Here is a 57671-nt window from a genome sequence, read left to right on the forward strand (position 1 = left end):
AGCAGAAGTGTATAACTTTTTAGGTATTCATCACACGCTTATGCAACAGTATGAGCAGGCGTATGAGCTTTTTGACTCGGCGCTGGAACTCAATGAACAGCATGAATATGCTTATTTAAACCGCGGGATAGCGTTGTATTATGGAAATCGTCCATTATTAGCGCAAGACGACTTACAGCAGTTTTTAGACCGCTCACCCAGTGACCCTTATCGTGTTTTATGGCTTTACCTAGCACAAGCAGACGCTGACAAGCAGCAAGCGCTGATTGATTTAAAAGCCAATTCACAAGGGGTTGACGAATCCCAATGGGGTTATCAATTACTTGCATTGTATTTAGGCGAAATCAGTGAGTTTGAATTCTTATCAGGTATTATTGAAGGGGTTACTTCTGAGCAAGAGTATGCGCATCGTTTATGCGAGGCGTATTTCTATCTAGCTAAATTACATCAAGCAGCAGGTAATGATTACATTGCGGCTGATTATTTTAGGCTTGCTCTTGCAACAAATGTGCATGAGTTTGTTGAATATAAATATGCGCGTCTAGAGCTTGAGTTAATGGCTGGTGAAGACGCGAGCTAATGTTTACCTGATAGGCGGGTTATTACTGAGCTTGAGCACTCTCTCAAGCTCGGTATCTGACTTCACGCCTTCGTATCTTTATTATTTTAATAAAACCCCAACACGTGCTGTGGCCATTTTCTATTTGGCTCCCACTGTTGTGAGTTCAAACCTTACCCTTGTTGATAATGTTCAATTACGGCAACTCGCTGAACTAGGTGAGTTAGATGCTCATTACCAACTCGCATTACGCTTTCTACAACAAGGTAACCCTGCGGCAGCTAAGCTGTGGTGGCAATCCGAGTTTGATAATTATGCTGTGGACCAGCAACAAGCCTTAGCAGACAACTTGATTGCTCAGCAGCAGTGGCAGTCAATTGAATGGTTGTGGCAAACGAATCGTTTGCCACAAGGCGATGCGAGGCAAGCTTGGTTGTTACGCCAGCGCTCGGATGCAGAGTATATAAAGGCCGATTTTGCAAAACGTCACAATTTTTCATTGTCATTACACACAGTGAGTGTCATGCCACAGTGTAAATTTAATGTGTTGATGTTGACTGATCATCATGCAGGAATTAATGCACTGAAATCATTTAAACGTTTTTACCAAGCTAAACCAGAGCCAGAGAAGAATAGTTTTTGCTTTAGTGAAATTGTCTACGTTGGCGATCAGTTTTCTTGCCGTAATCATGATATGGCAGTTCAGTGTAATTGGGAAAACGCTGTTGCATACAATTGGCCTGCAGGCTTTGACTTTATCGTAATGATGTCAGAGTCGGGCGCGGCAAATGTGGTTGGGGGGATTATGCATATTAATTCTCAACAGAGCTATCAAGTGTTTTTGCATGAGCTAATGCACTTTAATGGTTTTGAGGATGAATACCCACTTCCAGAGAAAAAACAGCAGTGGTTGTGTAAACAGCAGGGTAAAGTGGCGCCTAATTTATTCATTGCCAATGATGTATTGCCACCAAGTGGTTGGCAGAAGAGCCGCGCATGCAAGAATTCAATGGCGTATAAACCCAGTCCTAATTGGTCAATTATGCAATACCAAACAATGGCGTTATCACAGCAATACAGACAACTTTGGCAAAAACAAATTAACCAGCCCTTAACAAAGCCGATAAGGTTTATTGATTACTTCACGTTTTTAGGTGTAAAGCCAACGATAACAACAACTTCAAGCTTGGATAAATTTTCTGACTAATCGTAGAATTATTGCTATTTTAACACACAAAGCGGTTAAAAAATGTGCAAATAGGCTGCTCTCCTATAGACAAAATAGCACCTGATCAGTATAACTATACGCACTGTAAGCTTTTTTTGAAGCCAACTTTTAACCATCCAAATGAACAGTACGCACCTAACTATAACTAGCAGCGGTATTGATATTCTTATGACACAAAAAGGCTCCTTATTATGACTTTGCTCTGGATACCCCTGTTATCCTTAATCGGCAGTGTTATTTCATCCTGCACTTCAAAACTAACGCGAAATCAAAGTACGGCTTTGACCATGTTAGCGCCTTTGATTGCCCTTGGAATTGTATTCTCGTTTACGCCTGCGGTTTTTTCTGGCGAAATAATCCGTTATAGCGCGGACTGGATCCCGCTACTCAACATGCAAGTTTCATTTAGGCTTGACGGCCTAACCTTGCTGTTTCTGTATATGATATTAGGCATTGGTGTCTTGGTCATATTCTATGCTCGCTATTACCTGAGCAAAGATGACTCTTTACCGAAGTTGTACTGCTATCTAATGCTATTCATGACAGCCATGGTTGGCATTGTTATGTCAAATAACGTGATTCAATTATGGCTATTTTGGGAGCTAACCAGCATTAGCTCGTTTTTACTAATTAGCTATTGGTGGGATAAGTCAGAAGCACGTAAAGGTGCGCGCATGGCATTGGCAATTACTGGTGCAGGTGGTTTAGCGTTATTAGCGGGTTTATTACTCATCGGCGATATTGTTGGTAGTTATAATTTAGATGTTATTTTAGCCAGTAAGACACTGATTCAATCGCATGATTTATATGAAGTGGCATTGGTACTTGTGCTGTTGGGGGCGTTTACTAAATCGGCGCAATTCCCATTCCATTTTTGGTTACCGCATGCCATGGCAGCGCCAACACCTGTGAGTGCGTATTTACACTCGGCAACCATGGTTAAAGCAGGGATCTTTTTACTCGCCCGTTTTTATCCTGCCTTATCAGGAACCGATACGTGGTTTATTTTGGTTGCTATGACAGGGTTATCAACGTTGCTTGTTGGTGCTTACGTTGCGCTCTTTAAGCATGATCTAAAAGGGCTGCTTGCCTACTCAACAATTAGTCATTTGGGCCTTATTACCTTATTGCTTGGTTTAGATACAGAGCTTGCGACTGTGGCCGCTATTTTTCATATTATTAACCATGCGACATTTAAAGCGTCTTTATTTATGGCCACCGGTATTATTGACCATGAAACGGGCACACGCGATATGCGTAAACTCAATGGTATGTGGCATTTTATGCCATATACCGCCACATTAGCAATGGTCGCAGCAGCGGCAATGGCGGGTGTGCCACTACTGAACGGCTTTTTATCGAAAGAGATGTTTTTTGCAGAAACACTGCATCAACAAGTGCTTGGTTCAATGTCATGGTTAATCCCTGTTTTAGCGACCGTTGCAGGTGCGCTCTCAGTCGCTTATTCGGCGCGATTTATTCATGATGTCTTTTTTAATGGTGACCCAATTGATTTGCCAAAAACGCCTCATGAACCGCCGCGCTATATGCGAGTACCAATCGAAATATTAGTCGTAGTGTGCATATTAGTCGGTATGTTCCCGCATTTTGCGGTCAGCGATATTTTGGCTTCAGCGTCATTTGCCGTTTTAGGTGATGCGGCGCCAGCCTATAAGTTGTCTGTTTGGCATGGTTTAAACCTTCCGCTGTTAATGAGCTTTATTGCGACCTGTTGCGGTATCATCATTTATGTGCAGCGCAAACACCTGTTCCATTTCCAAGCATCGCTCCCCACGCTGAATGCTAAAAAAGGATTCGACCTTGGCTTGTACAGTGTTATTAAGTGGTCGCAACAGAAAGTTAATCGTATCGAAAATGGCTCGCTGCAACGCTATGCTTTTGTGATGATTGCGGTGGTTCTTTTATGTGCAGGTTGGCCACTGTTTGAAATGCGCCAACTAGCAGGGGCAAGTGAACTAACGCCGATTGATTTTCATAATGCGATAGGGGCTGGCTTATTAATTATTGGTGCGCTGGCAACTGTTATTTGGCATCGCTCTCGTATGATTTCACTGATCATGATTTCAATCGTGGGCTTAATGGTATCGGTCGCATTTACTCGATTCTCGGCACCTGACTTAGCATTAACTCAATTAACGGTTGAAGTAGTGACTGTTATTCTACTGATGCTTGCGCTGTTTTTCTTACCACAGCGCACACCAAAAGAATCAAGCTCATTACGCATGTTACGTGACCTAGGTATATCCTCTGCATTTGGTGTTGTTATAGCAAGTATCTGTTATGCACTCCTAACTAGACCGCTTGAGTCTATTTCAGACTTTTTTGTGGCAAATGCAAAAACAGGCGGTGGGGGAACCAACGTTGTAAATGTGATCCTTGTTGATTTTAGGGGATTCGATACATTAGGTGAAATCACCGTGTTAGGTATCGCTGCACTGGGTATTTATAAACTATTAATTAACTTGCCATTATTTATGCCAGCAAGTGACAGTGAAGGGCGACCTTGGGCACGTGAACGATACCCCATTTTACTTGCCAGTATTTCACAAAGCTTATTACCGCTTGCGTTATTGGTGTCTGCGTACATTTTCTTGCGTGGTCATAACTTACCAGGAGGCGGTTTTATAGCGGGGTTAGTGACTGCGATTGCCTTTATTTTGCAATATATGGCTAACGGTTCTAACTGGATTGCGGCACGTTTTGATGTGAATTACCGTAAGATTATCGCTTCCGGTATTGCCATAGCCTTATTCACGGGGTTAGGAAGTTGGGTGTTTGGGCGTCCATTCTTAACAACATGGTTTGATTATTTTGATATACCGCTAGTCGGCAAGACAGAACTTGCCAGTGCTATCATGTTTGATTTAGGTGTGTATTTAACTGTTGTAGGTGCAACGCTGATGATTTTAGCAAGTTTAGGAAAACTCACTGCTGATACACCCAAGCAAGAGGTAAATATTTAATGGAAGTATTGTACGCATCATGCGTGGGCGTGCTTGTCGCGTGTGGAATTTACTTAATTTTAAGAGCACGAACCTTTCCGGTGGTGCTTGGTTTAACCATGTTATCGTACGCGGTAAACCTATTTTTATTCTCATCAGGCCGTTTAACAATCAATAAAGCGGCTGTGCTTGGCAGTGGCAGTGAATATGCCGATCCGTTACCGCAAGCGTTAGTATTAACGGCCATTGTTATTGGCTTTGCAATGACGGCATTTGTGGTGATTTTATCTATTCGTGGTCGCGCAGATTTAGGTAACGACCATGTAGACGGACACCTGGTTAAATCGTCGAAGGAGCAAAAATGATCCAGCATTTAGCTTCATTGCCTATTTTAATCCCTATGCTAACAGGCGTTATACTTTTAATGCCGCCCTGTGGGAAAAACCTCTATATTCGCCGTGTTATGTCGGTGATTATGGCTGTGATCACCGTGCTCATTAGCGCTGGTTTATTAGTGTATGTGAATGATACTACGCCACTTGTGTATGCTATTGGCGATTGGTCAGCACCGTTTGGCATTGTATTAGTGGCCGACAGATTAGCGACATTGTTAGTGCTTTTAACCAGTTTACTGGGGGCTGTTGTTGTACTTTATAGCTGTGCCGGAGATGACAAAAAAGGCAGTTTTTTCCACCCATTAGTGCACTTTTTGATCTTAGGTGTGAATGGCGCGTTCTTAACGGGAGATGTCTTTAACCTGTTCGTCTTTTTTGAAGTATTGCTCATCGCTTCATACTCATTATTAATGCATGCTGGCGACAAACACAACACCCGAGCTGCGTTGCAATATGTGATTTTAAATTTAATTGGTTCAAGCGTGTTCCTGATAGCATTAGGCGTGCTCTACGGTGTACTAGGCACATTGAATATTGCTGATTTAGCCCAAAAAGTGCCTTTGCTTACAGGGGATGATGTTTATTTAGCAAAAGTAGGTGGTTTGTTGCTTATTGTCGTGTTTGCGTTAAAAGGTGCGTTATTACCGCTGCACCTATGGCTGCCGAACACCTACGCAAGCGCATTACCGGTTGTGGCTGCACTCTTTGCTATTATGACTAAAGTGGGTGTATACGCCATGCTGCGTGTATACACCGTTATTTTTGGTGATAATGCAGGCGAGCTTGCGCACATGGCTCAACCGTGGTTATGGGGTTTAGCACTTGCTACCATTGTAATGGGGGCCATTGGTGTCCTTGCCAGCCAAGACTTTAGAAAACTGGTGGCCAACTTAGTCATCGTATCAGTCGGTACGTTAGTGGCACTTGTTGCGCTTCAAAATGTAGCGGCAACTGCGGCATTACTCTATTACTTAGTGCATTCGACTATCGTGTGCGCCGTGTTGTTTTTACTTGCTGACTTGGTCGCGCTTCAGCGTGGTAAAGTTGCAGACCGTTTAGTTGCAGGACGCGCTGTCGCTCAGCCGTTTTTGTTGGGGATTAGTTTTGTGATAGCCGCACTTACAGTTGTGGGTATGCCACCGCTGTCGGGCTTTGTGGGTAAAATTTGGATTTTAAAGAGTACCCTAGATAGCGAAAAAGCCATGTTATTTTGGCCTATTTACCTTTTAGCGAGTTTGGCTGTTTTGGTGGCTATTTCTCGTGCAGGTACAAGCTTGTTTTGGGATCATAAACACAAAGACAGCGATGCAATAAAAGGCGTCAATGCACACCCACTGAAAGTAATTGCATTAATGACGCTATTAATTTGCTCGCCGTTGATGGTTATTTTTGCTGGGCCAGTGTCTGAATTTATGTTGGCGACCTCAGAGCAACTGTTCGACATAAACAGTGGTATCAATGATGTTTTACATGGAGGCCAGTAAATGCGGTTAGAAGCTCGTTTTCGTTGGCTACCTACGCCATTTCGCAGCGTATTATTATTTATTGTGTGGCTGCTATTAAATAATAGCGTGTCACCTGGGCACCTATTGTTGGCTGCTTTCTTTGCTATCACGATCCCGTGGATTACTTTTCCATTTCGTGACCCGCAACCGTTAATTGTAAGACCGGGGCTGGCATTTAGACATTTATTGTTAGTTTTATACGATATTGTCACAGCCAATTTGCAAGTTGCACTTTTAATTTTGGGACCAACTAAAAAGTTGCGTCCGGGGTTTGTTAAAGTGCCTCTCGATTTAAGTCATGAAATGCCAATCACAATTTTGGCAAGCACCGTGTCGCTAACCCCAGGTACGGTAAGTGCTGAGGTGTATCCTATTCCTGAATCACTTGCGGAAGGGGAAGAAGTACAGCAACGCTATTTGTTAATTCATGTCTTGGACTTAGCAGATGAACAGGTGTTAATTAATACGATTAAGCAGCGCTACGAAGCACCGCTTAAGGAGATTTTTCGATGCTAGACACGGTTTTTTTAATTGTTTACGCCATGATCGCAATATCGTTATTGCTTAACTTGTGGCGTTTGATTGCAGGGCCATCAGTGCCTGATCGCATTTTGGCTCTTGATACTATGTTTATCAACACCATCGCATTGATTATTCTGTATGGGATGAGCATGGATACAGGGCTTTATTTTGAAGCGGCTTTACTTATCGCCATGTTGGGCTTTGTGAGCACCGTCGCTGTATGTAAGTACCTGCTACGCGGCGATATTATTGAATAAGGTAACAGATGATGAGTGAGTGGATTGTATCAATCTTATTATTAATTGGTGGTTGCTTTATTTTAATAGGCTCAATAGGGTTAGTTAAAATGCCTGATTTTTTCATGCGTTTACATGGGCCAACGAAAGCAACAACATTAGGTATGGCATCGTTACTCATTGCTGCCATGGTTTATTTTACTTACACCCACGATGGCGTGAGCGTAAAAGAAATTTTAATTTCTATCTTTTTATTAATTACCGCACCTATCAGTGGCTACATGCTCATTAAGTCGGCAATACATCATAAGCTACGGGCTAAAGAAGGCACGAAGGGCTTAGATAATATTGAAGACGATTAATATCTGAGCACACAGCATTGTGTGATCTGCGATGGTGGCTTTTATTGCGCTCGTAGATCGCATAAAATGCCCCGTCATTAAGCACACTAGGTAAATATGTCATTATGCGAGTAGCACTTGGAGTAGAGTACAACGGCGCACGTTATAGTGGTTGGCAGCGCCAGTCACATGTTAATAGCGTACAACAAGAAGTAGAAACTGCGTTGTCGCGCATTTGTAATCACCCCGTTGAAATAGTCTGTGCTGGCCGAACTGATGCTGGAGTGCATGGCACTGGGCAAGTCGTGCACTTTGATACACACGCAGAACGTGAAATGGTCGCGTTTACGATGGGCATGAATACCTTACTGCCTAAAGATATTTCGATACGTTTTGCAAAGCCTGTTGATGAAGATTTTCATGCTCGCTTTAGTGCGACGGCGCGTCGATATCGTTACGTGATTTACAATTACACTTATCGTGGCGCAATTATGAGCGAAGGGGTGACGCACTTTCATCACCCACTAGATGAAACTAAAATGCAAGCAGCCTGTCAGTATTTAATAGGTGAGCATGACTTTACTTCGTTTCGCGCACTGCATTGCCAAGCGAATACGGCAAATAGAACGATTCATCACTTGTCTGTAAAACGTCAGGGTGACTATGTCGTTATTGACATTAAAGCCAATGCATTTTTGCACCATATGGTGAGAAATATCACGGGCTGTTTAATGGATATTGGCTTACATAAGCATGAGCCAGTGTGGTTAAAAGAATTACTTGATTTAAAAGAGCGTGCAAAGGCAAGTGCCACTGCAAAAGCGGCGGGACTGTATTTAGTGGACGTGGATTACCCTGAGCATTTTGGTATTCCTAAAACCCCATTAGGACCTTTGTTCTTACCTGATTCAGATAGTTAACTGCGAAAGGCTCACTACTAAGACCAGTTTTTTATATCGTCTGCGGGTAATTCATGTTTTAATTGAAAAAATCTGTCTGCTTATTTCTTGTGTAAATTACTAAGTGGTATTTCACTTTAGCAGACTGCGACACAGAACAGTATTAAGAGAGTTGCAAATGAGTTGGTTAGAAAAAATCTTACCTAAAACGACTAAATCGTCAGGTCGTAAAGAAATCCCTGAAGGGGTTTGGGCTAAGTGTACAGACTGTGATTCAATTTTATATAAAGCAGAATTAGAAAAAGCACTCAATGTATGCCCTAAATGCGATCACCACATGCGTTTAAGTGGTCGTAAGCGTCTTGAAAACTTTTTAGATGACGCTGACCGCCAAGAAATTGGTGCACAGCATGAGCCAAAGGACGTTTTAAAGTTTAAAGACTCTAAAAAGTATTCAGATCGTATCACGCAGGCGCAAAAAGTAAGCGGTGAAAAAGACGCACTTGTTGCAATGAAAGGCCGTTTAAAAGGTATTCCAGTCGCTGCTGTTGCATTTGAGTTCTCATTTATGGGTGGTTCAATGGCGTCGGTTGTAGGTGCACGCTTTGTTGATGCTGTTGACCAATGTTTAGAGCACAACATGCCGCTTATCTGTTTCTCTGCATCGGGCGGTGCGCGTATGCAAGAAGCATTAATGTCATTAATGCAAATGGCTAAAACAAGTGCAGCTTTAGCTAAAATGAGCGAAAAAGGCTTGCCATTTATTTCAGTATTAACAGACCCAACGATGGGCGGTGTATCTGCATCACTTGCCATGTTAGGTGACGTTAATGTCGCTGAGCCAAAAGCATTAATTGGTTTTGCAGGCCCACGCGTTATTGAGCAAACAGTACGTGAAACGCTTCCAGAAGGTTTCCAACGCAGTGAATTCTTGTTAGAGCACGGTGCAATTGACATGATCGTTGACCGTCGTGAAATGCGTGACACCCTTGCTCGCATCCTCGCAAAATTTATGAACTTGCCTTCTACCGAACAAGAGCATAGAGTAGCGTAAATTTCAGCTTAACTGATTACACGCTATGACAGAAATCCTTCCTAGCCAATCATCGAGCCTTGATGATTGGCTTTGTTATTTAGAAAGTATCCACCCTGCAAATATTGAGATGGGCTTAGAGCGCGTTGCACGCGTTGCTAATCAAGTCGATTTACTCAATAGCCCTAGCAAAATTATCCTTATCGCAGGTACGAATGGTAAAGGCACGACTGCGCGTTGTCTTGAAAGCCTTCTTCTGGCGCAAGGCTTTAGTGTTGGTACGTATGCTTCTCCTCATTTAATTCGATATAACGAGCGAGTGCGTATTAACGGACAAGAGCTGGACGATCAATTTCATGTTGATGCGTTTGATATGCTCGAAAAAGGCCGAGGTGACACGTCACTGACTTATTTTGAATATGGCACCTTAGGCGCGTTAGCTATCTTTAAACGCCATGCTGTTGATTACGTGCTGTTAGAAGTCGGGTTAGGTGGACGATACGATGCAACAAATATTGTTACACCGCATGCCTGTGTGATTACTACCATCGACCTTGATCATAAAGAATACCTAGGTGATACACGTGAGCTTGTCGGTTACGATAAAGCCGGTATTTTTCGTAACAATACTCCCGCAGTTGTTGGCGATTTAAATATTCCTCATACGGTTACCGATTACGGTAATGAAATTAACGCGGATATGGTGTTATCTGGCCGTGATTTTACTTTTGCCGAGGACGCTGACGGGTTTAATTGGCAGTATCAGGGAAATAACTGGCGCTTTGCAAAGCCTGCCATCCCTTGTCAAAACGCTGCAACTGCACTGACGTTATTAAGCAAGCTTGCACTTTTACCACGTGAGCAGCAGGTGCGTGAGTGCTTGGCAAATTTAACGGTAGAAGGGCGCTTTCAACAATTAAGCGACACACCACGTGTTTTTACCGATGTTGCACATAATCCTGAGTCAGCACGTTATTTAGCGCGCAAATTAAGCGTGTATAAAGATCAAGGGTTTAAAATTCATGCATTAGTCGCTATGCTTGCAGATAAAGATAAAGTGGCTGCGATGTCGGCCGTGGCAGATGTGGTTGATGAGTGGTCATTAGCGAGCTTAGATTGTTTTCGTGGAGACACAGTTGAAAATCTAGCGAAGGCACTGGCTGAGACACCATCGACAGCACCCAGCACGCATTACCCTAATGTAGAAGCTGCGTTGGATAAAATAGTGCAAACAGTCGATGCGAATACCTTAGTGATTGTGTTTGGTTCGTTTATCACTGTGGCTGCAGCCATTAACTACTTTAAAAAATAGAGAGGAATTCGGTGAACGCAGGGTTTATTAATCGCTTAGTAGGGACCACCATTGTGGTTGTAGCGGCTATTGTCTTTATTCCAAATATTTTGGATGGAGAGAAGGTTCATTACACAGACGGCTTTAAAGCGATCCCTGAACGCCCAGAGTTCACGACGATTGACTTACAAGAGGCGATTGATAATAAGGTCGCCTCAACAGAGCAGCCCTTAGCAGCGCAGGTAGAAGATATTCAGGCTGATGACGCAAAGCTTGCTTCAGACCACGTTAAACAAATCGATGAACCCGCCAAAATGGTCGAAGCATCGACAGACGACACCGTGACTATTGCTAAAATAGAGCCTAAAGCGGAAGTTAAAACGCAAGTTAAAGCGCAGCCTAAGCCTGCTGAAAAAACAGCAGAACCGGCACGCAAAGCCGAAGAAAACTTGACGCAAATGGCTTATGTGATTCAACTCGGTAGCTTTTCGCACGCTCCAAACGTTAAATCACTGCAAGAAAAGCTAAAAGCAAACGGCTTTAAAACCTTCACTCGTCCAATTAAGACCCCTAATGGCACTTTAACAAAAGTCTTTGTGGGTCCGTCACTGAATAAGAAAGAGCTTGAGAGTAAACTGCCCGAGTTAAAACAGCTAACCAAGTTAAATGGCAAAGTTACTCAGTTTGAAGTAACAAAGTGATCTAACCTAAGTTGCACGCTTTCATACCAATGCGCTTATTTAGTTCCTTAAAGTGATTTAGTCTAATTGCGGATTGGTATAACCCCTTAACCCCTTAACCCCCTAACGAATCCTGTAACAGCGACAAGGGGGCTTTCACCGAACGGGTGGCGATACAGCTCAAGTATCATTTAAGTTGCCACAACACCGTATAGCCCCCCTTGTAACGTGCCAAAGGGCATGGCTAAAACATGTTTTTACTGCCTTGTTGATTTAGCCAAGATATCACTATTGCCTGCAATCAATGCCTTGTCTAAATACGTTTTATATCATGCTGAAATCTTGCATCTACAGGTGGTTTGGGTATAGAATGCGCCCCAAATTAACGACTAGTTGGTTATTATGATCTGGGTTGATTACGCCATACTTGGCATCATTGCACTGTCTACCATCATTGGCTTAATACGTGGCTTTGTAAAAGAAGCAATGTCATTGGCTGTATGGGCTGGCGCATTTATCATCTCTAGCTTGTTTTACCAATATTTAGCATCCTTCCTAACAAGTATTTCAGAACCCCTTTTAAGAAATGCTGCCGCAATAGCCATATTATTTTTTGCGACACTCCTGTTAGGTGGATTACTAAACTATATTTTAGGTGAGCTTGTACAACGTACTGGTTTATCTGGCACCGACCGTGTTTTTGGCATAGTGTTTGGTGCGCTTCGAGGCGTGTTGGTCGTGAGCGCGTTACTCTTCTTTCTTGATGCTTTTACCGGTGCACCTAATACGCATTGGTGGGGCAACTCTATTTTGATTCCAGAATTTGGCTTTGTTGTTGAGTGGTTCTTTTCGTACCTCGAAAACAACTCAAGTTTTTTAAATTCTGTAAACCGTTAATCGGCGAGGATAAATTTAATGTGTGGTATCGTTGGCATAGTCGGAACTTCTCCTGTTAATCAGGCGATATATGATGGCTTAACTGTTTTGCAACACCGCGGTCAAGATGCAGCTGGCATCATTACCATTGAAAACAACACGTTTAGCTTACGTAAAGCCAATGGCCTAGTTAAAGATGTATTTCATACCCGTCATATGAAGCGTCTACAAGGAACGATTGGTATTGGCCATGTTCGCTACCCGACAGCTGGTTCATCTAGCTCGTCTGAAGCGCAACCTTTCTATGTTAACTCGCCATTTGGTATTGCACTTGCGCACAATGGTAACTTAACAAATGCAGAAGCATTAAAGCAGCAATTATTTTCAGAAGCTCGCCGTCATGTTAATACAACATCAGACTCTGAGATCTTACTTAATATCATGGCGCATGAGTTAAGTAAGCCAAATAAATTAAAGCTTGAAGCACAAGACATTTTTGATGCTGTCACTGAAGTAATCAATAAAGTAAATGGTGGCTATGCAACAATTGCAATGATCATCGGCCACGGTATTGTTGCTTTTCGTGACCCGAATGGTATTCGTCCGTTAGTATTTGGTAAGCGTGAAACGGCAAACGGCACAGAATATATGTTTGCATCAGAAAGCGTCGCATTAAAAACAGACGGTTTTGAGTTTGTACGTGATGTTGCGCCAGGCGAAGCGATTTATGTGACTGAAGACGGTCAGCTTTTCTCTCAACCTTGTGCTGAAAAAACGAGTTACTCGCCTTGTATTTTTGAGTTTGTTTACTTTGCACGCCCAGATTCAAACATTGACCGTATGTCAGTGTATGCAACGCGTGTCAACATGGGTACCAAGCTCGGTGAAAAAATTGCACGTGAATGGGCCGATAAAGACATTGACGTTGTTATCCCTATTCCTGAAACATCATGTGATGTCGCACTGGAAATTGCCTCTGTACTTAACTTGCCATACCGCCAAGGTTTCGTTAAAAACCGTTATATTGGTCGTACATTTATCATGCCTGGCCAAGAAATGCGTAAAAAGTCAGTTCGCCAGAAATTAAATGCGATTGACCGTGAGTTCAAAGGTAAGAATGTACTGCTTGTAGATGATTCAATTGTACGTGGTACTACCTCAGCGCAAATCGTTGAGATGGCACGTGAGTCAGGTGCTAAAAATGTATACTTTGCTTCAGCAGCGCCTGAAATACGCTTCCCGAACGTGTATGGTATTGACATGCCTTCGGCTGCTGAGCTGATTGCGCATGGCCGTGAAGTAGAAGACATTAATGCAAGTATTGGTGCAGATGGCCTAATCTATCAGTCACTTGATGACTTAATCTCGGCAGTAAGCCAAGAGAACCCTGAAATCACACGTTTTGAAACATCGGTATTTGATGGTCAGTATATTACGGGTGATATTGATCAGGATTATTTAAACCGCATTGACCGCTTACGTAATGATTCAGCGAAATCAACGCGTGAAAATGCAATGTCGTCAGGTTTAGAGTTACACAATCAAGAAGAGAATGGTGCTGATTAATTAGCAACTCGCTTGAATAATAAAAAAGGAGCTTGCGAGCTCCTTTTTTGTTTGTGGAAAGAAAGGATTTAATTCTCGTTAGGTAAACATAGGATGGACAATGCCGTTAGTCCACAAAATAGCGGTTGCAGCTAAAATAATGACCAATAAAATCAGTCCGCATGTGACCACTGAACTGGCATAAATAAAACCTCGCTCCTCAGGGATATGCATTAAAATGGGCACCCCTGTGTAGAGTAAATATACCGAGTAAGCAAGCGCGACCAAGCCTACACACACGACAAACCACAGCTCGGGTAGAAATGCAGCAAGCGATGACATAAACACCGGTGTTGCCGTATACGCAGCAAGTTCCAAAGTTTGTGTAAAGGTCGGTTTTGCACCAAACGTAACGGCCATCCAATGCGCAAGGTAGGCCAGCGCAAATACGCCTACTATTAGTGCAAAATACATCGCAACCGCGATAAGCAATGCACTATCATGGGTCAAAAAGACTGCCTCACCTGAGCCAATGCTCCAACCCAAATGAACTGAAGAGTAATACCCCATAATAGAGGGGATACACGCGATAAGTAAGATATGTGATAAGCTGTAACGCAAGCTTTCATGCCGGTTATCAATGGTTTGCCACTCTTCGAGTGGATGAGCATATAAGCCCCATAGATGGTTTAGAATCATAATTGTTGCCCCTGTAAAAAAGGAATATGAGCTGTTTTATTTTTGTACAGCTTTGATTAAGTTATGGTTCACTTATTAAATCTTGTCAAGAAGCTGAAATAATCGAATACTCAGTTAAGATGTAACTCTTTAGTGCATATAAGAAATTACTTTTGCCCTGATTTGGGTCATGGAGTGAAACGATATTTATGTGGTAAAATGCACGCTTGTTTGACGATGAGAATAGAATCAGTGCCTTACTCTGCATTATTAGCCCCGATACAGTCATTTTTGCAATGCGAAACACCCGATGAGTGGATTGTTGCGGCAACCAAAAAAGAAAACTTAGATATCGTATTAATCGATCACTTAATTTGTGAATTAAAAGCGGCACAGAGTGCGATGTTTTTAATTCGTAAGTATGCGGTTGATAAAGAAAGTGCGGATGCGTTACTTGAGTGGTTAAAGCCCTTTGAAACACTTATTTATAAGCGCGACGGCGATTGGCGTGAGCTTGCAGATAAAAACAAGCTGACTAAGTCGATGATCCCAAAGTCGGATTCACCTTATGGGCAAGATCTCATTGATAAAATGGTCATGCTTATTAAAGAAGAGCTGCATCATTTTTATCAAGTGCTTGAGATTATGGATGAATATGGCATTGAGTATAAAAGTATTACCCCATGTCGTTATGCCAAAGGGATGCTGCGCCACGTAAAAACTTACGAGCCAGATGCCTTAGTTGATAAGTTAATTATTGGTGCCTACATTGAAGCACGCTCGTGTGAACGTTTTGCCAAATTAGCGCCGCATGTTGATAAACGCTTAGGTGATTTTTATATTTCATTGCTGCGCTCAGAAGCGCGTCATTACCAAGACTATTTAACACTTGCGCAAGAGATCAGTGAGTTCGATATCAGCGAGCGTGTCGAATTTTTTGCGCACATTGAAGCTGAGTTAATTTCAACGCCTGATGACGATTTTAAATTTCACAGTGGGGTGCCTGCTTAAGGCATCTCAGTGCGAATAAATGGTGAGTAGAAGGCTTGTTTTTCTTTGTCACTTAGATGATAACGATTAAGGATTATTTCTGCTTGGCCATTGTTAATTATTTCGACCAAGCCTTTTTCTAATTCGTTTTGAAATTCAATTGATTGAGGATGGCTTTTAGCTGAAATGATATAAAGTTGATGAGTCGCAATATTGGGTTTTAACGCGGTAATAACCACATCGCTGTTTTGTAATTTACTATTATGTGCGAGCCAGTATTCAGCCACTTCTTTCGTACCTGCTACGAGGTCAATCCGCTCTTGCTGAAGCAAGTAAAGGCTTTCAACTAAATCACGTGTGGTTGTAATACCTAATGTTGTGTTGTTCGTAAATTCTTCACTACTTACATAATCTTCTCCTTTACTTATCGTGTAAGGCAGGAGAGATTCGAGAGAGCCATCGTATCGAATTACGGCATCTTGGCGCTTAAACAAGACAACATTGGCAAAGCCGAGAGGTTTTGAATAATAAAATACTTTGGCTCGCTCTTCTGAGTAAAAAGCACCTAGAACAGCAATGTGCTTATGTCGTTTGGCTAATTTAAGTGCCCGAGCCCACTGTGTATATTCAATGACGGCTTTTTTATTTTGACTTTTTAAAGCGGCAATAACCACCTCATGAACCCAACCCGGTTTTTCACTATTATCGATTAGAAAAGGTGGGAAAGGCTCTGTGACTAACCGCCAAGTTTGGCTATTGAGTGTAAAGCAAACTAGTAAGCAGCACAGGCATGTTAATCGTGTAATCATAAAACGGCACGCTTTAAACGGAGACTCTGTTCAAGCATAGCTAAAATTCTTACGATTTAAAGGGGGTGTGGACGAGTTCTTGATTGTTGGGGGTTACTCTTAAATATGAGCCTTGTTCATACCAGTCACCTAACACAGTACGAATTAACGTTTTACCATTAACAGTGTAATGATGAACATTTGGGCGGTGTGTATGACCGTGGATCATATTGGCAACGTGGTGCTTTTTGAACATGGCAAGAACAGCTTCTTCGGTTACATCAAGAATTTCGAGTGCTTTACCTGCTTGGCTTTGTTTTGACTTTTCGCGGGCGTTACGGGCAATTTTCTTTCTGTACCATAGTGGCATTGCTAACATGAGCTTAGGCCACCACCAACCACGACTTTTTTTACGAAACTTTTGATATTCAATATCTTGAGTACACATTTCATCGCCATGCAGTAGCACCGTCGGCGTGCCATATAAATCAATAACAACCTGTTCAGGCAGCAACGTCATATTGGCGCTGTTGGCATAGCCGTCACGCATAATAAAGTCTCGATTGCCGTGTATGAAAAAAAGCTCAGTACCACTTTCAGCTGCTTGTCTTAAGTGTGCAGCCACACGTTCTGAAAGTGTCGTTTGATAGTCATCACCAACCCAAACTTCAAAAAAATCACCCAGAATATATAACGCATCTACGTCATCATTAATAATCTTGTCATCAAGAAAATCAAAAAATGCCGTGGTGATATCAGGGCGGTTTTCTGTTAAATGGAGGTCGGCAATAAAATAGCTCTGTTTCATAGTCACTCGCAAAAAAGCGGGCTTAAGCCCGCTTATAAAGACTCACCGTTAGCTTAGCTAACAGTTACTTTTTCGATAATTACATCTTCAAGTGGTACGTCTTGGTGGAAGCCTGCGCTGCCAGTCGCAACACCTTTGATTTTGTTTACGATGTCCATACCTTCAACTACTTCTGCAAACACACAATAGCCCCAGCCTTGTGAAGTTTCGCTGCTGAAGTTTAAGAAATCATTGTCGTTCACGTTAATAAAGAACTGTGCAGTCGCTGAATGTGGATCAGGCGTACGTGCCATAGCTAATGTACCAACTTTGTTTGCTAGGCCATTGTTTGCTTCATTTTGAATAGGGTTATTAACTTCTTTTTGAACCATTCCTGGCTCAAAACCACCGCCTTGAACCATGAAACCATCAATTACACGGTGGAAAATAGTGCCGTTGTAAAAGCCTGCGTTTGCATACTCTAAAAAGTTTTTAACAGTGTTTGGTGCATCGCTTTCGTGCATTTTGATGGTGATATCACCAAAGTTTGTGTGTAGAACAACCATGAGGTTTCCTATATCTGGTTTAATAATGCCGTTATTTTATAGCACTTAGCTAAGATTAACAAAGTGCTTGTTGAGAAGATTAACAAAGTGCTTGTTCAATTGATAAAGCGCTAGAGCAGTGGCTTTGCAAGTGTTACCATAGAGAATCTCGAAACACCGTTAAGGACATTTTATAAATGGTACAAATTTACAACACACTTACACGACAAAAAGAACAGTTTAAACCCCTTGTTGATGGCAAAATCGACATGTATGTGTGTGGTATCACTATTTATGATTACTGTCACATTGGACATGCGCGTACTTTTGTTGGCTTCGACGTTATTGTCCGTTACCTGCGCCATATTGGTTACGACTTAAAATATGTCCGCAATATTACGGACGTTGATGACAAAATAATCAAGCGTGCTCATGAAAACGGTGAGTCTATAAATGACTTAACAGTCCGTATGACTAAAGCGATGCACGAAGACTTTGATAGTTTAAACATGCTTCGTCCTGATGTTGAGCCAACGGTAACCAACCACATGGATGAAATCATCGCCATGGTTGAGTGTTTAATAGCGAAAGGTCATGCTTACGTAGCAGCTGACGGCGATGTATTGTTTGATGTATCAACATTTGAGCAATACGGCGCACTTTCACAGCAAGACTTAACTATGTTGCAAGCGGGTTCGCGTGTTGAAGTTGCGCAAGATAAGCAAGATCCGCTTGATTTCGTACTTTGGAAAAGAGCCAAGCCAGGTGAGCCTTCGTGGTCATCGCCATGGGGTGAGGGTCGTCCTGGTTGGCATATTGAGTGTTCGGCAATGAGCTCTAAACATTTAGGTGAGCATTTTGATATTCATGGGGGAGGATCAGATTTACAGTTCCCTCACCACGAAAACGAAATTGCTCAATCATGCTGTGCAAACAACGGTAAGTACGTAAATACCTGGATCCACACAGGCATGGTGCAGGTAAATAAAGAGAAGATGTCTAAGTCATTGAACAACTTCTTTACCGTACGTGACGTACTAACAGAGTACGATGCTGAGTCGGTTCGTTATTTCTTAATTTCGGGTCATTACCGCAGCCAACTTAATTACTCGCAAGAGAACCTTGAGCAAGCACGCTCTTCATTAGAGCGCATTTACACGGCATTACGCGGTGTAACACCTGTTGAGTGTGAATTAGCCGACAATGAATACGTTACAAAATTCAGAAAAGCAATGGACGATGACTTCAATACACCTGAAGCATTACCTGTGTTATTTGAATTAGCAAAAGAGCTTAACCGTGTGAAAGACAGCGATGCAGAGCAAGCTGGAAAATTAGCTTTTGTGCTTCGTAGTATTGCCGAAGTATTAGGTGTTGCGCAGCAAGACCCAGAAGCTTTCCTGCAAGGCGGTCAAGACGATGACGAAGTAGCACAGATTGAGGCCTTAATCATGCAACGTAATGAAGCCCGCGCTAACAAAGATTGGGCCGCTGCTGATGAAGCACGTGATGCGCTAAATGCGTTAGGTGTGGTGCTTGAAGACTCTGCTGGAAAAACAACGTGGCGTAAAGCGTAAACACTAAGCTAAAATTGAAACCGACAAAAGGTTGCCATATTGGCAGCCTTTTTTGTTTTTAGTTTTTTATTTTTAAGTATTGACCTCAATAAAGGTTGAGGTTTTATTCTATCGCTATTGTGCATTTACAAGGACTTACATTGAATATTTTTCTTGCCATGATCCCCGCTTTTTTATGGGGTACAACTTATGCGGTGACAAAATATGCGACCCCTGATTGGCCGCCGTTATTATTAGGTGCGTTACGCGCATTACCCGCAGGGTTACTTTTATTATTAATAAAACCAAGCTTTCCTCGCGCGCGTCAATGGCCCAGCTTACTCGTTTTAGGCGCCATAAACATCGCCCTGTTTTTTGCGTTTATCTTTATTATGGCGATTAATCTTCCTGCAGCAATTGCTGGTGTTGGCATGGTGTCGGTCCCCGTGGTCGCACTTTTATATGCATGGATAGCAAAAGGACAGCGACCCGCAAAGCCTCAAGCTATTAGTGCAGCCGTATTAGTCGTGCTTGCATGGTTATTGTTCGACCCCGCTTATGTCGCTTTAAATGCACTGGGTGTCGGTGCTTTATTGGGGGCATTACTGACGATTGTGATTGGCAGTACCCTTGTACAAACCTTATCAGTCAGTATTCATTGGTGGGTGGTGCTTACATGGCAGTTAATTATTGGCGGTACTATTTTATTACTCGCTGCGGTTATAGACGGCAGCTTCATTAATCCAACAAATTACCACAGCGTTTTTGAGCCTATTTCAACGCTACAATACAGTGCATTATTTTGGCTTATTGTGCCCAATACAGCGATTGCCTATATTTTATATGTATGGTTACTTGGGCGTATGAGTGTGGCTGAATTTTCGTTTGGCACGATTGCGAATCCAATTGCAGGGATCATCTGTGCAATTATTTTATTAAATGAGCAATACCAACCATGGCAGTATCTGATTATGTTTACGATGATTATTTTTTCGGTGTTGCCGCAAATGCTAAAACTTAAACGCGTGTAAACGTATTCGTTTCACAATAAAAAAGGGTTGCCATGTGGCAACCCTTTTTACAATCAATCATTATTAGCTGTGATATTTTTCACATGCTTCAAGGGTGTTCTCAATGAGGCTTGCAACAGTCATCGGGCCGACACCACCTGGCACAGGCGTGATGAAGTGCGCTTTTTGTTCGGCAATATCATATTGAACATCACCCACAAGTTTGCCAGATTCAAGGCGGTTAATACCTACATCAATGACGATAGCGCCTTCTTTAACCCAGTCACCAGGAATAAATTCGGGTTTACCTACAGCCACCACCAATAAGTCTGCACGACGCACATGAGTTTCTAAATCCTGCGTGAATTTATGACACACCGTTGTTGTACAACCGGCAAGCAGTAACTCAAGTGACATAGGACGACCAACAATGTTCGATGCACCAACCACAACCGCATGCATGCCTTTATAACGCACACCCGTAGAGTCGAGTAGGGTAATAATCCCTTTAGGTGTACAGGGGCGAAGTGCTGGCATACGCTGTGCTAAACGGCCAATGTTATAAGGATGGAAACCATCAACATCTTTATGAGGGGTAATACGTTCAAGAATCTTCTCTGCATCAAGACCTTGCGGCAAAGGAAGTTGAACTAAAATGCCGTCTACTTCTTTGTCTTCATTAAGTTGATCAATTAATGCGAGTAAGTCTTGCTCTGTCGTGTCGCCAGGTAAATCGTAAGATTTAGAAACAAAGCCGACTTCTTCACAGGCTTTGCGTTTTGAACCTACATATACTTGGCTTGCTGGATCTTGACCAACTAACACGACTGCGAGTCCTGGAGCACGTAAACCGTTTGCAACACGCGCTGCAACTCGTTCTGCCACATTACTGCGTACTTGTTTAGCTATTGCCTTACCATCGATGATGTTTGCCGTCATGGGTGACCTTTCATTGGGGTTAGTTAACTTGATACTGATACATCAAAATATGATCATCCGAATAAGGGGCATGGATATAACAAACACGTTTGTTTGATCATATTTTATTATGCTGCGTATTTTCGCAGAAAAGCTGCATAGCGCCAAGATGCAATATGATATAAAGCGTCTATTTATAAAAAAGAGTTCAAATTTTAGCTTATATTTGCAATATTTAACCATTATGAACTAAAAGTGACCGATTGAATTATTTTCTTAAAAAAATGTTTGACCTGACTCGGCCAAATCACTATTATGCACCCCGTTGTTAACGAGGTCACTCGCAAACAATAGTAAGCATCGGCGATTAGCGCAGTTTGGTAGCGCACTTGGTTTGGGTCCAAGGGGTCGCAGGTTCAAATCCTGCATCGCCGACCACTTCTTCTTCAAGAAGCGGTTGCTTACAGGCAAACTTTTGAAGTTTTCGATGCGCCCGTAGCTCAGCTGGATAGAGCAACGCCCTTCTAAGGCGTTGGTCGAAGGTTCGAATCCTTCCGGGTGCGCCATTTGAAAATATGTAAATGCCGTGGTGATTGTAGCTCAGTTGGTAGAGCCCCGGATTGTGATTCCGGTTGTCGTGGGTTCGAGCCCCATCAGTCACCCCAATTTACACACAGTATCGGCGATTAGCGCAGTTTGGTAGCGCACTTGGTTTGGGTCCAAGGGGTCGCAGGTTCAAATCCTGCATCGCCGACCACTTTCACTGTGGTTGTATTTTCAAAACTTTTCTTTATATCGGCGATTAGCGCAGTTTGGTAGCGCACTTGGTTTGGGTCCAAGGGGTCGCAGGTTCAAATCCTGCATCGCCGACCACTTTCTACTAGTATATTCATCTTGGTAATCTGAGCGTTTCATGCGCTAAATTAATACCGCTTAGTCATTCCCTTTTTAAACATTCTGATTTAATTAATCACCTTACTTTGCTGATAATTTTACGTTCGTTTTTTGTTCGTTTAAACGCAGATTGCCGCTATATAGACCAAATAATTGCCCCCTAGACTCGACTATCAAAAATATTAGGTTATAATGCCGCGTCTATTGTTTAACATAGTGCCCATAGGGGCAGAGCAGCAATGGTATCTCATGGTTACAATGCGCCGTTTTAAGTTGAATTTTTCAGCGTTAAAACTTGCTATCACTCATGGAGATCACCTTGTTTGTAAGGAAGGCGAACAGTCGCCAAAATTGAAGATTGAGGTAAATCATGCAAGTTTCTGTTGAGACGACTCAAGGCCTTGAGCGCCGTCTGACCATCACCGTTCCTGCAGAGAACGTTGAGACTGAAGTAAAAAAACGCTTACAACAACTGTCTAAAACCCAGCGTATCGATGGTTTCCGTCCTGGTAAAGTTCCAGCGTCTATCATCAACAAACGTTACGGTGCTGCAGTACGTCAAGAAGTTGCGGGCGAATTAATGCAACGCAACTACATCGAAGCAATCGTTTCTGAAAAAATCAACCCAGCGGGTGCACCAACTTTCGCACCAAAAGCGTTAGAAGCAGGTAAAGATTTAGAATTCGATGCAACGTTTGAAGTGTACCCTGAAGTTGAAATTCAAGGTCTAGATAAAATTAACGTTGAAAAACCAGCTGTTTCTGTTACTGACGAAGACCTAGCTAACATGCTAGAAACGTTACGTAAGCAACACGCATCGTGGACTGAAGTTGACGCTGCTGCGGGTGAAAAAGATCGTGTAACTATCGACTTCGTTGGTTCTATCGATGGTGAAGAGTTTGAAGGCGGTAAAGCTGAAGACTTCCCTCTAGAACTTGGTCAAGGTCGTATGATCCCAGGTTTCGAAGACAACATCGTTGGCAAAAAAGCGGGCGAAGAAGTTGTTGCTGAAGTAACATTCCCTGAAGAATATCACGCTGAAAACCTAAAAGGTAAAGCGGCTTCTTTCACTATTACTGTGAAGAAAGTTGAAACTCAAGAGCTTCCTGAGCTTAACGAAGAGTTCGCAACTAAATTCGGTGTTGCTGAAGGCGGCGTTGATGCACTGAAAGAAGAAGTTAAGAAAAACATGTCACGTGAGCTTGACCAAGCGGTTAAAGCTAACGTGAAAGACCAAGCTATCAAAGGTCTTTTAGCGAACAACGAAATCGACGTGCCAAAAGCACTAGTGGATCAAGAAATTGATGCTCTACGTCAACAAGCGGCACAACGTTTTGGCGGCAACGCTCAAAACATGCCTGAGCTTCCAGCTGAGTTATTCCATGAGCAAGCTGTAACTCGCGTTAAAACTGGCCTATTACTAGGTGAAGTGATTAAAGCGAACGAGCTTAAAGTTGATGACGCAAAAGTTGAAGAGTTAATTGCAACAGTGGCTTCTGCATACGAAGATCCAACTGAAGTAGTAGAATACTACAAAGCAAATGATCAACTAATGCAGCAAATGCGCAACGTAGCGATGGAAGAGCAAGCAGTTGAAGCTATCCTAGCTAAAGCAAACGTGACTGACGTTGAAAAAGCATTCGACGACATCATGAATCCACAGCAAGGTGCTTAATAAGTCATTGACTTAAGCTCTCGCTAGCGATTAAATGGCTCGTGTTACACTGTATTTATACAGCGTACTCGGGCCATTTTAGTTTGTGGTGGCCAGTTTCACCAAAACCAACAATACTTATGTTAATGCGCAACATTAAACATAAAGGATTGAAAATACATCTTTGTGTTCGCATATACTTAAATAGATTGAAAATACGCGTAAATTAACATTAGTATAAATGTGCTTTCCTTATAGTAAGGATGAGTCGCAGCGGATAAGGAATTAAATAAGAATGAACAGCGGTATGATAGACCCTCTAAACGCATTAGTCCCTATGGTTGTTGAGCAAACAGCAAAGGGTGAGCGCTCATATGATATTTACTCACGTCTTTTAAAAGAGCGCATTATTTTCTTAACAGGCCAAGTTGAAGATAACATGGCAAACTTGATTCTTGCGCAAATGCTGTTTTTAGAGTCAGAAAATCCAGAAAAAGATATTTATCTTTATATCAACTCGCCAGGTGGCTCGGTCACTGCAGGCATGGCGATTTACGATACAATGAATTTCATTAAGCCTGATGTCAGTACTATTTGTGTTGGCCAAGCGGCGAGCATGGGAGCCTTCTTGCTATCAGGTGGCGCTAAAGGCAAACGTTTTTGTTTACCTAACTCGCGTGTGATGATTCACCAACCACTTGGTGGTTTCCAAGGGCAGGCGTCTGATTTTGAAATTCATGCCCGTGAAATTTTATCAATTAAAGATAAACTAAATCGCTTGATGGCTGAGCATACGGGTCAGCCGTTAGACGTGGTATCGCGCGATACCGACCGTGACAACTTTATGAGTGCAAGCGAAGCGGTTGAATACGGTCTCGTTGATTCAGTATTTTCTAGTCGCGAAACAAAGTAATCTGAATAGCTAATGATATCGTATTATTAGCTATCACCCTTTACTATGCGAAAACTTATATTCTTTGATATAGTTAACCATAGTGAATTAGCAGCAGTTGCGTGCTGCTGCCAACGTAAAAAATGAGGTAGCTGAATGTCTGACACTCCTACAGACGGCGACAAAAGTAATAAATTGTTATACTGCTCTTTTTGTGGCAAAAGCCAGCATGAAGTTCGCAAATTAATTGCAGGCCCTTCAGTATACATTTGTGATGAATGTGTTGAGCTGTGTAACGATATAATCAGGGAAGAGATCAAAGACATTGCGCCGAAACATAGCGCGTCTGATAAACTGCCTGTGCCGAAAGAAATTCGTAATCACTTAGATGATTATGTGATTGGCCAAGACCACGCGAAAAAAGTACTGTCGGTTGCGGTATACAATCATTATAAACGTCTTCGTAATCAAACCATCAACGCTGATATTGAACTTGGTAAAAGTAATATCTTGTTAATTGGTCCTACAGGTAGTGGTAAAACATTACTTGCAGAAACGATGGCTCGTTTACTTGATGTGCCATTCACTATGGCTGATGCCACAACACTAACCGAAGCCGGTTATGTGGGTGAAGACGTCGAAAATATTATTCAAAAATTACTGCAAAAATGTGATTACGACGTCGAAAAAGCGCAACGTGGTATTGTTTATATTGATGAAATTGACAAGATTTCTCGTAAATCAGACAACCCGTCAATCACCCGCGATGTATCAGGCGAAGGTGTACAACAAGCACTTTTAAAACTGATTGAAGGCACGGTTGCCTCTGTACCACCGCAAGGCGGTCGTAAGCATCCGCAGCAAGAGTTTTTACAAGTTGATACGTCGAAAATCTTATTTATCTGTGGGGGTGCATTCGCAGGCCTAGATAAAGTGATTGAGCAGCGTAGTCACAAAAATACGGGTATTGGCTTTGGTGCTGAAGTTAAACAATCATCTGGCAGCCGCAGCTTAAGTGAGACATTTAAAGATGTTGAGCCTGAAGATCTGGTGAAGTACGGTTTAATTCCTGAGTTCATTGGTCGTCTACCGGTTGTTGCAACGTTAACAGAGCTGGATGAAGCCGCACTGATTCAAATTCTAAGTGAACCTAAAAATGCTTTAACTAAACAGTTCTCTGCATTGTTCGCAATGGAAGACGTTGAGCTTGAGTTCCGTGAAGATGCTTTATCAGCGATTGCGCACAAAGCAATGGAGCGTAAAACAGGTGCACGTGGCTTACGTTCAATCGTAGAAGGTGTATTACTTGATACCATGTATGAACTTCCTTCGATGGATGATGTAAGCAAAGTGGTAATTGACGAAACGGTTATTAAAGGTGAGTCAGACCCAATTTTGATTTACCAAAGTGGTAATCAAGACAAAGCGGCATCTGAATAAATTTGAAATAGTTCAAAATTTAAGCGGTTAAACATAAAAAAGGAGCCAATGGCTCCTTTTTTTATAAATATGTTGAACTTTCCCTTACATATCCCCATATACTTGAGTAATCTTTAAAATAAATGAAGTGCGAAGAGAATATAATGACGCTTGAGAGAACAGATCGAGTTGAAATCCCCGTGTTGGCACTGCGCGATGTAGTGGTATACCCGCACATGGTGATCCCGCTATTTGTTGGTCGTGAAAAATCAATAAAATGCTTAGAAGCGGCGATGGACAAAGACAAACAAATTTTCCTAGTGGCGCAAAAAGACGCCTCTGTTGATGATCCGCAACAAGATGATATCTACCGTGTTGGTACCATAGCCACAGTACTTCAGTTATTAAAGCTACCTGATGGCACCGTTAAAGTGCTTGTAGAAGGCACGCAGCGTGCGAGCGTCGAAACGTTTTTAGATAACGATGATTTCTTCGTTGCTGAGGCGCAGTTCATTGAATCAAGCCACATTGATGAGCAAGAACAAGATATCTTTATTCGTAGCGCTATTAGCCAATTTGAAGGCTATGTGAAACTCAATAAGAAAATCCCACCTGAAGTACTTACTTCTGTGTCGGGAATCGATGAGGCTGCACGTTTAGCGGATACAATGGCAGCGCATATGCCACTTAAAGTGCCAGAAAAACAAAAAGTACTTGAGATTTCTAATGTAACAGAACGTCTTGAGTACTTAATGGCCTTGATGGAAGGTGAGATAGACTTACTGCAAGTTGAGAAGAAAATTCGTACTCGCGTTAAAAAGCAGATGGAAAAATCGCAGCGTGAGTACTACCTCAACGAGCAAATGAAAGCGATTCAAAAAGAGCTTGGCGAGCTGGATGATGTACCAGATGAATTCGAAGCAATTAAAAAGCGTATCGAAGAATCGGGCATGCCAAAAGAAGCGCAAGAGAAAGCAAGTGCTGAACTTGCGAAGCTGAAAATGATGTCGCCTATGTCGGCAGAAGCCACCGTGGTTCGTTCATATATTGATACGCTTATCAATGTGCCATGGAAAAAACGCTCTAAAGTGAAAAAAGACTTAGCGGGTGCGCAAAAAATTCTTGATACCGACCATTACGGTTTAGACAAAGTCAAAGAACGTATTATTGAGTATCTTGCAGTCCAACAGCGTACTAATAAATTAAAAGGCCCAATTTTGTGCCTAGTGGGTCCACCGGGTGTGGGTAAAACATCACTAGGGCAGTCTATTGCGCGCTCTACGGGTCGTAAATATGTTCGTATGGCTTTAGGTGGCGTACGCGATGAAGCTGAAATACGTGGTCATCGTCGTACTTACATTGGTTCAATGCCAGGTAAGTTGATTCAGAACATGACCAAAGTTGGGGTTAAAAACCCACTGTTCTTATTAGACGAAATCGACAAGATGTCTTCTGATATGCGTGGTGACCCAGCTTCAGCATTGCTTGAGGTATTAGACCCAGAACAAAACAGCCATTTTGCTGATCACTATTTAGAAGTCGATTACGATTTATCTGATGTAATGTTTGTTGCTACATCAAATAGCTTTAATATTCCGGGTCCATTATTAGACCGTATGGAAGTAATTCGTTTATCGGGCTACACCGAAGATGAGAAGCTAAATATTGCCAAGCAGCATTTAATTCCAAAGCAAGTTAAGCGTAATGGTCTTAAAGATAGCGAAGTTGAGATTGAAGATAGCGCCATCATTGGTATTATTCGCTACTACACCCGCGAAGCTGGTGTGCGTAATCTTGAACGTGAAGTGTCTAAGCTGTGTCGTAAAGCAGTGAAAAATATTTTGCTTAATAAAGACATTAAGAAAGTCACCATTGACGAAGACAACCTAGAAGAATTCCTAGGTGTGCAGCGCTTTGATTACGGTAAAGCAGAAGATGGTGATCGTATAGGCCAAGTAACGGGTTTAGCGTGGACTGAAGTAGGCGGTGACTTATTAACGATTGAGTCAGCCGCAGTGCCTGGTAAAGGCAAACTAACGTACACGGGATCGCTGGGCGATGTGATGCAAGAGTCAATTCAAGCAGCAATGACTGTGGTGCGTAATCGCGCGGATAAATTGCGTATCAATAGTGACTTTTACGAAAAACGTGACATACATGTCCACGTGCCTGAAGGTGCAACACCCAAAGATGGCCCAAGTGCGGGTATTGCCATGGTGACAGGTTTAGTATCGAGCTTAACGGGTAACCCGGTACGTTCTGATGTTGCCATGACGGGTGAAATCACTTTACGTGGTGAAGTACTTCCAATTGGTGGCTTAAAAGAGAAACTTTTAGCTGCCCACCGTGGCGGTATTAAAACCGTTATTATTCCAAAAATTAACGAACGTGACTTAAAAGAGATCCCTGATAACGTTTTAGAGGGTCTTGAAATTCACCCAGTTACATGGATTGATGACGTTTTAAAGATAGCTTTGAAGCACCCAGTAGAGAGTTTTTCAGTCGAAACTGAAAAAAACCAGTAAAAAACAGCAAAAAAGTGCTTTTAGGGGCTTTTCAAATACAAAGGGTATGATAAGTTAAGCACTAGTTTTCAAGCCTAGGCCTTATGTGGCCTAGGGTTGAGAAAAATATAATAACCTGAGCATAAACTTAACTTGCTCATAAATTTTCAAAACAGTGATGTTAATTAAAAAAACAATCGCTCTTGATAATAACAATGAAAGAGGATGATATTGTGAATAAATCTCAATTAATCGATCAAATCGCAGCTGATGCTGACATTTCTAAAGCGGCTGCTGGTCGTGCACTAGATTCATTCATCGAGGCTGTTTCAGGCGCTCTTAAAGATGGCGATTCAGTGGCGCTAGTTGGCTTTGGTACTTTCTCAGTACGTGAGCGTGCAGCGCGTTCAGGTCGTAACCCACAAACTGGTGAAGCTATCCAGATTGCAGCAGCAAACATTCCTTCTTTCAAAGCAGGTAAAGCGCTGAAAGACGCAGTAAACTAATCAATAAAAGATTAGTAAGGTGAGAGATACCTAATCACACTTAAATTGAATTAGGTAACTTAGCACCAGTTACTTCAAGTGAAAAAGCGTATCTGGTAAGATACGCTTTTTTTACATGAGCAGGGTTAATTTGTACCTGATCAGAATAGAGATAGATAAATGCTTGAGAAAATCAGAGAAGGTTCGCAGGGACCTGCAGCCAAAATTATTTTAGGCGCGGTGATTTTATCTTTTGCTTTAGCTGGGATCGGTGGTTATTTAGGACAAACCACAGAGCAACCCGTTGCAGAAGTAAATGGAGTTAAAATTAGCCAAACCGAATTCAGCCGTGCTTATCAAAATGAGCGTAATCGTTTAGAGCAACAATTTGGTGAATATTTTGCGCAAATCGCAGCCGATCCAAATTACATGGCACAAATCCGCCAAGGCGTAATTGACCGTTTAGTACAACAAGAATTGCAAACTCAACTAGCGGCAGAATTAGGTCTTCGTGTTAGTGACGAAAGTGTTCGTAAAGCTATTTTAGAAATGCCTTACTTCCAAGTGGGTGGCCAGTTTAATAACGACCGCTATCTACAAGTACTTCGTCAAATGAACTTTCAACCAGATACTTTTAGAGAGTATCTACGTGAAGATATGACGCGTAGCCAACTTGTGGGTGCTGTTGCAGGAACTGATTTCGTATTAGAAAACGAATTAAACAACAGTGTTGCACTTCAACAACAAACGCGCAGTATCGATTACCTTGTTGTTACTAAAGAGTCGTTACAAGAAGGCGTTGAAGTAAGCGAACAAGAAATTGCTGATTACTATGACCTAAATCAACCGCAGTTTTTAGCACCTGAGCAAGTATCAGTGAGCTACATTGATTTAAATGCGGCGAATCTGAGCCTAGATTCAAGCGTGTCAGAAGAAGATGTAAAAGCGTATTACGATCAAAATAGCGCGCAATATATTGAGCCAGAAAAACGCCGTGTTTCACATATCTTAATTGATAATAGTGAAGACGATGATGCTGCAAAAGCGAAAGCAGAAGAGTTACTTGCACAACTTAAAAATGGTGCAGACTTTGCGCAGCTTGCTGAGTCGTCATCAGACGATGTCGTGAGTGCTGAGATGGGCGGTGATCTTGATTGGATAGAACGCGACATGATGGACCCTGCGTTTGAAGAGGCAACATATGCACTTGCAAACGAAGGTGACATTTCTGATGTTGTAGAATCTGAGTTTGGTTATCACATCATCAAACTGACAGATATTCAAACACAGCAAGTAAAACCTTATGCTGACGTAAAAGGCGAGTTAAGTGCTGAGCTGGAGCGTTCTAAGAAAGTGAATGCTTTCTATGAGAAGCAAACAGAAATGGGTGAATTAGCGTTTGAAATCTCTGACACATTAAACGATGCAGCAGAAGCGGCAGGTGTTGAAGTTCAAAAAACAGAGCTAGTAACGCGTAACGCATTACCAGAGCCACTTAATAACCCACAAGTTATTGCGGCAATTTTCTCTCCAGAAGTGTTAGAAGATCGCATGAACTCAGAAGTGATTGAAGTGGGTGATGAGCATGCTGTTGTTGTTCGAGTGAATGATCACAAACCAGCAACGACGAAGCCACTTGCAGATGTTTCAGAGCAAATCAAAGCGACGTTAGTTGCGCAGAAAGCATCTGAACTTGCTAAAGATAAAGCACGTACTCTGTATGCAGATATTGAAGCAGGTAAAAGCTTAAGTGATATTGCGGCAGCTGAAGGCTTAGAAGTTCGCCAAGAAGCGGCGTTAGCACGTCAAGCGTACACCGTTTCACCCGCTATTGTTCAACAGGCATTTAGAATGGCACACCCACAAGGTGCACCCGTGACAGATGTTGTTGATTTAAATAATGGTGACTCTGCGATTGTTGCGCTTAAAGCGGTGAATGAAGCTCAAAGCAGTGATATTAATGAGCAACAAAAACAAAACATCACGATGGCGCAAGTAAATAAAAACTATATGGTATTTATTGCTGCACTTAAAGCGCAAGCTGATGTAAAAGTACCTAAAGCTGCTCAACCTACAGAGTAAGCTATTAGTTAGTTAAATGAAGAGGCGCCTCATGGCGCCTTTTTTGTCGTTTAAAAATACCAATGGTTTACATCTCAGCGCAGGCAAAGTTCATCAATTAAGTAATCAAGGCTCTGAAGCGCTTCATTTTATTGTCACTTCAACACCCCCAGTCACGGTGATAGAGTCGAAGTGTCGCTCAGATGAGGCTTGTGCTGTTACTTAGCCTTGATGGGCCAAGATTGCGCGCTTTCTTTATACCAAAGTGCATTAGCGAATGCTGCATTCATGGCTAAAGCCATTCCTACCTCGATTTGAAATCGTGCCGAGTGTAGGAGGCGTTTTAACGCCGAATAGCAACTTCTTCATGGCTCACGCCATTCCTACCTCGATTTGAATCGTGCCGAGTGTAGGAGGCGTTTTAACGCTGAATAGCAACTTCTTCATGGCTCACGCCATTCCTACCCCGATTTGAAATCGTGCAGGAGGCGTTTTAACGCCGAATAGCAACTTCTTCATGGCTCACGCCATTCCTACCTCGATTTGAATCGTGCCGAGTGTAGGAGGCGTTTTAACGCTGAATAGCAAGTTCTTCGTGACTAAAGCCATTCCTACCTCGATATGAAATCGTGCAGAGTGTAGGAGGCGTTTTAACGCTGAATAGCAAGTTCTTCGTGACTAAAACCATTCCTACCTCGATATGAAATCGTGCAGAGTGTAGGAGGCGTTTTAACGCTGAATAGCAAGTTCTTCGTGACTAAAACCATTCCTACCTCGATATGGAATCGTGCCGAGTGTAGGAGGCGTTTTAACGCTGAATAGCAACTTCTACGTGGCTCACGCCATTCCTACCTCGATTTGAAATCGTGCCAAGTGTAGGAGGCGTTTTAACGCTGAATAGCAACTTCTTCATGGCTAAAGCCATTCCTACCTCGATTTGAATCGTGCCGAGTGTAGGAGGCGTTTTAACGCTGAATAGCAATCCCTTCGTGACTAAAGCCATTCCTACCTCGATTTGAAATCGTGCCGAGTGTAGGAGGCGTTTTAACGCCGAATAGCAACTTCTTCATGGCTAAAGCCATTCTGACCCCGATTTGAAATCGTGCCGAGTGTAGGAGGCGTTTTAACGCCGAATTAAGCGTAAAGCGTTAAGGTAAATCAACAACTCAGCAATTTCTGTGTTACGGGTGATTGCGGGTTTTGGAAAATCGTTTCAGTTTGGCCGTATTCGACAATCTCGCCGTGATCAAGCACCACAAGTTGATCGCTAATATGGCGCACTAAACTTAAATGGTGAGTGATCAGGACATAGCTAAGGCCCGTTTCTTTTTGTAAACGTAGTAATAAGTTTACCGTTTGAGCACGCACAGAGGGGTCTAGCGACGATAAAGCCTCATCAAGCACCACAACCTTAGGATCTAGAATTAAAGCGCGTGCAAGCGCTATACGTTGCAATTGACCACTACTGAACATATGCGGGTAATAATGACGATGGTCTAACAAGAGCCCGACTTTTGCTAACGTTTGTTTAATTTTCTCTTCGCGAGCGGCTTTGTCTAGATCAGTATTATATTGTAAGCAGTCGTTTAGCATGTCACCAATAGTGAGGCCGGGGTTGAGTGAGGCTTCAGAATCTTGGAATATAAGGCGAATATGACGACAGTCATTATCGCGAAGCCCATCATTTTCAATGATATTACCATCGAGTAAAATTTGCCCTTTATCTGCGTTGTCTGCACCTGCTAATAGTTTTGCAAGGGTGCTTTTACCTGAGCCTGTTTCACCAATAATGGCGATAGTTTCTCCTTGGCCTAAACAAAATGAAATGTCTTTCAGCACCGTAAAACGCTTGCGTGAAAAGAGTCCTGCACGCAAATTAAAACTTTTCGATAGGGCTTGCACTTTTAGCAGAGGTTGCATTATTTCATCGCCTTAATTAATGGGAAGTGACACGCATAACTATGACCATGATGTTTCGTCAATTTAGGCGTTACCACACACGCTTTTTGTGCTTGTGGGCAACGGGGGCCAAGTCGGCAACCTATCGGCAAATGTTGCAAGGTTGGAATCGTGCCTTTGAGCGCATAAAAGGGCTCTTTATGTGCCAAACCTTGCTCGTAGTCAGGTAAGCTCTTTAATAATGCTTGTGTATAAGGGTGGTGTGGCTGACTAAATATGCGGCTTGTAGGGCCTGCTTCAACCATTTGTCCGCAGTATAAAACATGCATCCCATGCGACCAGTCTATGATCTCTTCAAGCTCATGAGAGATCATTAAAATTGACATGTTTTTTAACAGGTTCAAACTTTTTAATAATCTAAAAACTTGTGCACGAGTCGTGCTCTCAAGGGCTGTGGTTGGTTCATCGGCGATAAGTAATTTAGGAGTACGAGCAATCGCCATCGCTATCATCACTTTTTGGCAGATACCTTCTGAAAGCTCATGAGGATAGCTGTCGAGCACTTTTTTGTGATCTTTAATTCCCACTTTATGAATAAGTGCTTTTACGCGGTCTTTACGTTGGCGATTTCGTTTTAAGAAAAAGCCACTGGTTGCTTCAACGGGTAAGGTTTCGGCAATTTGATCAAATATTTTTGCTGTGGGGTCCAAACAGCGGCTTGGATCTTGGTAAATCATAGCAATATCTTGACCAACTAATTTACGGCGTTGCTCATTGGATAGACGCATTAAGTCAACACCGCGCCAGTGCATTCTGTCAGCAGTGATATGCCAGCGCTTATTCAACACCCCAACAATGGCTTTCGCAATTAAGCTTTTGCCAGAGCCTGACTCACCAACCAGCGCATGAACCTCACCTTCTTTAAGGGTTAGGCTCACTTTATCAACCGCACGAATTACCGTATCAGAGGTGCGTAACTCTATCGTGAGATTGCGAATATCGAGTAATTGCATAACTAGTCGGCCTTACGTTCTTTGAGCACTTGGCGTAAACCATCACCCACCAAATTGGTAGACAGCACAGCTAAAAATAATAATACGCCGGGTAAACCCACAGTCCAAGGGGCAAGGTAAATTAAACCAAGGTTTTCGGCCAAAATCGCCCCCCATTCAGTGGTTGGCGGCTGTGCACCGAGCTTTAAAAAGCCCAGTGCTGAGATATCTAATATTGCTGTAGAAAGTGCCATTGTGAATATAACCACAATATGTTCGTAGATATTCGGGAAAATTCCTCGGGCTAATATGTGCCAGTTAGACGCACCATCTAGTTTAAAGGCGGTGATATAATCTTTATTGAGCTCTTCAACAATCAGGTTTCGAACAGAGTGAATAAACTGTGGCAGTAGAGCAAGGATAATTGCCCACACGGTGTTCATTAAGCCAGGACCAAGAATCGCGATAATAATTATGGCTAAAAGTAACGAGGGAATCGACAAGGTAATGTCGAGTAAGTGATTTAAAAAGCTTGAACGAATACCACGACTAATGCCCGCAAAAGTGCCTACCAAAACCCCAATAACCGTGGTGATAAGGGCTGCTACAACAGATAAGCCAAATGTGTAAGTTGCGCCATTCATTAATCGCGACAACACATCGCGACCTAAATCATCGGTGCCTAATAGAAACCGAACATCACCGGCATCATGCCATGACGGCGGCAATAATAACGCATCGCTGTGCTGCTGGTTTACGCCATAAGGGGCAAGTAAAGGGGCTGATGCAGCCAGTAAAGCAAAGGCAATAAATAACCATAAGCCAACAAGTGCAGGGTGGTTGGTTTTAAATTTACGCCAAAATCGCGCCAACGGCGATTTATTCGACTCTTCAGAGAATAAATTAAACTTTGCCATGAGCTTGGTTCCGCGAGAGTGGGTCGAATAGAGTGTAAGTGAGCTCTGCGACAATCGTTGCTAAAATTACGAACATAGACACAGCCAATAAGCCGCCTTGAATAGCGGGGTAATCGCGTTGATAAATACTGTCAATTAACCATCGGCCTATGCCGGGCCATGAGAAAATGACCTCGGTGATCATCGCAAGGGTGATCAGCGTACTAAATTGTAAGCCGATTTGCTTTATCACAGGCAATAACGCATTTCTAAGGGCATGATGAATAATGAGCTGGGCGCGGTTTAACCCTTTAGCACGTGCTGTTTTAATGTAACTTTGATCAAGCACTTTGAGCATTGAATCGCGCGTAAAGCGCACCAACACGGTTGTTGGGTACATAGCCAAAACGATAGTTGGCAATGTTAGGTGGTGCAATGCATCCACAAAAGCCATGCCATGATACGGAAAGTCTCCCGCAATGATATCTATCAAAATGAACCCAGTGACAGGTTCAATCTCGTAAAGTAACCCCATACGGCCCGACATCGGAAACCAGCCTAACTGCAGTGAAAACACCATTATTAACAGCAGTGCTAACCAAAATACGGGCATTGAATAGCCAATGAGTGTGCCTGAGTTAATGAATTTATCGGGCCAACGTCTGTAATAAGCTGCGGCTAAAATACCGCTTGGCACGCCGACGACCACTGACACGATTAGCGCATAGGTACTCAGCTCGAGTGTGGCAGGAAATAGGTCAACAATATGTTGAAATACACTTTCACCAGAGGCGAAAGATACCCCCCAATCTCCTTGGACGATGCGCTCTAAAAACGCGAAGTATTGAACGGCATAATTTTCAGTAAAGTGGAACTTTTCTTCAAGCACGCTGGTTTGCGAAAAAGTGCTGTTAGTAATACCACTTAAATTGGTTAAGGCATCACCGGGGAATAAATAGCTTAACGAAAAAGTAAAAATACTTAATGTCAGCATCATAAACATTAACAGCGCTAAGCGGCGAAGAATATAATCAAGTATCATTATTCTTTCCTCGCGTTAGCCAGTGAAATACCGCCAAACGGGCTTAAACTTATCCCTTTCACATCGCTGCTAGATGCTTGAAAACGCATGCCGTGGGCAATTGGCAGAATCGGCAACTCTTGTACAATAATGCGCTGAGCTTGATTGTAAAATTGCTTCCGTTTTTCTAAATCGGTGGTGTCGAGCGCTTGAGTGAGTAATAAATCAAATTCAGGGTTACACCAGTTTGCCGGATTTTTACCACTAAAAGTTGCTGTGCAACTTAGCAATGGGCTCATAAAGTTGTCGGGGTCGGGCGTATCGGCTGCCCAGCCGAGTAACACGCTATCGTGGCGGTGTTCACCAACGCGTTGTAAAAAGGTATTCCATTCGTATTCCACAATACTCACGTTAACCCCGATTTTGCGCAGATCACTTTGCATCAGCTCCGCCATTTTACGGGCATTTGGGTTATAAATTCGGCTGACTGGCATGGCCCAGATATTCATATCAAAGCCATTTTTATAGCCGGCCTCTGCAAGCAGTGTTTTCGCAAGTTCAGGATTGAATTCAGGCATCGCTTTTTGTGCTTCAAAAGCCCAAGAGGCAGGGGGCAGTAACGATTGTGCCTTAATACCATTACCGTAGTAAACTGCTTGCATGATTTTGTCGACATCAATCGCGCTGGCCAGTGCTTGGCGCACACGAATATCATCAAACGGTGGACGCTCAGTATTAAATGCCCAATAACCAATATTAAGGTTTTGCTCTTTTTGAACGTTAATATCGTCTCGTTCAGCTAAAATACTTAATTGTGCGCTGCTAGGGTGAGCGGTTACATCGCATTCTTTGGTCAGCATTTTGGCAACTCGGGTGGTGCCATTTGGCGTTATGTCGTAAACCAATTGCTCAAGCACCACAGGGTGTTTCCAATAATCAGGATTACGGTAATAGCGAATTAAGCGATCGCGACGGTATTCTCTGTACACATAAGGGCCCGTGCCAACGGGGTACTGGTCAAAGAGGTTTTCTTGCTTTCGCTCTTTTAATTGCATGGCGTATTCTTTTGATAGCACCACGGCAAAATCAGTTGCAAGATTCGCTAAAAAGCTGCTTTCTGCATTATAAAGTTCAAAGCGCACCTGGTAGTCAGAAACACGCACAATGCGGCGAATTAATTGATCAATACCGACACTTTGAAAATACGGGTAATTGGCATCACCCACAAAATGATAGGGATTGTATACATCAAATAAGCGACTAAAGGTAAAAATGACGTCATCGGCATTAAAATCACGGCTCGGTGTAAAGTACTTGGTAGTATGAAACTTCACCCCTTTTCGTAAAGTAAAAGTGATGGACTTGCCGTCTGGACTGATTTTCCAATCGGTGGCAAGTTCCGCCTGAAATTCAGCAGACACAGGGTCGATACTCAATAGGCGGTCATAAAGCTGATTAGCAATAATATCAATGGTTGAGCCCGTGGTCGTTACTTGTGGATTAAACGACACCGGGTTAGCCTCAGCGCAATACACTAAGCCCTGATTTTTTTGTTCAGTGGTTTTTTCTTCGCTATCTAGGCAGCCTACTAAGCATACCAAAGACAAAGCAAGTAACGGTTTATACACCTGATTAGCCTCTAACTATTGCTGCTGGTCTAATAAATTGTATTTTTTCAAATAGCCACGTAATTGATGATACGTTAATTCGAGCTGTTCTGCAGTTTTCTTTTGATTAAATTGACTGTGTTCCAATGCTTTTTTTATGACATCAATTTCAAAGTCATTGGAAAGTTGTTTCAAGTTACAAGGAAACTGAATTTCAGGTTTGCTTAGTGATACTGACTCTTGCGCCTGTGAAGGGGGTGTAACCGCATGTTCTATATGTGCAATTGGTGCACTGTTACTACTGCCTTTAATACGTTGCTTAGGTCTGAATTTGCTGGCAAATGGGTCTAAAATAATCTGGTGAACGGGAATATGTTCATTGCCGTGACGATACAAACTTCGTTCAACAACATTTTTTAATTCACGAATATTACCCGGCCAGTCGTATGACTGCAGTGTTTCGGTAGCGCTGCGAGTAAAGCCACTAAATAGCTCCCACTCAAGATCACGCGCCATATTAATCGCAAACTGTTCTGCAAGTAACATAATATCTTCTTGGCGTTCACGAAGCGGGGGCAGGGTAATAACATCAAAAGCGAGACGATCAAGTAGGTCGCTTCTAAACTCACCTTGCTCTGCAAGACTTGGTAGGTCTTCATTTGTTGCGCACACAAGGCGAGTATCTACTTTAACGGTTTGCTTACCGCCGACACGCTCAAACTCACCATATTCAATAACGCGTAACAGTTTTTCTTGCACCATCGCTGAGGTGTTGGCTAATTCATCTAAAAACAGCGTGCCACTGTTGGCGCGTTCAAAGCGACCTTCATGGCGTTTACTTGCTCCGGTAAAAGCCCCGCTTTCATGGCCAAATAATTCACTTTCGAGTAGGTTCTCGTTAAGCGCCGCACAGTTGAGCTTGATATAGTTCTGTTCCCAGCGTTTCGATAAAAAATGTAAACGCGCTGCAATCAGTTCTTTACCTGTACCGCGTTCACCAATAATAAGCACTGGTTTATCTAAACTAGCCAGCTGTGATACTTGATCCAGCACGCTTAAAAAGCTGTCAGATTGGCCGAGTAAATTATCCTGTTGGCGAAATTGGCTCATATTCCCTAACTCTTAGTCATTTTTACTAAGATCTAGTGTATTTCATTATCTGAGAGAACTAAAGAAATTTATAAATTTAGTTTAACTGTTTGAATATATTAAGTTATTCTAGCTTTATAAAAGTTGGCAAGCATATTGATACTAGATATACCAACTGATTAAGTTAAAACACCAAAGAGGTAAATGTTATGGGAATTTTTTCACGTTTTGCAGACATCGTTAATTCTAATATCAATGCCATCTTAGATAAAGCAGAAGACCCAGAAAAAATGGTTCGTCTGATCATCCAAGAGATGGAAGATACATTAGTAGAAGTACGCTCTACGTCAGCAAAAACACTTGCTGAGAAAAAAGAATTAGTACGTCGCGTTGATACATTAAAAGTACAGGTTGCTGATTGGCAAGAAAAAGCGGAGTTAGCACTAAGCAAAGACCGTGATGACTTAGCGCGTGCAGCACTGATTGAAAAGCAAAAGTCTGCGGATGCTGTGGCTGCCGTTGAGTCTGAGCTTGAGCATGTTGAATCTCATATTGCAAAGCTTCAGCAAGAAGTAAGTACGTTACAAGAGAAGCTGGCTGATGCTAAATCACGTCAAAAAGCGATTATCTTACGTCAACGTTCAGCTGAGTCACGTTTAGAAGTGAAAAAAGCGCTTGATAGCTCAAAAGTGGAAGATGCGCTAAACCGCTTCGAACGTTACGAAAACAAGATCGATGGTCTAGAATCTCAAATAGAGTCTTATGATCTTGGTAAAAAATCATTAGCTGACGAAATTGCGGGTCTACAGCAAGACGAAAAGATTGATGATGAGCTTGCTGAGCTTAAGAAAAAACTGGCAGATAAAAAATAAAAAATGGGGGCAAGTCCCCCAATGCTTAAACACATAACGGATTGACAGGAGAGAATCATGTTCGACGCAGAAGTTTTGATGGCACCCATTATTGTATTTATGGTGGTTGTTGCCCCACTTTGGCTTATTTTACACTACCGTAGTAAAAAGCAAGTGAGTCAAGGTTTAAGTGAACACGAACATCGCCAGCTGTTAGAGCTTGCACAAAAAGCAGACAAAATGGCAGAGCGAGTTGAAACATTAGAAGCCTTACTTGATCAAGAGGCTCCACAGTGGAGACGTAAAGTATGAGTACCAAACGCGAATTATTCAGAGACGCAGAGCGCGGTAAAATAGCCGGTGTGTGCGCGGGTATCAGCGACTACTTTAATATGGAGCTTTGGCTCGTACGCATTCTTGTCGTCACCGCAGTGTTGTTATCGGGTGGGCCATTTATTGTTGTTGCTTACATTGCTGCGTGGTTTATTTTAGATAAGAAACCATCAGAGAAAACAATGAAAACTGGCGACAGTATTCACCAAGACCCGCTTGAAGTGAAATTTAAAGTATGGCAAAAAGGGGAACCACCTCGCCGTGCACTGCAAGATTTAAAAGAGCGTCTTGCGCGAGTTGATGGTCGTTTACAAGAGATGGAACGCTATGTCACCTCAACTGAATTTACGGTTAGCCGTGAAATTAACAAACTTTAAAGGATTTTAAAGCACCTTGTTTGCAATGTGAAACCAAGCGCAAATAGGGTGCTAGACACTGTATGAGCCAATCATTTGCAAAGAACACCTTTAATAAATTAAAAAACAAAGCCGAAAAAGCGCTGCATCGTGGTTTAGATCAACACGTGAAACTTGCTGTAACAGGATTAAGTGGCAGTGGTAAAACGGCGTTTATAACCGCACTTGTTAAGCATTTAACCAGTCAAGCTGATGATAAAAACCTACCATTTTTTAATGTAATGCGTGAAAAACGCCATATTGCAACCAAAGTGGTACCTCAGCAAGCTCTCACCATTCCAACGTTTGAATATAATCAGGCTTTGTCGTCATTATTGCCCCTGGAAGGTGAACCGGCATGGCCGGCATCAACTGAGCGTATCAACACACTGCGACTGGCAATCAAGTATCAAAGTAATGCCGGGCTTCGTGGTCATTTTGCACCGCAATCCACTTTGTATTTAGACATCATTGATTACCCAGGTGAATGGTTACTCGACTTGCCAATGCTTGAGCAGTCATTTGCTGATTGGTGTGAGTTACAATATTCATTGCTTATGCAAACGGCGCGCAATGAAAAAGCTCAGCCATTTTTATCTGCACTTGCAGAGCTCGATTTATCGTCCAGTGTTGATGAAAGTTTACTTGCTGAGGTGGCAGCACTGTATCAGCAGTTACTCATCAGTCTAAAGCAAGATACCAAACTTGCCATGTTACAACCCGGGCGTATGTTGATGCCGGGTGAACTTAAAGGTGCCCCCTTACTGCAGTTTTTCCCGGTCGCAAACGTACCAGAGGAAATTGCTGAAGGGTCAAATTTAGCGCACCTTAAAAAGCGCTATAAGGCCTACGTAAAAGAAGTTGTGAAGCCATTTTATGAGCAACATTTTCGCCATTTTGACCGACAAATTGTGCTGGTGGATGTCTTGAGTGCATTGAACGAAGGGGCCGAAACGTTACATGAGCAAAGTCGTGTAATAAACCAATTGCTTGCACATTTTAATTACGGTGAAGCCAGTTTCTTTAAACGTTTGTTTAAACCTAACATCGACAAGCTGTTGTTTGCTGCAAATAAATCAGACCATATTAGCGCGCAGTATCATAAAGATTTAGCATTATTGCTTGATTCAATCGTGCATGATCAAAGCAACCATTTAAAGTTTGAAGGCGTACAAATTGAAACCATGGCTATGTCGTCAATTTGTGCGACAGAGCCGCGCCAAGTTGTAGAAAAAGGCCAGCAATTAGCCTGTATTTACGGTAAACCATTGGGCGAGCATGAGTGGGTCACTTATTTACCCCCCCAGCCACCTTCACGACTATTGAATAAACACGAGTGGCCAGCACAAGGCTTTGAGTTTTTGTCGTTTTCGCCATTACCATGCCCTGATAAACGGTTAAAGCATATTCGTTTAGATCATGTCATGCAGTATCTGATAGGAGATAAACTAACATGAGTAAACAGCCGAACGAGGTTGATTTTCAAGCTGGGCGCCGTATTGCGAGCTCTGCAGCAAATGAAGCACCGACTGAGGAGCTTACAGCTGCAAAGGTAATTGAAAATGCAGAGTTTATTGAAAACGATGACGAATTAACTGACGACATAGAACTGGCACCGGTATACAGAAAGTCAAAATGGCAAACATTAAAAAGCCTTTTTGTTGTGAGCTTTTTAGTCTTGGTCTTGCTTGAATTTGGTATGTCGCTGTATGTGGCGTTTCAGCAATCGATTATTGTCGGTTCAGTGTATTTAACAGCGGTACTAAGTGGCGTGCTCTTGATTAGCCGTGTTATTTGGCGTGAGTATCGCATGCTGCGTAGCTTAAAGCGCAATCAGCTACATCGTACAGAGGCTGATCGATTACTTAATAGTGAGCAAGTAGGTGAAGCGCTGCCTTGGCTTGAGAAACTCAATAAACATCAAGCACTCACAGGCTTTGATGACTTTAAAACACAAATAGCCAGTCATCATACCGACAAAGAAATCATGACGTTATATGCAGACAGCTTATTAGTCAGCCAAGATCAGCAAGCAAAGAAACTGATTAATCGGTTTGCCACAGAATCGGGCTTATTGGTGGCATTAAGCCCACTTGCACTGGTTGATATGATGGCGGTACTTTGGCGTGGCACTAAATTAATTGAGCAAATTGGTCGTATTTATGGCATTGGTTTTGGTTATGCAAGTCGCATAAAATTGTATCGCTTGTTGATCAAACAAGTGCTTTTTGTAGGCAGTGCTGAACTGGTGTCCGATCTGGCTGCAACGGCACTCAGTGCAGAGCTGTTGGGTAAATTGTCGGGCCGTGCCGCGCAAGGGCTTAGCGCCGGTATTTTTACTGCTCGCATTGGCTATAAAGCCATGGAGTTAAGTAGGCCATTGCCACGTTTAGAGCACAAACGTAGCCTATTAAAAGAAACGGCTAATAGTATTGCGCGAAAAATAGCCTCGCGCAGCAGCGATAAAGACACCGAAAAGACTCAATGACAACATTTGTGTACAGTTAATAAAAACGGTTGAGTGATATTTAGCCATCTGAGCATCCGGCATGCTTGTGGTTAGGCTGTATGTGCGTTTTATTTATGAGTATGAAGTACTGATAATAAAAACGAGAACAGACAATGACTAAGCATCACTTACATACACAATGTATCCATGGTCCAGAAAAGCCAAATGATCCTCACGGCGCACTGAGTGCGCCACTTTATCAAACCTCAACATTTGCGTTCACGAGTGCAGCACAAGGAGCTGCACGTTTTGCTGGTGAAGAGCAGGGGTTTATTTACACTCGCTTAGGTAACCCAACCACGCAAGAGTTAGAGCAAAAAGTTGCACAACTTGAAAATTGTGAAGCGGCTGCAGCAACAGCAACGGGAATGGGCGCAGTATCAGCCTCAGTATTAAGCTTTTTACAGCATGGTGACCACCTTGTGGCATCAAGTGCACTCTACGGTTGTACTTTTGCTTTTTTTGCTCACATGCTGCCTCGCTTCGGTATAGAAGTCAGTTTTGTTGATATGAGCGATGAAGCCGCGTTACGTGCTGCTGTTAAACCAAACAGTAAAATGATTTTTGCTGAGACGCCGATAAATCCAACCATGACGGTGCTTGATTTAAGCTTAATTGCAGAAGTCGCGAAGCAACATAAGTTACTCAGTGTTATTGATAATACTTTTTTAACGCCTTTACTTCAGCAACCCACTTCATATGGCATCGATATTGTTATTCACAGTGCGACTAAATACTTGAACGGACATGGCGATGTGGTTGCTGGGATTGTGTGTGGTTCTAATGAGCACATTAATTTAATAAAAATGACCGTGCTTAAAGATATTGGCGCAACGATTAGTCCACATGATGCCTGGTTAATAAACAGAGGGTTAAAAACGCTTGCAGTACGAATGGAGCGCCATTGTGCGAGTGCCCAAGTGGTTGCTGAGTTTTTAGAGCAGCACCCGTTGGTGAGCAAGGTTTATTATCCTGGCCTTAAATCACATCAAGGTCATAAGTTTATTGGTACACAAATGAAAGCAGCGGGTGGTGTGATCGCGTTCGAAATTAAAGGCACCTTAGAACAAGGTGAAACCTTCATTAATAATACCCAGCTTTGTACGTTAGCAGTGAGTTTAGGTGATGCTGAAACCCTCATTCAGCATCCCGCGTCTATGACTCACTCTCCCTATACACCAGAAGAACGGGCTGCGGCTGGTATTAGTGATGGATTAATTCGCTTATCAGTCGGTTTAGAGGATGTTAACGATATAATTAACGATCTTAAAACTGCATTTACATCTATTGGGTAAGGTGTGAATTTAAGTTTACACCAAAGTGGTGTTTTAGCCCTTATTTAACGGGGTGTGTAAATATTTAGATCTTTAGGTGTAATTTTTTATTTACAGTGGGGGTGTTTCTGCAAACAGTAGAAACACCCAAAACTATTAAAATCTCGCTTACTTTTACATAGTATCGACTTAACAAGTTAAAGTGATTCTTATCGTGCTGATCAAGATTTAACGAAGAAGGTTATTATGGCTAAAGCAAGTAATTACACCTCCAAGCAACCCGATGAAAATGGGGTGATCCATTGGAGCGAAGACGAAAACAAAATATGGTCTGAGCTGGTTGCTCGCCAACTCGCTTGCATTGAAGGCAAAGCCTGCAATGAATACCTTGAGGGTTTAAAAAAAATAAACCTTCCTTCAGATCGTATTCCCCAATTAAGTGAATTAAACGAAGTACTGGAAAAAACCACTGGCTGGCAAGTTGCGCCTGTGCCTGCGTTAATTGATTTTGACGAGTTTTTCCGTTTGTTAGCTAATAAGCAATTCCCCGTGGCCACGTTTATTCGCACCCGTGAAGAGTTTGACTACTTACAAGAGCCAGATATTTTCCACGAAATTTTTGGTCACTGTGCAATGTTAACAAACCCTGCATTTGCTGAGTTTACGCATAAATACGGTCAATTAGGGTATGCAGCAGAGAAAAAAGATCGCGTGTATCTGGCACGTTTATATTGGTTTACTGTTGAGTTTGGTTTAATGCAAACAGACCAAGGCTTGCGTATTTATGGTGGCGGTATTTTATCAAGCCCAGGTGAAACGCAATACGTGTACTCTGATAAACCAGAAATCAATGCAATGAATGTACTGGATGTGCTTCGCACACCGTACCGTATTGATATAATGCAGCCTGTGTACTACACCATTAATTCGATTAATGACTTATTTGATATCTCACAAATGGATATCATGTCATTGGTAAGTAAAGCAAAAGAATTAGGGCTTCATGAGCCAAAGTTTCCACCTAAAGAAAAATTAGCAAGTTAAGGATTTATAATGTCTTCATTAAGCACACAAAAGTGTGAAGCGTGTCGTGCTGATGCGCCGAAAGTATCTGATGCTGAGTTAGCAGAATTAATTAAAATGATCCCTGATTGGGTACCAGAAGTGCGCGACGGCATTATGCAATTAGAGCGTGTGTATAAGTTTAAAAACTTTAAACAAGCACTTGAATTTACAAATAAAGTAGGTGATATGGCTGAAGAAGAAGGCCATCACCCAGGTTTACTTACAGAGTGGGGCAAAGTCACTGTTACGTGGTGGAGCCACTCAATTAAAGGCTTACATAAAAACGATTTTATTTGTGCTGCAAAAACTGACGATGTCTTTGCTGCATTATAAAACGCAATAAGTTCTGCCCAGAAGGCGTGACCCAAGGTCGCGCCTTTTTATTTTTGTTAAAAAGAAAAAGCCTATATAGTGTATTTGCGTTATGAAACAACACGGTAGAAAACAATGAAGAATAAAAGCCTAATCATAGCCTCATTACTTATTTTATTGCCGCTTATCGACAGCCTTTTTGTACCTCCTGTATTTGGCATTCAATGGCATAGCCCAAAAATGATGTATCAAATAGGCGTTGCGTTACTCATTATTAAGCTGTTTATGGTCATAACGGGCATTTATTTATTACTCAAAAATAACAGGTGTGACACAGGCAGAGCAGCGCTAGAGACTCAACCAACCGCTAGACGACATCTTTTATTATTCATTGTCGCAGGGCTTCAACTTGTGGTTATGGTGAGTCTGTGTTTTTGGTACCTTGTTGCAGGGACACAGGCAAAGTATTTTAAGCAGCAACAGCATATTAGTGTATTTACAGCTGACTATGGCGTTTTTACTGATGTTTACCATCATATTTCATATATTTGCTATGACAGTTATGGTTTTTATCGCCAAATCCCGGTTGCTTCATTACCGTGGGCAGGTGAATTTAGTTTTAAAGTTCATCAAGATAGTTTACAGATCTATCAAAAAAGTAATGTCGATGAGCAAACTAAACAGATTTCCTTAGAGGGGTTTAATTGTTTATAAAACTGGAATAATTAGGGCGATTTTTACTTACATATCAGATATTTCTTAAATTCCCCCCTATTTCCCCTCATAACATATCATTCTCACTGTTGTTTCCTATACTTAATGAGATTTTTAGTAAGGAAGCCATCACGCATAGGGTACTGCAATTAAACAGAGAGAACATTATGTTTACGAAGTTCAGGTTAAATACACAGCTGTATCTTGCATTTGGCGCAATGATTGTCCTGCTAGGGGTAGTCAGTATAGTTGCCTTGTTAGCCCTTAACTCAGGCTATGATAATTTTGTTGATTATCGCGTAAATGCACGCGATAGCAATATCACGGGACGAGTCCAATCAAACGTATTAACTTTACGCTTAAATGCACTCAAATATTTGAAAGATCAAGAACCTCAAGCCATTTCCGATTTTAACGAGCGTCATAATTTACTCAGTGAATTAATCACTCAGAGCAAAAAACAGTTTACTGATGCCGAGAAAGTAAAAGCAATGACAGCGATAGAAAAAGGAGCAAGTAATTATAAGAATGCTTTTGAAGACATCGTTAAGTTAGTAGAAAAACGCAATGATGTAGTCGAAAATAAGCTCGATGGAAACGGGCCGTTTATGCGTGAGGCCTTAACAGAAATTATGCTGCTGAGTAAAAACAAAGAAAACAGCGCAGCATTATTTTTAAGTGCACAATTGCAAGAGTCGTTATTACTTGGGCGATTGTATGCTGCAAAGTTTTTAGTCAGCAACTCGCTGGCTGATTTTGACAGAACAATGAAAGAATTTAAGAGCGTTCAAGCTAAAACTCAGCAATTGTCAGCGGGCCTTTTTGATACAAAAGAGCAGACATTATTGTCTGATTTCAAAACCAGAACGAATGACTATATTACAGGGCTTGAGCTAGTAAAGTCCTTGATTACAGAGCGTAATAATATAATTAGCGGGACACTTGATAAAGTAGGCCCGCAAATAGCTGAGGAAATTGAACGTATTAAACTCGCCAGCCAAAACCGCCAAGATGAAATTGGTCCCATGATACAAGCCAGCAGTGAAAATGCGATTACCACCATTTTAGTCTTTGCCATCATAATTATTACTGTGGGCATTTTCTTAAGTATCTTTATCTCGCGTTTAATAAAAGCGCCTATTGGCGGGGAGCCGAGCGAAATAGCGACCATTGTGCAATCGATAGCTGAAGGAGACTTAACCTATCGTTTTAGTCAGCATGGAAATGAAACAGGAATTTACTTAGCGATGCGCGAAATGGTGTCAAAGCTTAACGAAATGCTGACTCAGATCAGTGAATCTACCACGCAAGTTTCGCGCACATCACAAGATTTAACAACGATAACGGCGAGTTCTAAAACAGGTGCAGAGCATCAATCTGACCAATTAACACAAACAGCCACTGCAATGCATGAAATGTCAGCAACCATTAATGAGATTACGCAAAGTGCACAAATGGCTGCTGATGCAGCAACAAAAGCCGATAATGAAGTACTGACGGGCACGCAAGTAGTTTCACAAACGCATCTCGCAATGGGCGAGTTGGTTGAGACCATGATGAACGTGAGCAAAACGATTGAAAACTTAGAAGCAGAAACTGAGTCAGTGGGCTCCATTTTAGATGTGATAAGAGGTATTGCTGACCAAACTAACTTATTAGCATTAAATGCGGCCATCGAAGCTGCCAGAGCTGGAGAGCAAGGACGCGGTTTTGCAGTAGTTGCAGATGAAGTGCGCTCTTTAGCAAGTCGGACACAACAAAGTACTGAAGAAATTCAAGTGATGATTTCTAATTTACAAAATGAAGCGAAGCGCTCAGTCGATTCGATGAAAATGAATATGCAAAATGTGGAGCAAACCGCAGAGAAAACTGAGCAAACCGGTGAAGTCCTCGAGCAAATTTCACAATCGGTGGGCACAATTAAAGATATGAATGTACAAATTGCCAGTGCGTCTGAAGAGCAAAATGTCGTGAGTATGCAAATAAGTGAAAGTGTTCAACATGTTAACGAAAAAGCACATGAAACGATGGATGGTGCAGAGCGCGCAGCAGCGATTGCTGATGGCTTAGCGCAAACAGCGCTTGAGCTAGACCAAATTGTGAAGCAATTTAAAGTCAGTTAAAAGCCTAGGAGTATAAAGCCAGTGACACTGGCTTTATACTTTACTCATTTTTCATTCGGGCTTTATTTGTACATCAACCTTTTGGCCCGTTTGCAATTGTTCAGCCCCCCTTATTGCCACTTTATCGCCCGCACTAAGAGACGCAGGAGTGAGGGGGCTTACCTCAACAAGCTGACCCTTGCCACTGCCAACGATAACGGGAATTTGTGCTGCTGTACTGGCGTTATCAATCTTTACGATATGCGTGCCATTTTTACGCAAAATAAGGGCATCTCGGTTCACTAATAACACATCGCCTTTACTTGTTAATGGAACAGTAACATCGACAAGTTGACCTATCGCCCATACTTGCTCTTGAGATACGTGCAATGCGGCACGTACTTCGACCGTTTGTGAACGCGGGTCTGTGGATGGGATCACTGCTGTAATTTTAGCGGTTGTTGTTTCAGGTGCTGATAAATCGCCTGCTTTGACCGGCAGTGCAATGTCTTTATGTAAAAACTTGAGGTATTTAACAGGGACATATAAACGCACTTCTAAATGAGTGATATCGAGTAAGGTGACTAATTCATCGGCGCGGTTTATTTCACGTCCAGCACGTTTATAGCGCTCGCTGATAACACCTGAAAAGGGGGCGCTGATGGTCGCACGGGATAGTTTATCGTCGATCACCTTTAACTCTACCTCAGCAAGGGCAATATCAGACAAAGCGAGGTCGTGTTTATTTTGCATTCCATCAACTTGGCTTGCCGCTGCACTGCTCGCTTTTGCGAGTTTTTGTAAACGGGCTAACTCTTGCTCGTATAAACGCAGGTTTATTTTTGCACGGTTAAGCATTTCTTGCTGACGGGCTTTTTCAAGTTCCAGTGGTAAAGTGTCCATGCGCACTAGCGTATCACCTTGGTTGACTAAAGTGCCGGGCTCTACCACATAGAGTAAACGTCCACTAATTCCTGCGGTAAGCGTGACATCGTCTTTGCCGTATAAAGTGCCACTTACTTCAATTTCACTGGTTAGCTGTGCTTTACTCACTGTATCGACCGTGACAGGAACGACCGCGAAAGCATGAAAGGCGAAGGCACATAATACCGCGGTTACAATACGTATATTTTTTATCATCGTTTTATCACTCATTGATTCGATACCAAGCTTAAAGGCGTTTTTTCGGGTTGTTGATTATTGTTTATTGGTGGTAATTGCCTGCCAAGCTGCAATAAACTCGGCATTAAAATAAGCGTAAATAGCGCGCTAATAGCCATGCCGCCTACAATGACAGTCGCAAGACCGCGATAAATCTCTGAGCCAACACCTGGCATTAACATCAGCGGTAACATGCCAAATAAACTCGTTAAGGTACTTAAATAAACGGGGCGTGCTCTAAGTAGCACTGCTTGGCGAACTGCAGCCTCTCGGCTAAGCCCTGCAGACATCGCAACACGCGTTTGGTCGACCAATAAAATTGCATTATTGACCACTAATCCCAGCAAAATGATAAAGCCAATCATGGTCAATAAATCGAGTGATTGGAAAGTGAATAAATTCAGCACAAACAAGGCCAGTACCCCGCCAGCTATCGCCAGTGGCATAACTAACAGTACCAAGACACTGTCTTTTGCAGATTTAAATAATGCTGTCATCAGCAGGAATAAAATAAACAAGGCTAGTAAAAAGTTGAGAGTCATCTCTTGCATAGCTGAATTCATTTTTTGTGCGTTGCCAGCCAAAATCGCGCCAGCACTTTCGGGTAAGCTGGCACGTACTTTTGGCATAACGTGTTCGGCTAAAATAGCTTGTGCTTGTTGCAAACTCATATCGGCAGGTGGTGTGACGACAATACTCACTGTGCGACGTCCGTTAACACGGCGTAATTGTGTAGGGCCAACAGTGCGTTTTATTTGGGCAAGCTCGCCCAGAGTTTGAATGCCAGAGAGCGGTGTAACAATGGGCAAGGCTTTTAGTTCTTCAGGGGTTTGCCATGGAGTGCCTCGCAAAATTACATTCATGCGCTCGTTGCCGTCAAAGTATTCGTTAACAAATAAGCCGCCTGTATAAGCCTGTACCGCTTGTGAAACATCACGGCGAGTTAGCCCTGCTTGAGTAATACGGCGGTCGTTAGGTGTAAGCCTGAGCTCTGGTTCGGCCATATCTAAACGCGGTTGTGGTCTTGCTGTGGCATTTGGCATTGCTTCTGTGACTGCTTGCAAGGCGACATTAGCACCTGAAATCAGGTCATCCATGTTCGGACCGGTTAGATCAATATTGATATCTCGGCCATCTCCCCCATTCGCGACTTGGATCATAGAACCTCGAAAGAAGAATACCTGCGTGTCGGGTAAGTCGATGAAAATTTCTTCTCGAGCAACTTTCATCAATTCTTCAACGCGTTGTGGATCAGCCGAATAAATAAATCCGCCAGCGTTGGAACCAAATGCATAAAAGTTAAAGTCTTTTATTCCTGGCTCTTTCTCGCCTGTGTAGTAAGGCATTAAGCGTTTTTTGATACGCATTAATAACTCTTCTTCCATAAATTGCACATTGCCACCCGGTGGGGTATTCAAGTTAAAGAAAAAGCCATCAGTTGGCGCTCTGGGCATAAAGTCAGTTTTTGGCAGCATAGTCATGGTGGCAATTAATGAGCCGCCTAATAACGAGGCAATCCAGAGCAGTTGCTTAGTGCGGGTGTTAGTGAGTGCCATGATGAAGTTAGTTAGTTTTTGCCAATAAGCACGATAAGGATCGGGTTTTAGTTCAGTGTCTGGCCAAACATGGTTCGCTAATGGAATGAGTGTAATGGCACAGACCATTGAGGCAATGACCGCAATAGAGAGGGTGAGTGCAAGGTCTGAAAACAGCTGACCTTCAATGCCTGCCATAAAGAGAATAGGGAGAAAAATAGCAACGCTGGTGGTGGTTGACGCAAATAAGGCACCGGTGACTTGCGCAGCTCCTTTTAATGCCGCTTTTTTAGTATCAAAGCCTTCGCTTCTGAGTCGGGCTATATTTTCTTGGACTATGATAGCAGCATCTAAAACTAAGCCGACAGCAAAGGCTAGGCCGGCAAGGGAAATAACATTTAAGCTGCGTTCAAAAATATTAAGGGCTAAAAACGCCACCATCAACGACACCGGGATTGTAGCGGCAATCACAAACGTGGCTTTTAACCCGCGGAAAAACAACCATAAGATCAAGCATGATAAAAGTACACCTAATCCTAAGTTACTTTTCACTAATGATAAGGCGTTACGAATATGCACTGAGGCATCAAAGCTTAACTCAATCGATAAGCCATTTTCAGCAAGAGGACCTTCGTTTAGCTCTTTAATCGCTAAATTTATGTCATCAAGAAGTGCGACAGTATTGGCTTCGTTGGCGCGCGAAATTCGAATGTAATACGCCGGTTTACCATTTCGGCCACTCATGCCTAAACGGTCAGAAAAAGTGCGTTCTACGCGTGCAATATCGCCAAGGTAAATTGGTCTGTCGCCAGAATAACCAACGCGCATTTGTGCCATGCTCGACAAATCATACTGACCCGTAAAGCGCACGGTATATTGACGGCGTCCGACATTAGCAAGGCCTCCTGAGGTATCGCGTGAACTGGCTAATACGTTACTTATTTGGTCAAGGCTTACGCCAAGGGCAGCGGCTTTGTGAGGATCAAAGGTGATGCGCAACTCTTTTGGTCGTTCACTGGCTAAATCAACGCGGGCAACACCGGGAATACGGGCTAAACGTGGCTCAACAAATTCGTCGATTTGTTTTTGAAACTGTGCCATATCAAGATCTAAGCTATCGGCGTTGTAGTGCGTCGGAGTCACTAATAAAGTGGCAGCGGCTTCGCCATTATTGCCGCCTGCAAATACCACAGGGTCGAATGCATCTAAGGGCAGTGGCGGTGCTTGGTTTAGACTTGTGAGTACATCGAGCATGGCTTGCTGCATATTTTGCCCGACTGCAAAAGTAAGGGTGATAGAGCCATTACCTCGGTTGATATTGGTATTCACCTCTAAAGCGCCTGGCGTGTTTTTTACTGCGTTTTCGAGCGGCTCAATAATCACGGATTCTATTTCTTCTGGTGCGGCTTGGCGCCAACCTGAAAAAATAGTGATTTGCGGTTGTTCAATATCGGGTGTAAGTTGAATTGGCAGCTTGAAAATACTCAACATGCCAAACAACATAATCAGTACTAAGATGACAATAACACTCGCTGGGTTCTTCAGTGAACTGCGCGTCAAATTCATTGTGTGTGTTCCAAAATCAATTTGTGTGCATTGTAATGCGACGTAAAAAAAGTGCCAGTAAGTTTAATGGAATGTATGTCAAAGTAGACGCTGGGTTGCTGTATATACGCGATAAAGTGTGTTTTTGAAATATGATGTAACAATTTAATAAAGTTGATGAAAATTAACAGGTATAAAAAAAGCGCTATTCCTCATTAAGGAAAGCGCTTTTTAGTCATAACAGACTGTGTAAAATCACTGATTACTCATCAATCGAGCGAAGTAGTGCATTAATGCCTACTTTTTCGCGCGTTTGTTGATCTACTTTTTTTACGATGATGGCAGCGTATAGGCTGTGCGAACCATCTTTAGAAGGCAGTGAACCCGGTACAACAACGGCACCCGCTGGTACACGGCCGTAGTGAACCTCGCCGGTTTCACGGTCATAAATGCGCGTACTTTGGCTGATGTATACACCCATTGAAATAACGGCGCCTTCTTCAACAACAACGCCTTCAACAATTTCAGAGCGTGCGCCAATAAAGCAGTTGTCTTCGATAATGGTTGGGTTTGCTTGAAGTGGCTCAAGTACACCACCAATGCCTACGCCCCCTGATAAATGAACGTTTTTACCAATTTGTGCGCACGAGCCAACGGTTGCCCAAGTATCGACCATGGTGCCCTCGTCAACGTAAGCACCAATGTTGACGTAAGAAGGCATAAGCACCACGTTTTTACCAACAAAGCTGCCTTTGCGCGCCACAGCGTTAGGGACTACGCGCATGCCGCCTTGTTGGAATTGCTCTGGCGTATAGTCGCTAAATTTTAGTGGTACTTTATCGTAGAATTGATTAACACCATCGTTCATTGGTTGGTTATCACGAATACGGAATGACAGCAGTACTGCTTTTTTCAACCATTGATGAACAACCCACTCACCACTGATTTTTTCAGCAACACGAGCCGCGCCGCTATCAAGCAGTTCAAGCGCATCAATAATGGCCTGTTTTACTTCGCTTGATACTGTGCTTGGGCTGATACTATCGCGGTTTTCCCAGGCGTTTTCGATCATGGTTTTTAAATCTGACATAAGATCCTCTTATTCGGTTTCTGCGTTGAGTTTTTTACGCAATGCTTGATGAATTTTTGCTTGTTCTTCGTCTGTTAATGCTTGGTATTCATTATTCGATACCACGAAGAAATCTTCTGCGCGTTCGCCCACTGTGGTGATCCGTGCAGCATGAATATGCAGTAAATGTGCTTGGAATACTTCGGCTATTTTGGTGAGTAAGCCCGGAATATCCACTGCTTGAATTTCAATTAGACTGCGGTCTTTTCGTGCATGCGGTCTAAGCACAATTTTTGGTTTAATATTAAAGTCTTTAAAGCGCTGCGAACGATTCTTTTTAAAGCGAATTTTCTTTTTAGGATCATTAATAGCGAGATCCAATGCACGCTTAATCGACTGTGCACGACCACTGGCAATAGGGTCGCCATTCACTTCTAAAATAACAAAGCTAAACAGCACATAACCGTCTTTGGTCGTTAACACTTGCGCATGTTGGATCTGTGCTTTTTTAGAGCCTATAACACTCACAAGGCGTGCAAATAAGCCACCAGAATAGGGGCTGTAAGCAAATACCTGTGTGCCACCATGCATTGCTGTGTCAGACACCATGACACTGGGTTGGCTTAAGTCTGTACTGTTTAACAGGTGCTCTGTGTGCCATGAAATCTGCTGCTCGCTAAAAGCGGTAAAATAATTAGCTTTAAAGCGACTCCAAATTAAATCAATCTGATCCTCGTTACAGCCAAGATTAAGCAAGCGCTGTTTTGCTTGGCGCTTTTTGTCTCGAATTTGATCTCGTTGGTCCATTGGATTTTCAAGCCCCAAGCGCAGTGCGCGCTGGGTGTGTAAATAAAGCTCTCGCAGTAGGGTGTTTTTCCAATCATTCCACAAGTTATCATTTGTAGCACGGATATCAGCCAGTGTTAAACAATATAAATAATCGAGCTGGCGTTCATTTTTCACCTTGCTGGCAAAGTCTTTAATTACATCAGGGTCGTTAATGTCTTTGCGTTGCGCGGTGACCGACATAAGTAAGTGATTGCCAACCAACCACGCAATAAGTTTACCATCTGATGCAGGAAAACGGTGCAGTTTGGCAAACGCTAAGGCATCGACCGAGCCAAGCTCTGAGTGATCGCCACCACGTCCTTTGGCAATATCGTGAAAAATACCGGCTAAATATAACAGTTCAGGTTTATCCATGCGGGTGACGATTTCACTGCACAGAGGAAACTCACTGACTCGAGACTTATCAAAATATTTGTAAATATTATTAATAAGCTTATGCGTGTGCTCATCCACAGTGTAGGCGTGGAATAGGTCAAATTGCATTTGTCCGAATATATTTCGCCACTGCGGTAAGTAAGCCGCAATAATGCCGTGTTTGTGCATGAGCGTGAATGCTCGGCCCATGCCATTAGGGTGTTTAATTAACCGTAAGAATGCTTCACGACACGCAGCGTAATCTTGTAAATCACCTAATAAACGGCGACGTACTTGGCGCATTGTACGAATCGTGCTTGGGTAAATATGCGTAATTTCGGGGTTGTCGGCAATGTGCTCAAACAACACAAAGAGTTGGTCGCGACGGAAAAATACAGAAGGGTTTTTAACCCGAATCTGATGACCAATACGCTCAAAGTTCCGGTCAAGCTCTACAACGGGTAACTCGCCTGCACCTGGCAAAATGCTTTGCTCAAAGTAAGACAGCAACATTTGGTTAAGCTCTCGTACACGGCTCATAATGCGAAATAAACGTTTCATCATGCGCTCGACCGACGCTTTACCGTCGCTACCAAAACCTAAAATTTCGGCAGCATGAGGCTGGTGATCAAACAATAAACGGTTTTCAGAACGTCCCGCAGCGATGTGCAAGGCAAAGCGGATATTCCACAGGTTTTCTAAACACTCTGAGAGTTCTTGGTATTCTTCATGAGTGAGGTAACCATGATTAATGAGTTCTTGTAATGTTTCAGCCCTAAAGTGCTTTTTTGCGACCCAAATAATGGTTTGTAAATCGCGCAAGCCACCTGGGTTTTCTTTAATATTAGGCTCAAGATTATAGGCGGTTCCATGGCATTTTTTATGGCGTAATTGTTGTTCTTGTACTTTTGCCAAAAAGAATTCATCAGAGCGCCAAATTGGCGTGTCGATTAAGTGCATTTTGAGTTTTTCAAACTCAATGTGATTGCCAAATATTAAACGGCTTTCGAGTAAGCTGGTGGCAAAAGTAACGTCTTCACGTTTTTGCTCCAGTGCTTGTTCAATAGTGCGAACACTGTGACCAATTTCGAGATTGAGGTCCCATAGCATCGTCACGAACTGGCCAATTTTTTCGCATACAGCGTCACTTGGTTGTTCACTAACCAGCAGCATAAAGTCAATATCGGAGTAGGGGTGTAGCTCGCCACGCCCATAACCACCGACAGCAATAAGTGCTAAATCACTTTCGTGGGCAAGGTCAAAGTCGTGAAACAGTTTAATCAATAAGCGGTCAATAAACTCAGCGCGGGCATTGATTAAGTTGCTGACGGGTTGTTTAGAAAATTCGTTCTGTAGCCACTTATAAAAATAACCAGAACAGTCGCGATAATCGCTAAGTTGCTCAGCTTGGCTGAGCAACTTTTTTACTTTGTTGGGTAATGCCACAGGGGCTGGCTCCTAGTGTTCGATGATCCTGTCGATAGTATCATCTGATCGGAGCGTTAAAATTTCAACACCATTTTCAGTCACTAACAGTGTGTGTTCCCACTGAGCAGACAATGAACGGTCTTTTGTAACGACAGTCCAGTTATCTTTTAATAACTTACATTGGCGTTTTCCTGCGTTCACCATTGGCTCAATTGTTAAACACATTCCTGCTTTTAACACCTCGCCTGTACCTGGTTTGCCGTAGTGCATTACTTGAGGTTCTTCGTGGAACTCAGCGCCGATACCATGACCACAATATTCACGTACAATCGAATAATTAAAGCTTTCTGCGTACTTTTGAATCGCGGCACCAATGTCACCTAAGCGAACACCTGGTTTTACCATTTTTATGGCAAGGTAAAGGCTTTCTTGGGTTATATCAGCAAGGCGTTTGCCTTGAATATTGGGTGTGCCTACATGGAACATCTTTGAGGTATCACCATGAAAGCCATCTTTAATTACGGTTACATCGATATTAACGCTGTCACCTTCTTTTAGAGGTTTGTCGTTAGGAATACCGTGACAAATAACATGATTCACTGAGGTGCAGATTGATTTAGGGAAACCGTGATAGTTTAGCGGCGCTGGAATCGCGTCTTGCACATTAACGATGTAATCGTGGCAAATTGTATTCAATTCATCTGTGGTTACACCAGGCACCACATGCGGTTCTATCATTTCGAGTACCTCAGCGGCTAAGCGCCCGGCAACACGCATTTTTTCGATTTCTTCAGGGGTCTTGATCACAGCACTCATTGAGGCTCCAAAGTTGTTTTTCAGGTCATTTTTCAGTGCACAATTTTTGCACTGAATGTTGAGTTTTCAATTTTAATATGGTATAAAGCGCGCCGTCTTTTTACAAATAAATTCTTTACTGATTTTTTGTATTTAAGACAAACACAATTTTATTTTAACACACACACGTATCGTCACATACACTTGGGTGCACATAAGTTACAAATTAACTTAGGTGTTGGTGCTATGGGATATGTGGAGGCCTAACCCTAAACTATTAGAGGAATTTACAAATGGCAAACGTTTCAATGCGCGATATGCTTCAAGCTGGTGTTCACTTTGGTCACCAAGCACGTTACTGGAATCCTAAGATGAAGCCTTTCATCTTCGGCGCTCGTAACCGTGTACATATCATCAACCTAGAGCAAACTGTACCAATGTTCAACGAAGCACTTAAGTTCTTATCGAACGCAGCTTCTAACAAAGGTAAAGTACTTTTCGTTGGTACTAAGCGCGCAGCAAGCGAAGCAGTTAAAGAAGCAGCTCTTCAAAGCGATCAGTTCTACGTAAACCACCGTTGGTTAGGTGGTATGTTGACTAACTGGAAAACAGTTCGCCAATC

At 42.6% G+C, this 57671-nt stretch carries 51 protein-coding genes and 5 tRNA genes (2 of these 56 only partly in view); 40 read left to right on the forward strand and 16 right to left on the reverse strand.

Annotated elements, in window-relative coordinates; genetic code table 11:
* The 14 genes from nlpI to purF all read left to right on the forward strand — a co-directional run.
* Nucleotides 1–580: the 3' portion of a lipoprotein NlpI gene (gene nlpI / locus GZH31_RS05095; protein WP_036969883.1), read on the forward strand. The gene continues 299 nt to the left of window position 1, outside the view; only the last 580 of its 879 coding nucleotides appear in the window; the start codon falls outside the window, past its left edge; it ends in the stop codon at nt 578–580.
* Nucleotides 581–611: 31 nt separating this feature from the next.
* On the forward strand, nt 612–1766 hold the full coding sequence (locus GZH31_RS05100; protein ID WP_075593894.1) for a hypothetical protein: 1155 nt from the start codon (nt 612–614) through the stop codon (nt 1764–1766).
* Nucleotides 1767–1978: 212 nt separating this feature from the next.
* A complete protein-coding gene (locus tag GZH31_RS05105; protein ID WP_075593895.1) occupies nt 1979–4771 on the forward strand; it encodes a monovalent cation/H+ antiporter subunit A in 2793 nt (930 codons plus the stop codon).
* Nucleotides 4771–5115: a Na+/H+ antiporter subunit C gene (locus GZH31_RS05110; protein WP_036969879.1), complete on the forward strand. Its 345-nt coding sequence runs from the start codon at nt 4771–4773 to the stop codon at nt 5113–5115. Before GZH31_RS05105 ends, GZH31_RS05110 begins: the two co-directional genes overlap by 1 nt.
* Nucleotides 5112–6629: a monovalent cation/H+ antiporter subunit D gene (locus GZH31_RS05115; protein WP_118844120.1), complete on the forward strand. Its 1518-nt coding sequence runs from the start codon at nt 5112–5114 to the stop codon at nt 6627–6629. Before GZH31_RS05110 ends, GZH31_RS05115 begins: the two co-directional genes overlap by 4 nt.
* Nucleotides 6630–7166 (forward strand): Na+/H+ antiporter subunit E, encoded by a 537-nt coding sequence (locus GZH31_RS05120; RefSeq protein WP_036969871.1) that lies wholly within the window; start codon nt 6630–6632, stop codon nt 7164–7166.
* Complete coding sequence (locus GZH31_RS05125) at nt 7160–7429, forward strand: K+/H+ antiporter subunit F (protein WP_036969869.1); 270 nt, start codon at nt 7160–7162, stop codon at nt 7427–7429. Before GZH31_RS05120 ends, GZH31_RS05125 begins: the two co-directional genes overlap by 7 nt.
* Before the next feature lie 8 nt (nt 7430–7437).
* Nucleotides 7438–7770: a Na+/H+ antiporter subunit G gene (locus GZH31_RS05130; protein WP_036969868.1), complete on the forward strand. Its 333-nt coding sequence runs from the start codon at nt 7438–7440 to the stop codon at nt 7768–7770.
* A 104-nt stretch (nt 7771–7874) separates the two neighbouring features.
* A complete protein-coding gene (gene truA, locus GZH31_RS05135) occupies nt 7875–8669 on the forward strand; it encodes a tRNA pseudouridine(38-40) synthase TruA (protein ID WP_036969860.1) in 795 nt (264 codons plus the stop codon).
* Between the two features lie 157 nt (nt 8670–8826).
* The gene (gene accD / locus GZH31_RS05140; RefSeq protein WP_036969857.1) at nt 8827–9702 is read left to right on the forward strand and encodes an acetyl-CoA carboxylase, carboxyltransferase subunit beta; all 876 of its coding nucleotides are present in this window, start codon (nt 8827–8829) and stop codon (nt 9700–9702) included.
* 25 nt (nt 9703–9727) lie between these two features.
* On the forward strand, nt 9728–10993 hold the full coding sequence (folC, locus tag GZH31_RS05145) for a bifunctional tetrahydrofolate synthase/dihydrofolate synthase (protein WP_065978798.1): 1266 nt from the start codon (nt 9728–9730) through the stop codon (nt 10991–10993).
* 11 nt (nt 10994–11004) lie between these two features.
* On the forward strand, nt 11005–11673 hold the full coding sequence (locus GZH31_RS05150) for an SPOR domain-containing protein (protein WP_036969853.1): 669 nt from the start codon (nt 11005–11007) through the stop codon (nt 11671–11673).
* A gap of 381 nt (nt 11674–12054) precedes the next feature.
* Nucleotides 12055–12549: a CvpA family protein gene (locus GZH31_RS05155; RefSeq protein WP_036969851.1), complete on the forward strand. Its 495-nt coding sequence runs from the start codon at nt 12055–12057 to the stop codon at nt 12547–12549.
* Between the two features lie 18 nt (nt 12550–12567).
* Entirely contained in the window at nt 12568–14094 is a 1527-nt protein-coding gene (gene purF / locus GZH31_RS05160; RefSeq protein ID WP_065978800.1) for an amidophosphoribosyltransferase, read from the forward strand.
* A gap of 78 nt (nt 14095–14172) precedes the next feature.
* On the opposite strand, the gene GZH31_RS05165 is transcribed toward purF, so the two are convergent.
* Nucleotides 14173–14772, reverse strand: a complete 600-nt coding sequence (locus tag GZH31_RS05165) for a Yip1 family protein (protein WP_036969848.1) — start codon at nt 14770–14772, stop codon at nt 14173–14175.
* 231 nt (nt 14773–15003) lie between these two features.
* Here GZH31_RS05165 and miaE point away from each other — a divergent pair, with 231 nt between their 5' ends.
* A complete protein-coding gene (miaE, locus tag GZH31_RS05170) occupies nt 15004–15762 on the forward strand; it encodes a tRNA isopentenyl-2-thiomethyl-A-37 hydroxylase MiaE (RefSeq protein WP_036971653.1) in 759 nt (252 codons plus the stop codon).
* Here the strand turns inward: miaE and GZH31_RS05175 are convergent.
* Genes GZH31_RS05175 through GZH31_RS05185 form a run of 3 tightly spaced genes read right to left on the reverse strand, consistent with a single transcriptional unit; the run spans nt 15759 to nt 17882 of the window.
* Nucleotides 15759–16550, reverse strand: a complete 792-nt coding sequence (locus tag GZH31_RS05175) for an ABC transporter substrate-binding protein (protein WP_180311445.1) — start codon at nt 16548–16550, stop codon at nt 15759–15761. The two genes, miaE and GZH31_RS05175, sit on opposite strands and share 4 nt — an antisense overlap.
* A 49-nt stretch (nt 16551–16599) precedes the next feature.
* Nucleotides 16600–17337 (reverse strand): UDP-2,3-diacylglucosamine diphosphatase, encoded by a 738-nt coding sequence (locus tag GZH31_RS05180; RefSeq protein WP_180311446.1) that lies wholly within the window; start codon nt 17335–17337, stop codon nt 16600–16602.
* Between the two features lie 53 nt (nt 17338–17390).
* A complete protein-coding gene (locus tag GZH31_RS05185; protein ID WP_036969841.1) occupies nt 17391–17882 on the reverse strand; it encodes a peptidylprolyl isomerase in 492 nt (163 codons plus the stop codon).
* A gap of 176 nt (nt 17883–18058) precedes the next feature.
* Here GZH31_RS05185 and cysS point away from each other — a divergent pair, with 176 nt between their 5' ends.
* Nucleotides 18059–19438 (forward strand): cysteine--tRNA ligase, encoded by a 1380-nt coding sequence (gene cysS / locus GZH31_RS05190; RefSeq protein WP_118844122.1) that lies wholly within the window; start codon nt 18059–18061, stop codon nt 19436–19438.
* Nucleotides 19439–19578: 140 nt separating this feature from the next.
* Nucleotides 19579–20448 (forward strand): DMT family transporter, encoded by an 870-nt coding sequence (locus tag GZH31_RS05195; protein ID WP_036969839.1) that lies wholly within the window; start codon nt 19579–19581, stop codon nt 20446–20448.
* Nucleotides 20449–20511: 63 nt separating this feature from the next.
* Here the strand turns inward: GZH31_RS05195 and folD are convergent, their stop codons facing one another.
* Complete coding sequence (gene folD / locus GZH31_RS05200; protein ID WP_036969836.1) at nt 20512–21366, reverse strand: bifunctional methylenetetrahydrofolate dehydrogenase/methenyltetrahydrofolate cyclohydrolase FolD; 855 nt, start codon at nt 21364–21366, stop codon at nt 20512–20514.
* Between the two features lie 340 nt (nt 21367–21706).
* On the opposite strand from folD, the gene GZH31_RS05205 reads away from it, so the two are divergent.
* From GZH31_RS05205 to GZH31_RS05260, 12 genes are all read left to right on the forward strand, one after another.
* Nucleotides 21707–21783 (forward strand) — tRNA-Pro (locus GZH31_RS05205).
* A 51-nt stretch (nt 21784–21834) separates the two neighbouring features.
* Nucleotides 21835–21911 (forward strand) — tRNA-Arg (locus GZH31_RS05210).
* Nucleotides 21912–21934: 23 nt separating this feature from the next.
* A tRNA-His gene (locus GZH31_RS05215) sits at nt 21935–22010 on the forward strand.
* A gap of 15 nt (nt 22011–22025) precedes the next feature.
* Nucleotides 22026–22102, forward strand: a tRNA-Pro gene (locus GZH31_RS05220).
* A 39-nt stretch (nt 22103–22141) separates the two neighbouring features.
* A tRNA-Pro gene (locus GZH31_RS05225) sits at nt 22142–22218 on the forward strand.
* 391 nt (nt 22219–22609) lie between these two features.
* Nucleotides 22610–23914: a trigger factor gene (gene tig / locus GZH31_RS05230; protein WP_074988630.1), complete on the forward strand. Its 1305-nt coding sequence runs from the start codon at nt 22610–22612 to the stop codon at nt 23912–23914.
* A gap of 274 nt (nt 23915–24188) precedes the next feature.
* Entirely contained in the window at nt 24189–24806 is a 618-nt protein-coding gene (gene clpP, locus GZH31_RS05235; RefSeq protein WP_036969828.1) for an ATP-dependent Clp endopeptidase proteolytic subunit ClpP, read from the forward strand.
* Between the two features lie 135 nt (nt 24807–24941).
* Complete coding sequence (gene clpX, locus GZH31_RS05240) at nt 24942–26225, forward strand: ATP-dependent protease ATP-binding subunit ClpX (protein ID WP_036969827.1); 1284 nt, start codon at nt 24942–24944, stop codon at nt 26223–26225.
* A 143-nt stretch (nt 26226–26368) separates the two neighbouring features.
* On the forward strand, nt 26369–28729 hold the full coding sequence (gene lon / locus GZH31_RS05245) for an endopeptidase La (protein WP_036969826.1): 2361 nt from the start codon (nt 26369–26371) through the stop codon (nt 28727–28729).
* Nucleotides 28730–28941: 212 nt separating this feature from the next.
* Nucleotides 28942–29214, forward strand: a complete 273-nt coding sequence (locus tag GZH31_RS05250) for an HU family DNA-binding protein (RefSeq protein WP_036971652.1) — start codon at nt 28942–28944, stop codon at nt 29212–29214.
* A gap of 159 nt (nt 29215–29373) precedes the next feature.
* Nucleotides 29374–31275, forward strand: a complete 1902-nt coding sequence (gene ppiD / locus GZH31_RS05255) for a peptidylprolyl isomerase (protein WP_180311447.1) — start codon at nt 29374–29376, stop codon at nt 31273–31275.
* A 31-nt stretch (nt 31276–31306) separates the two neighbouring features.
* Entirely contained in the window at nt 31307–31480 is a 174-nt protein-coding gene (locus GZH31_RS05260; RefSeq protein WP_162898028.1) for a hypothetical protein, read from the forward strand.
* A gap of 932 nt (nt 31481–32412) precedes the next feature.
* Here GZH31_RS05260 and GZH31_RS05265 read toward each other — a convergent pair.
* From GZH31_RS05265 to pspF, 6 genes are read right to left on the reverse strand one after another with little or no spacing between them, the layout of a single operon-like run.
* Nucleotides 32413–33174, reverse strand: coding sequence for an ATP-binding cassette domain-containing protein (locus tag GZH31_RS05265; protein ID WP_180311448.1), 762 nt, complete (start codon nt 33172–33174; stop codon nt 32413–32415).
* Complete coding sequence (locus GZH31_RS05270; RefSeq protein ID WP_036969815.1) at nt 33174–34166, reverse strand: oligopeptide/dipeptide ABC transporter ATP-binding protein; 993 nt, start codon at nt 34164–34166, stop codon at nt 33174–33176. The genes GZH31_RS05265 and GZH31_RS05270 overlap by 1 nt, the downstream gene beginning before the upstream one ends.
* Before the next feature lie 2 nt (nt 34167–34168).
* A complete protein-coding gene (locus GZH31_RS05275; RefSeq protein WP_036969812.1) occupies nt 34169–35062 on the reverse strand; it encodes an ABC transporter permease subunit in 894 nt (297 codons plus the stop codon).
* Nucleotides 35049–36083 (reverse strand): ABC transporter permease subunit, encoded by a 1035-nt coding sequence (locus GZH31_RS05280; protein WP_036969807.1) that lies wholly within the window; start codon nt 36081–36083, stop codon nt 35049–35051. Before GZH31_RS05280 ends, GZH31_RS05275 begins: the two co-directional genes overlap by 14 nt.
* The gene (locus tag GZH31_RS05285) at nt 36083–37690 is read right to left on the reverse strand and encodes an ABC transporter substrate-binding protein (protein ID WP_036969802.1); all 1608 of its coding nucleotides are present in this window, start codon (nt 37688–37690) and stop codon (nt 36083–36085) included. Before GZH31_RS05285 ends, GZH31_RS05280 begins: the two co-directional genes overlap by 1 nt.
* A 15-nt stretch (nt 37691–37705) precedes the next feature.
* Complete coding sequence (gene pspF, locus GZH31_RS05290; RefSeq protein WP_036969799.1) at nt 37706–38779, reverse strand: phage shock protein operon transcriptional activator; 1074 nt, start codon at nt 38777–38779, stop codon at nt 37706–37708.
* Between the two features lie 188 nt (nt 38780–38967).
* On the opposite strand from pspF, the gene pspA reads away from it, so the two are divergent.
* From pspA to GZH31_RS05340, 10 genes are all read left to right on the forward strand, one after another.
* Nucleotides 38968–39630, forward strand: coding sequence for a phage shock protein PspA (gene pspA / locus GZH31_RS05295; RefSeq protein WP_036969796.1), 663 nt, complete (start codon nt 38968–38970; stop codon nt 39628–39630).
* 57 nt (nt 39631–39687) lie between these two features.
* Entirely contained in the window at nt 39688–39921 is a 234-nt protein-coding gene (gene pspB / locus GZH31_RS05300) for an envelope stress response membrane protein PspB (protein WP_036969793.1), read from the forward strand.
* A complete protein-coding gene (gene pspC, locus GZH31_RS05305) occupies nt 39918–40319 on the forward strand; it encodes an envelope stress response membrane protein PspC (protein WP_036969787.1) in 402 nt (133 codons plus the stop codon). Before pspB ends, pspC begins: the two co-directional genes overlap by 4 nt.
* Before the next feature lie 62 nt (nt 40320–40381).
* On the forward strand, nt 40382–41794 hold the full coding sequence (locus GZH31_RS05310; RefSeq protein WP_036969783.1) for a YcjX family protein: 1413 nt from the start codon (nt 40382–40384) through the stop codon (nt 41792–41794).
* Entirely contained in the window at nt 41791–42825 is a 1035-nt protein-coding gene (locus tag GZH31_RS05315; protein ID WP_036969781.1) for a YcjF family protein, read from the forward strand. The genes GZH31_RS05310 and GZH31_RS05315 overlap by 4 nt, the downstream gene beginning before the upstream one ends.
* A 134-nt stretch (nt 42826–42959) precedes the next feature.
* Nucleotides 42960–44141, forward strand: coding sequence for a methionine gamma-lyase (megL, locus tag GZH31_RS05320; protein ID WP_074988625.1), 1182 nt, complete (start codon nt 42960–42962; stop codon nt 44139–44141).
* A 225-nt stretch (nt 44142–44366) separates the two neighbouring features.
* Nucleotides 44367–45164 carry a phenylalanine 4-monooxygenase gene (gene phhA / locus GZH31_RS05325; protein WP_036969774.1) on the forward strand — a complete coding sequence of 266 codons (798 nt, stop codon included), beginning with the start codon at nt 44367–44369 and terminating at the stop codon, nt 45162–45164.
* Between the two features lie 9 nt (nt 45165–45173).
* The gene (locus GZH31_RS05330) at nt 45174–45518 is read left to right on the forward strand and encodes a 4a-hydroxytetrahydrobiopterin dehydratase (protein WP_036969771.1); all 345 of its coding nucleotides are present in this window, start codon (nt 45174–45176) and stop codon (nt 45516–45518) included.
* A gap of 114 nt (nt 45519–45632) precedes the next feature.
* Nucleotides 45633–46211, forward strand: a complete 579-nt coding sequence (locus GZH31_RS05335) for a hypothetical protein (protein WP_180311449.1) — start codon at nt 45633–45635, stop codon at nt 46209–46211.
* 167 nt (nt 46212–46378) lie between these two features.
* Nucleotides 46379–48334, forward strand: a complete 1956-nt coding sequence (locus GZH31_RS05340; RefSeq protein WP_180311450.1) for a methyl-accepting chemotaxis protein — start codon at nt 46379–46381, stop codon at nt 48332–48334.
* A 51-nt stretch (nt 48335–48385) separates the two neighbouring features.
* On the opposite strand, the gene GZH31_RS05345 is transcribed toward GZH31_RS05340, so the two are convergent.
* The 5 genes from GZH31_RS05345 to map form a co-directional block, all read right to left on the reverse strand.
* On the reverse strand, nt 48386–49453 hold the full coding sequence (locus tag GZH31_RS05345; RefSeq protein ID WP_074988699.1) for an efflux RND transporter periplasmic adaptor subunit: 1068 nt from the start codon (nt 49451–49453) through the stop codon (nt 48386–48388).
* Between the two features lie 11 nt (nt 49454–49464).
* Nucleotides 49465–52575: an efflux RND transporter permease subunit gene (locus tag GZH31_RS05350; RefSeq protein ID WP_074988622.1), complete on the reverse strand. Its 3111-nt coding sequence runs from the start codon at nt 52573–52575 to the stop codon at nt 49465–49467.
* A 241-nt stretch (nt 52576–52816) separates the two neighbouring features.
* Nucleotides 52817–53644, reverse strand: a complete 828-nt coding sequence (dapD, locus tag GZH31_RS05355) for a 2,3,4,5-tetrahydropyridine-2,6-dicarboxylate N-succinyltransferase (protein WP_036969760.1) — start codon at nt 53642–53644, stop codon at nt 52817–52819.
* Between the two features lie 9 nt (nt 53645–53653).
* On the reverse strand, nt 53654–56272 hold the full coding sequence (gene glnD, locus GZH31_RS05360) for a [protein-PII] uridylyltransferase (protein WP_180311451.1): 2619 nt from the start codon (nt 56270–56272) through the stop codon (nt 53654–53656).
* A gap of 12 nt (nt 56273–56284) precedes the next feature.
* Nucleotides 56285–57070: a type I methionyl aminopeptidase gene (gene map, locus GZH31_RS05365; protein WP_036969755.1), complete on the reverse strand. Its 786-nt coding sequence runs from the start codon at nt 57068–57070 to the stop codon at nt 56285–56287.
* 272 nt (nt 57071–57342) lie between these two features.
* Here map and rpsB point away from each other — a divergent pair, with 272 nt between their 5' ends.
* Nucleotides 57343–57671: the beginning of a 30S ribosomal protein S2 gene (gene rpsB, locus GZH31_RS05370; protein WP_036969753.1), read on the forward strand. Its footprint extends 400 nt past the window's final position; 329 of the gene's 729 nt are visible here — the first part of the coding sequence; the start codon lies at nt 57343–57345; its stop codon lies off the right edge, out of view.

Source organism: Pseudoalteromonas sp. JSTW, assembly GCF_013423925.1.
Lineage (GTDB): Bacteria > Pseudomonadota > Gammaproteobacteria > Enterobacterales > Alteromonadaceae > Pseudoalteromonas > Pseudoalteromonas lipolytica.

What these genes read in the sequence shown, in the direction of transcription:
- GZH31_RS05105 (WP_075593895.1), top strand. Translation starts at nt 1,979, where the DNA reads ATGACTTTGCTCTGGATACCCCTGTTATCCTTAATCGGCAGTGTTATT.
- GZH31_RS05110 (WP_036969879.1), top strand. Translation starts at nt 4,771, where the DNA reads ATGGAAGTATTGTACGCATCATGCGTGGGCGTGCTTGTCGCGTGTGGA.
- GZH31_RS05115 (WP_118844120.1), top strand. Translation starts at nt 5,112, where the DNA reads ATGATCCAGCATTTAGCTTCATTGCCTATTTTAATCCCTATGCTAACA.
- GZH31_RS05120 (WP_036969871.1), top strand. Translation starts at nt 6,630, where the DNA reads ATGCGGTTAGAAGCTCGTTTTCGTTGGCTACCTACGCCATTTCGCAGC.
- GZH31_RS05125 (WP_036969869.1), top strand. Translation starts at nt 7,160, where the DNA reads ATGCTAGACACGGTTTTTTTAATTGTTTACGCCATGATCGCAATATCG.
- GZH31_RS05130 (WP_036969868.1), top strand. Translation starts at nt 7,438, where the DNA reads ATGATGAGTGAGTGGATTGTATCAATCTTATTATTAATTGGTGGTTGC.
- truA (WP_036969860.1), top strand. Translation starts at nt 7,875, where the DNA reads ATGCGAGTAGCACTTGGAGTAGAGTACAACGGCGCACGTTATAGTGGT.
- accD (WP_036969857.1), top strand. Translation starts at nt 8,827, where the DNA reads ATGAGTTGGTTAGAAAAAATCTTACCTAAAACGACTAAATCGTCAGGT.
- folC (WP_065978798.1), top strand. Translation starts at nt 9,728, where the DNA reads ATGACAGAAATCCTTCCTAGCCAATCATCGAGCCTTGATGATTGGCTT.
- GZH31_RS05155 (WP_036969851.1), top strand. Translation starts at nt 12,055, where the DNA reads ATGATCTGGGTTGATTACGCCATACTTGGCATCATTGCACTGTCTACC.
- purF (WP_065978800.1), top strand. Translation starts at nt 12,568, where the DNA reads ATGTGTGGTATCGTTGGCATAGTCGGAACTTCTCCTGTTAATCAGGCG.
- GZH31_RS05165 (WP_036969848.1), bottom strand. Translation starts at nt 14,772, where the DNA reads ATGATTCTAAACCATCTATGGGGCTTATATGCTCATCCACTCGAAGAG.
- GZH31_RS05175 (WP_180311445.1), bottom strand. Translation starts at nt 16,550, where the DNA reads ATGATTACACGATTAACATGCCTGTGCTGCTTACTAGTTTGCTTTACA.
- GZH31_RS05180 (WP_180311446.1), bottom strand. Translation starts at nt 17,337, where the DNA reads ATGAAACAGAGCTATTTTATTGCCGACCTCCATTTAACAGAAAACCGC.
- GZH31_RS05185 (WP_036969841.1), bottom strand. Translation starts at nt 17,882, where the DNA reads ATGGTTGTTCTACACACAAACTTTGGTGATATCACCATCAAAATGCAC.
- cysS (WP_118844122.1), top strand. Translation starts at nt 18,059, where the DNA reads ATGGTACAAATTTACAACACACTTACACGACAAAAAGAACAGTTTAAA.
- folD (WP_036969836.1), bottom strand. Translation starts at nt 21,366, where the DNA reads ATGACGGCAAACATCATCGATGGTAAGGCAATAGCTAAACAAGTACGC.
- tig (WP_074988630.1), top strand. Translation starts at nt 22,610, where the DNA reads ATGCAAGTTTCTGTTGAGACGACTCAAGGCCTTGAGCGCCGTCTGACC.
- clpP (WP_036969828.1), top strand. Translation starts at nt 24,189, where the DNA reads ATGAACAGCGGTATGATAGACCCTCTAAACGCATTAGTCCCTATGGTT.
- clpX (WP_036969827.1), top strand. Translation starts at nt 24,942, where the DNA reads ATGTCTGACACTCCTACAGACGGCGACAAAAGTAATAAATTGTTATAC.
- lon (WP_036969826.1), top strand. Translation starts at nt 26,369, where the DNA reads ATGACGCTTGAGAGAACAGATCGAGTTGAAATCCCCGTGTTGGCACTG.
- ppiD (WP_180311447.1), top strand. Translation starts at nt 29,374, where the DNA reads ATGCTTGAGAAAATCAGAGAAGGTTCGCAGGGACCTGCAGCCAAAATT.
- GZH31_RS05260 (WP_162898028.1), top strand. Translation starts at nt 31,307, where the DNA reads ATGGCGCCTTTTTTGTCGTTTAAAAATACCAATGGTTTACATCTCAGC.
- GZH31_RS05265 (WP_180311448.1), bottom strand. Translation starts at nt 33,174, where the DNA reads ATGCAACCTCTGCTAAAAGTGCAAGCCCTATCGAAAAGTTTTAATTTG.
- GZH31_RS05270 (WP_036969815.1), bottom strand. Translation starts at nt 34,166, where the DNA reads ATGCAATTACTCGATATTCGCAATCTCACGATAGAGTTACGCACCTCT.
- GZH31_RS05275 (WP_036969812.1), bottom strand. Translation starts at nt 35,062, where the DNA reads ATGGCAAAGTTTAATTTATTCTCTGAAGAGTCGAATAAATCGCCGTTG.
- GZH31_RS05280 (WP_036969807.1), bottom strand. Translation starts at nt 36,083, where the DNA reads ATGATACTTGATTATATTCTTCGCCGCTTAGCGCTGTTAATGTTTATG.
- pspF (WP_036969799.1), bottom strand. Translation starts at nt 38,779, where the DNA reads ATGAGCCAATTTCGCCAACAGGATAATTTACTCGGCCAATCTGACAGC.
- pspA (WP_036969796.1), top strand. Translation starts at nt 38,968, where the DNA reads ATGGGAATTTTTTCACGTTTTGCAGACATCGTTAATTCTAATATCAAT.
- pspB (WP_036969793.1), top strand. Translation starts at nt 39,688, where the DNA reads ATGTTCGACGCAGAAGTTTTGATGGCACCCATTATTGTATTTATGGTG.
- pspC (WP_036969787.1), top strand. Translation starts at nt 39,918, where the DNA reads ATGAGTACCAAACGCGAATTATTCAGAGACGCAGAGCGCGGTAAAATA.
- GZH31_RS05310 (WP_036969783.1), top strand. Translation starts at nt 40,382, where the DNA reads ATGAGCCAATCATTTGCAAAGAACACCTTTAATAAATTAAAAAACAAA.
- GZH31_RS05315 (WP_036969781.1), top strand. Translation starts at nt 41,791, where the DNA reads ATGAGTAAACAGCCGAACGAGGTTGATTTTCAAGCTGGGCGCCGTATT.
- megL (WP_074988625.1), top strand. Translation starts at nt 42,960, where the DNA reads ATGACTAAGCATCACTTACATACACAATGTATCCATGGTCCAGAAAAG.
- phhA (WP_036969774.1), top strand. Translation starts at nt 44,367, where the DNA reads ATGGCTAAAGCAAGTAATTACACCTCCAAGCAACCCGATGAAAATGGG.
- GZH31_RS05330 (WP_036969771.1), top strand. Translation starts at nt 45,174, where the DNA reads ATGTCTTCATTAAGCACACAAAAGTGTGAAGCGTGTCGTGCTGATGCG.
- GZH31_RS05335 (WP_180311449.1), top strand. Translation starts at nt 45,633, where the DNA reads ATGAAGAATAAAAGCCTAATCATAGCCTCATTACTTATTTTATTGCCG.
- GZH31_RS05340 (WP_180311450.1), top strand. Translation starts at nt 46,379, where the DNA reads ATGTTTACGAAGTTCAGGTTAAATACACAGCTGTATCTTGCATTTGGC.
- GZH31_RS05345 (WP_074988699.1), bottom strand. Translation starts at nt 49,453, where the DNA reads ATGATAAAAAATATACGTATTGTAACCGCGGTATTATGTGCCTTCGCC.
- GZH31_RS05350 (WP_074988622.1), bottom strand. Translation starts at nt 52,575, where the DNA reads ATGAATTTGACGCGCAGTTCACTGAAGAACCCAGCGAGTGTTATTGTC.
- dapD (WP_036969760.1), bottom strand. Translation starts at nt 53,644, where the DNA reads ATGTCAGATTTAAAAACCATGATCGAAAACGCCTGGGAAAACCGCGAT.
- map (WP_036969755.1), bottom strand. Translation starts at nt 57,070, where the DNA reads ATGAGTGCTGTGATCAAGACCCCTGAAGAAATCGAAAAAATGCGTGTT.